The 57,671-nt window shown below is 54.3% G+C and carries 45 protein-coding genes and 1 pseudogene (2 of these 46 cut by a window edge); 24 read left to right on the top strand and 22 right to left on the bottom strand.

Annotated elements, in window-relative coordinates; translation table 11 throughout:
• Together scpA and CGL_RS07670 are read right to left on the bottom strand one after the other, a co-directional pair.
• Positions 1-1,969, bottom strand: the 5' portion of a protein-coding gene (gene scpA, locus CGL_RS07665; protein ID WP_011014427.1) for a methylmalonyl-CoA mutase. Its footprint begins 245 nt before the window's first position; only the first 1,969 of its 2,214 coding nucleotides appear in the window; it begins with the start codon at positions 1,967-1,969; its stop codon lies off the left edge, out of view.
• Positions 1,970-1,972: 3 nt separating this feature from the next.
• Entirely contained in the window at positions 1,973-3,823 is a 1,851-nt protein-coding gene (locus tag CGL_RS07670; RefSeq protein WP_011014428.1) for a methylmalonyl-CoA mutase family protein, read from the bottom strand.
• Positions 3,824-4,063: 240 nt separating this feature from the next.
• Here CGL_RS07670 and CGL_RS07675 point away from each other — a divergent pair, with 240 nt between their 5' ends.
• Together CGL_RS07675 and CGL_RS07680 are read left to right on the top strand one after the other, a co-directional pair.
• Positions 4,064-4,828 (top strand): TVP38/TMEM64 family protein, encoded by a 765-nt coding sequence (locus CGL_RS07675; RefSeq protein ID WP_172820730.1) that lies wholly within the window; start codon positions 4,064-4,066, stop codon positions 4,826-4,828.
• A 94-nt stretch (positions 4,829-4,922) separates the two neighbouring features.
• Positions 4,923-5,522 (top strand): hypothetical protein, encoded by a 600-nt coding sequence (locus tag CGL_RS07680; protein ID WP_011014430.1) that lies wholly within the window; start codon positions 4,923-4,925, stop codon positions 5,520-5,522.
• A gap of 320 nt (positions 5,523-5,842) precedes the next feature.
• Here CGL_RS07680 and CGL_RS07685 read toward each other — a convergent pair whose 3' ends face one another.
• From CGL_RS07685 to CGL_RS07695, 3 genes are all read right to left on the bottom strand, one after another.
• A complete protein-coding gene (locus CGL_RS07685; protein ID WP_011014431.1) occupies positions 5,843-7,141 on the bottom strand; it encodes an SPFH domain-containing protein in 1,299 nt (432 codons plus the stop codon).
• A gap of 52 nt (positions 7,142-7,193) precedes the next feature.
• On the bottom strand, positions 7,194-7,622 hold the full coding sequence (locus tag CGL_RS07690) for an NfeD family protein (RefSeq protein ID WP_003862316.1): 429 nt from the start codon (positions 7,620-7,622) through the stop codon (positions 7,194-7,196).
• A gap of 66 nt (positions 7,623-7,688) precedes the next feature.
• The gene (locus tag CGL_RS07695; RefSeq protein ID WP_011014432.1) at positions 7,689-8,534 is read right to left on the bottom strand and encodes a DUF3097 domain-containing protein; all 846 of its coding nucleotides are present in this window, start codon (positions 8,532-8,534) and stop codon (positions 7,689-7,691) included.
• Between the two features lie 46 nt (positions 8,535-8,580).
• Between CGL_RS07695 and CGL_RS07700 the strand changes: the two genes are divergently transcribed.
• The gene (locus CGL_RS07700) at positions 8,581-9,366 is read left to right on the top strand and encodes a hypothetical protein (protein WP_011014433.1); all 786 of its coding nucleotides are present in this window, start codon (positions 8,581-8,583) and stop codon (positions 9,364-9,366) included.
• On the opposite strand, the gene CGL_RS07705 is transcribed toward CGL_RS07700, so the two are convergent.
• The 3 genes from CGL_RS07705 to CGL_RS07715 all read right to left on the bottom strand — a co-directional run bounded on the left by CGL_RS07705 (position 9,363) and on the right by CGL_RS07715 (position 13,450).
• Positions 9,363-10,475 carry a ferrochelatase gene (locus CGL_RS07705; RefSeq protein ID WP_011014434.1) on the bottom strand — a complete coding sequence of 371 codons (1,113 nt, stop codon included), beginning with the start codon at positions 10,473-10,475 and terminating at the stop codon, positions 9,363-9,365. The two genes, CGL_RS07700 and CGL_RS07705, sit on opposite strands and share 4 nt — an antisense overlap.
• Before the next feature lie 73 nt (positions 10,476-10,548).
• On the bottom strand, positions 10,549-12,441 hold the full coding sequence (locus CGL_RS07710) for a DIP1281 family NlpC/P60 protein (protein ID WP_020948581.1): 1,893 nt from the start codon (positions 12,439-12,441) through the stop codon (positions 10,549-10,551).
• 508 nt (positions 12,442-12,949) lie between these two features.
• A complete protein-coding gene (locus tag CGL_RS07715) occupies positions 12,950-13,450 on the bottom strand; it encodes a DUF6676 family protein (RefSeq protein ID WP_011014436.1) in 501 nt (166 codons plus the stop codon).
• Between the two features lie 365 nt (positions 13,451-13,815).
• Here CGL_RS07715 and can point away from each other — a divergent pair, with 365 nt between their 5' ends.
• The 3 genes from can to CGL_RS07730 all read left to right on the top strand — a co-directional run bounded on the left by can (position 13,816) and on the right by CGL_RS07730 (position 18,196).
• Positions 13,816-16,635 carry an aconitate hydratase gene (gene can / locus CGL_RS07720; RefSeq protein WP_170844367.1) on the top strand — a complete coding sequence of 940 codons (2,820 nt, stop codon included), beginning with the start codon at positions 13,816-13,818 and terminating at the stop codon, positions 16,633-16,635.
• Positions 16,636-16,822: 187 nt separating this feature from the next.
• Positions 16,823-17,389, top strand: coding sequence for a TetR/AcrR family transcriptional regulator AcnR (gene acnR / locus CGL_RS07725; protein WP_003856101.1), 567 nt, complete (start codon positions 16,823-16,825; stop codon positions 17,387-17,389).
• A 48-nt stretch (positions 17,390-17,437) separates the two neighbouring features.
• Complete coding sequence (locus tag CGL_RS07730; protein WP_011014437.1) at positions 17,438-18,196, top strand: glutamine amidotransferase; 759 nt, start codon at positions 17,438-17,440, stop codon at positions 18,194-18,196.
• Here the strand turns inward: CGL_RS07730 and CGL_RS07735 are convergent.
• Together CGL_RS07735 and CGL_RS07740 are read right to left on the bottom strand one after the other, a co-directional pair.
• Positions 18,189-18,854 (bottom strand): NAD(P)-binding oxidoreductase, encoded by a 666-nt coding sequence (locus CGL_RS07735; protein ID WP_020948582.1) that lies wholly within the window; start codon positions 18,852-18,854, stop codon positions 18,189-18,191. The two genes, CGL_RS07730 and CGL_RS07735, sit on opposite strands and share 8 nt — an antisense overlap.
• 20 nt (positions 18,855-18,874) lie before the next feature.
• Entirely contained in the window at positions 18,875-19,129 is a 255-nt protein-coding gene (locus CGL_RS07740) for a PLDc N-terminal domain-containing protein (protein WP_011265761.1), read from the bottom strand.
• 55 nt (positions 19,130-19,184) lie between these two features.
• On the opposite strand from CGL_RS07740, the gene CGL_RS07745 reads away from it, so the two are divergent.
• The 3 genes from CGL_RS07745 to CGL_RS07755 all read left to right on the top strand — a co-directional run bounded on the left by CGL_RS07745 (position 19,185) and on the right by CGL_RS07755 (position 23,769).
• A complete protein-coding gene (locus tag CGL_RS07745) occupies positions 19,185-19,454 on the top strand; it encodes an ACT domain-containing protein (protein WP_003856097.1) in 270 nt (89 codons plus the stop codon).
• A 9-nt stretch (positions 19,455-19,463) separates the two neighbouring features.
• Complete coding sequence (locus CGL_RS07750; RefSeq protein WP_003856096.1) at positions 19,464-20,852, top strand: PFL family protein; 1,389 nt, start codon at positions 19,464-19,466, stop codon at positions 20,850-20,852.
• Positions 20,853-21,090: 238 nt separating this feature from the next.
• Entirely contained in the window at positions 21,091-23,769 is a 2,679-nt protein-coding gene (locus CGL_RS07755) for a cation-transporting P-type ATPase (protein ID WP_011014439.1), read from the top strand.
• Here the strand turns inward: CGL_RS07755 and CGL_RS07760 are convergent.
• Complete coding sequence (locus CGL_RS07760) at positions 23,766-24,257, bottom strand: DUF1990 domain-containing protein (RefSeq protein WP_020948584.1); 492 nt, start codon at positions 24,255-24,257, stop codon at positions 23,766-23,768. The two genes, CGL_RS07755 and CGL_RS07760, sit on opposite strands and share 4 nt — an antisense overlap.
• A gap of 348 nt (positions 24,258-24,605) precedes the next feature.
• Here CGL_RS07760 and CGL_RS07765 point away from each other — a divergent pair, with 348 nt between their 5' ends.
• The 3 genes from CGL_RS07765 (at position 24,606) to CGL_RS07775 (ending at position 28,529) form a co-directional block, all read left to right on the top strand.
• Entirely contained in the window at positions 24,606-25,970 is a 1,365-nt protein-coding gene (locus CGL_RS07765; RefSeq protein ID WP_003862296.1) for an HIRAN domain-containing protein, read from the top strand.
• Positions 25,971-27,440: 1,470 nt separating this feature from the next.
• Positions 27,441-27,683, top strand: coding sequence for an Ltp family lipoprotein (locus CGL_RS15530; protein WP_011014441.1), 243 nt, complete (start codon positions 27,441-27,443; stop codon positions 27,681-27,683).
• 462 nt (positions 27,684-28,145) lie between these two features.
• Entirely contained in the window at positions 28,146-28,529 is a 384-nt protein-coding gene (locus CGL_RS07775; protein WP_231838290.1) for a tyrosine-type recombinase/integrase, read from the top strand.
• Positions 28,530-28,567: 38 nt separating this feature from the next.
• On the opposite strand, the gene CGL_RS07780 is transcribed toward CGL_RS07775, so the two are convergent.
• The 3 genes from CGL_RS07780 to CGL_RS15655 form a co-directional block, all read right to left on the bottom strand.
• Positions 28,568-30,199 carry an ABC-F family ATP-binding cassette domain-containing protein gene (locus CGL_RS07780; protein ID WP_011014443.1) on the bottom strand — a complete coding sequence of 544 codons (1,632 nt, stop codon included), beginning with the start codon at positions 30,197-30,199 and terminating at the stop codon, positions 28,568-28,570.
• A 65-nt stretch (positions 30,200-30,264) separates the two neighbouring features.
• Positions 30,265-31,743: an NEW3 domain-containing protein gene (locus tag CGL_RS15650; protein ID WP_011014444.1), complete on the bottom strand. Its 1,479-nt coding sequence runs from the start codon at positions 31,741-31,743 to the stop codon at positions 30,265-30,267.
• Between the two features lie 96 nt (positions 31,744-31,839).
• Positions 31,840-33,039, bottom strand: coding sequence for a sialidase family protein (locus CGL_RS15655; protein WP_011014445.1), 1,200 nt, complete (start codon positions 33,037-33,039; stop codon positions 31,840-31,842).
• A gap of 146 nt (positions 33,040-33,185) precedes the next feature.
• Here CGL_RS15655 and CGL_RS07790 point away from each other — a divergent pair, with 146 nt between their 5' ends.
• Together CGL_RS07790 and CGL_RS07795 are read left to right on the top strand one after the other, a co-directional pair.
• The gene (locus CGL_RS07790; protein ID WP_011014005.1) at positions 33,186-33,896 is read left to right on the top strand and encodes an IS6-like element IS1628 family transposase; all 711 of its coding nucleotides are present in this window, start codon (positions 33,186-33,188) and stop codon (positions 33,894-33,896) included.
• 177 nt (positions 33,897-34,073) lie between these two features.
• Complete coding sequence (locus tag CGL_RS07795; protein ID WP_011014446.1) at positions 34,074-34,661, top strand: hypothetical protein; 588 nt, start codon at positions 34,074-34,076, stop codon at positions 34,659-34,661.
• Between the two features lie 72 nt (positions 34,662-34,733).
• On the opposite strand, the gene CGL_RS07800 is transcribed toward CGL_RS07795, so the two are convergent.
• The 7 genes and pseudogenes from CGL_RS07800 to CGL_RS07830 form a co-directional block, all read right to left on the bottom strand.
• A complete protein-coding gene (locus tag CGL_RS07800) occupies positions 34,734-35,147 on the bottom strand; it encodes a metal-sulfur cluster assembly factor (protein WP_003856083.1) in 414 nt (137 codons plus the stop codon).
• 25 nt (positions 35,148-35,172) lie between these two features.
• Entirely contained in the window at positions 35,173-35,622 is a 450-nt protein-coding gene (sufU, locus tag CGL_RS07805; RefSeq protein WP_003856080.1) for a Fe-S cluster assembly sulfur transfer protein SufU, read from the bottom strand.
• The gene (locus CGL_RS07810) at positions 35,622-36,887 is read right to left on the bottom strand and encodes a cysteine desulfurase (RefSeq protein ID WP_011014447.1); all 1,266 of its coding nucleotides are present in this window, start codon (positions 36,885-36,887) and stop codon (positions 35,622-35,624) included. Before CGL_RS07810 ends, sufU begins: the two co-directional genes overlap by 1 nt.
• Position 36,888: 1 nt before the next feature.
• The gene (sufC, locus tag CGL_RS07815; protein ID WP_003856078.1) at positions 36,889-37,647 is read right to left on the bottom strand and encodes a Fe-S cluster assembly ATPase SufC; all 759 of its coding nucleotides are present in this window, start codon (positions 37,645-37,647) and stop codon (positions 36,889-36,891) included.
• A gap of 123 nt (positions 37,648-37,770) precedes the next feature.
• Positions 37,771-38,949: a Fe-S cluster assembly protein SufD gene (gene sufD / locus CGL_RS07820; protein ID WP_011014448.1), complete on the bottom strand. Its 1,179-nt coding sequence runs from the start codon at positions 38,947-38,949 to the stop codon at positions 37,771-37,773.
• Between the two features lie 5 nt (positions 38,950-38,954).
• The gene (gene sufB, locus CGL_RS07825) at positions 38,955-40,400 is read right to left on the bottom strand and encodes a Fe-S cluster assembly protein SufB (RefSeq protein WP_003862284.1); all 1,446 of its coding nucleotides are present in this window, start codon (positions 40,398-40,400) and stop codon (positions 38,955-38,957) included.
• A pseudogene (locus CGL_RS07830) lies at positions 40,397-41,111 on the bottom strand (helix-turn-helix transcriptional regulator). The gene sufB and the pseudogene CGL_RS07830 overlap by 4 nt, the downstream one beginning before the upstream one ends.
• 312 nt (positions 41,112-41,423) lie before the next feature.
• Here CGL_RS07830 and mptB point away from each other — a divergent pair.
• The 6 genes from mptB to CGL_RS07860 all read left to right on the top strand — a co-directional run bounded on the left by mptB (position 41,424) and on the right by CGL_RS07860 (position 50,080).
• Positions 41,424-43,199 carry a polyprenol phosphomannose-dependent alpha 1,6 mannosyltransferase MptB gene (mptB, locus tag CGL_RS07835; protein ID WP_020948585.1) on the top strand — a complete coding sequence of 592 codons (1,776 nt, stop codon included), beginning with the start codon at positions 41,424-41,426 and terminating at the stop codon, positions 43,197-43,199.
• Between the two features lie 6 nt (positions 43,200-43,205).
• The gene (locus CGL_RS07840) at positions 43,206-44,228 is read left to right on the top strand and encodes an ABC transporter ATP-binding protein (protein ID WP_011014450.1); all 1,023 of its coding nucleotides are present in this window, start codon (positions 43,206-43,208) and stop codon (positions 44,226-44,228) included.
• A gap of 8 nt (positions 44,229-44,236) precedes the next feature.
• Positions 44,237-45,043 carry an ABC transporter permease gene (locus CGL_RS07845; protein WP_011014451.1) on the top strand — a complete coding sequence of 269 codons (807 nt, stop codon included), beginning with the start codon at positions 44,237-44,239 and terminating at the stop codon, positions 45,041-45,043.
• A 119-nt stretch (positions 45,044-45,162) separates the two neighbouring features.
• Positions 45,163-46,203, top strand: a complete 1,041-nt coding sequence (locus CGL_RS07850) for a COX15/CtaA family protein (protein ID WP_011014452.1) — start codon at positions 45,163-45,165, stop codon at positions 46,201-46,203.
• A gap of 109 nt (positions 46,204-46,312) precedes the next feature.
• The gene (locus CGL_RS07855; protein ID WP_011014453.1) at positions 46,313-48,664 is read left to right on the top strand and encodes a TOTE conflict system archaeo-eukaryotic primase domain-containing protein; all 2,352 of its coding nucleotides are present in this window, start codon (positions 46,313-46,315) and stop codon (positions 48,662-48,664) included.
• 447 nt (positions 48,665-49,111) lie between these two features.
• The gene (locus CGL_RS07860; protein WP_020948586.1) at positions 49,112-50,080 is read left to right on the top strand and encodes a quinone oxidoreductase family protein; all 969 of its coding nucleotides are present in this window, start codon (positions 49,112-49,114) and stop codon (positions 50,078-50,080) included.
• A 71-nt stretch (positions 50,081-50,151) separates the two neighbouring features.
• On the opposite strand, the gene CGL_RS07865 is transcribed toward CGL_RS07860, so the two are convergent.
• Positions 50,152-51,084 carry a heme o synthase gene (locus CGL_RS07865; RefSeq protein WP_020948587.1) on the bottom strand — a complete coding sequence of 311 codons (933 nt, stop codon included), beginning with the start codon at positions 51,082-51,084 and terminating at the stop codon, positions 50,152-50,154.
• Between the two features lie 852 nt (positions 51,085-51,936).
• Here CGL_RS07865 and tkt point away from each other — a divergent pair.
• The 4 genes from tkt to CGL_RS07885 all read left to right on the top strand — a co-directional run.
• Entirely contained in the window at positions 51,937-54,030 is a 2,094-nt protein-coding gene (gene tkt / locus CGL_RS07870) for a transketolase (RefSeq protein WP_172820728.1), read from the top strand.
• Between the two features lie 167 nt (positions 54,031-54,197).
• Entirely contained in the window at positions 54,198-55,280 is a 1,083-nt protein-coding gene (gene tal / locus CGL_RS07875) for a transaldolase (RefSeq protein WP_003856053.1), read from the top strand.
• Positions 55,281-55,384: 104 nt separating this feature from the next.
• On the top strand, positions 55,385-56,929 hold the full coding sequence (gene zwf / locus CGL_RS07880; protein WP_011014457.1) for a glucose-6-phosphate dehydrogenase: 1,545 nt from the start codon (positions 55,385-55,387) through the stop codon (positions 56,927-56,929).
• Positions 56,930-56,943: 14 nt separating this feature from the next.
• A protein-coding gene (locus CGL_RS07885) for a glucose-6-phosphate dehydrogenase assembly protein OpcA (protein WP_011014458.1) crosses the window boundary here: on the top strand, positions 56,944-57,671 show its 5' portion. The gene runs 232 nt beyond the window's last position; only the first 728 of its 960 coding nucleotides appear in the window; its start codon is at positions 56,944-56,946; the stop codon falls past the right edge of the window.

A 57,671-nucleotide genomic window follows, 5' to 3' on the forward strand; every position in this document is an offset into this window, starting at 1 on the left:
AAGACATACCCACCACGTGAACATCGGCGTCCACGGCGGCGCGGGCAGCTTCGGCTGGAGTTTGAAACAGCGGTCCAACATCCACGTCCATGCCCAGGTCAGCATAGGCAGACGCGACAACCTTCTGTCCACGGTCATGTCCATCCTGGCCCATCTTGGCAATAAAGATACGTGGGCGGCGGCCTTCCTCAGCCTCAAAGGCGTCAGCCAGGGCGATCGCGCGTTCGACGTTGCTCACTGTGCCTTCCTTTCCAACCTCATCCTTGTACACGCCAGACAGCGTCCTGATTTCTGCTTCGTGGCGGCCAAAGACAACTTCCAAAGCATCGGAGATCTCTCCAATGGTAGCTTTTGCGCGCGCAGCATCGACGGCAAGTTTGAGCAGGTTCTGATCCAAATCCCCTGGCTCTTTATGCTCGTTGCGGGCAGCAGCTGTCAACGCATCCAGCGCAGCCTTGACTTCCGCATCGTTGCGCTCTGCTTTCAGTTGCGCGAGTTTAGCCAACTGTTCTGCGCGAACCTTGGTGTTGTCAACCTTGAGGACTTCAATTTCCTCATCTTCTTCCGCCACGTAGCGATTCACGCCGATCAGCGCCTGGCGGCCGGAATCAATGCGAGCCTGGGTGCGTGCCGCTGATTCCTCAATGCGCAGCTTAGGAATTCCCTGCGCGGTGGCCTGCGCCATTCCGCCGGCTTCCTCCACCTCATCGATGTGCTTGCGCGCGCGGTTAGCCAGCTCATTGGTCAACCACTCCACGTAATAGGAGCCCGCCCATGGATCAACTGGACGCACCGTGCCAGATTCCTGCTGCAGCAACAGCTGGGTGTTTCGGGCGATACGAGCAGAGAAATCGGTGGGCAGCGCCAACGCCTCATCAAGTGCATTGGTGTGCAGCGACTGGGTGTGGCCCTGGGTTGCAGCCATCGCCTCAATCGCGGTGCGGGCGACGTTGTTGTACACATCCTGCGCGGTCAACGACCAACCAGAGGTCTGCGAGTGCGTGCGCAGCGACTGGGACTTGGCGTTTTTCGGATCGAATTTTGCCACCAACTCGCTCCACAGCAGTCGTCCCGCACGCAGCTTTGCGATCTCCATGAAGGTGTACATAGAAATACCCCAGAAGAAGGACAGACGAGGCGCGAACTTATCCACGTCAAGGCCTACCTCTTTACCTGCACGGATGTATTCAATACCATCCGCCAGAGTGTAGGCCAGCTCCAAATCGGCAGTCGCTCCCGCTTCCTGGATGTGATAGCCAGAAATCGAAATGGAGTTAAAACGTGGCATCTTCAAGGAGGTGTACTCAAAGATGTTGGAAATGATGCGCATCGACGGCTTCGGCGGATAAATATAGGTGTTGCGCACCATAAATTCTTTCAAGATGTCATTCTGGATCGTGCCCGCAAGCTGCTCCGGACCCACACCTTGTTCCTCAGCCGCCACGATATAGAACGCAAGAATCGGCAGCACAGCGCCATTCATGGTCATCGACACCGACACGCTGGACAAATCAATGCCATCAAACAGCTGACGCATATCCAAAATCGAATCAATCGCCACGCCGGCCATACCCACATCGCCGACCACGCGCTCATTATCCGAGTCATAACCGCGGTGGGTCGCTAGATCGAACGCAACCGACAAACCTTTTTGACCCGCAGCAAGGTTCCTCCGATAAAACGCATTGGATTCCGCGGCGGTTGAAAAGCCTGCGTACTGGCGAATCGTCCACGGCTGATTGGTGTACATAGTTGGGTACGGCCCGCGCATAAATGGCTTTTGACCTGGCAAAGAATCCACCGGATGTCCCGCCGCTTGCGCCTCGTCGCGGTCAGCCTGCGTGAATACGCGCTTGACATCAATGCCTTCGGGAGTGTTCCACACCTTGCCGGCGTCAACGTTGTGTGACTCCGATGCACGTGTCTCAGCAGTCAATGGGATGTCTGAAAAATTAGGGATCGACGTCATGATTTAAGCTCCCAAAGCATCTAGCAGGTCAGCCAGCGTCGCCGCGGCATCAATTGTCATGTTCAAATAACCATCGGGCGCATGCGCGCTGCCCTCAAAGCTCTTCGGCGCGCCAGCAAGCAGGATGCGCTCAACGCCCGCTTCGCGGAGCTTTTCGACGGCTCCCTCCCCCGTTTCGGCATACTCTTGGTCCGTTCCACACACCACTACAATGCCTGCGGCCTGTGCAGCTTCTGCAAAAGCGTCAGTGCCGGGAACAAGTTGACCCGGGTTGATTGCTTCAATGCCACCGGAAGCCAACAGGTTGGAAGTAAAACCAGTGCGAATATTGTGCTTGGACAACGGTCCCAGAGGAATCATCGTGATCTGTGGCCTCGCGCCGTTCTTTTCCAAGAAAGCATCCGAACGATTGCGCAGCGCTTCAAAATCCGCTGCCCATCGACGCACACCTGCAGGTTCTACCCGACGATCAGCTGGCAGCGGAGACTCCGCCAAGTTCGGGAACTCATTAATTCCAGTGAGCTTCTTCTTTCTCGACGCCACATCAGCGCGAGTCTGCTCCCACGTCTGATCAAGCATGGCAGTCACCGTGCCGGATGCACAAGCTGCACTGTATCCGCCCTCAGCTTCGATGCCACTGAACACAGCCCACGCCTTCTCCGCTAGATCATCGGTGAAGCTCTCCACGAAATATGATCCACCAGCAGGATCAACCACGTGACCAAGATGTGACTCTTCTAGCAACAACAAATTAGTATTGCGCGCGATGCGGTGAGCGAAATTCCTCGACACTCCAGGAACTCCATCTGGGATCGCATCATCAAAAGTACGAACCTCCACATCGGTTGCTCCACCGACGCCTGCAGCGAAAGCTGCAACAGTACTGCGCAGCATATTCACCCACGGATCACGCTGGCTAAACATCGCTCGTGCAGTCACCGCATGCTGTGGTGCTACGGCCAGCTCTGGAAAACCAAGCACCTCACACACCCTGGCCCACAGACGTCGAGCCACACGCAGCTTAGAAATCTGCGCGAACTGCTCATCGGTGACCGCAAAACGGAACGCCACCTGCTTAAGTGCAGCTTCCGTGGAAAGGCCTGCATCGACCAAGCGACGGACATAATCCACACCGGCGGCGATACTTAGACCAATTTCTTGAGCATCCGACGCGCCCTGGTTGGAAAAACTGGAACCATCCACCAAGATAGCGCGCACATTCGCACGCTTGGAAGCATTCACTGCCAACTGAACTGCTTCTTCAATGGTGTCACTGTGCGAACCATCAACCTGCGCCGTCAAAGGACGAGAACCCAAGGTCAACGCAGCAAAAAACGTTCCGGCTTCCTCCGCCAACGTATACAACGCCGCTGCAACCTCTGACGTGGATCCACCCGCATGAATCAGCAACGGAGCCATGTTGAGATACACGCCTTCGAGAGCAACTTTAAGATCAGCTGCCGTGAATTCCTCAGAGAACTCAAAACCCAATGTGGTGGTGCCAGAATTCAGAGCATTCAGCACCGCAGCGTTGATATTCTTCGGGCTGTCATGTCCGAAAGTCTCAGTAACACCCCAACCAACGCGTTCACCATCAACAGTGGTTCCCCTAGTGAAGGGAAACTCACCAGGAACCTCAGTGAATTTCCTCTGGGACTCATCTGCTCTGGTGTACAGCGGATTGATATCAACACCATCCGGTGTAGTGACGATGAGTTTCTTCCACACATCTACGGCAATGTCGCCGATGTCTTTTTTCTGTGTGCGCGCGAAAACACCGGCCACAGCCTTGTACCAAGTTTCGAGGTTCTCTGAAAGTTCCTCGGGCACCGCAGTCTTTGTGAGATCAGTCAACGTAGACTTACTTTCTCTTGCTTATGGATAGCTATTGGATTGCTTTTGTGTAGGGAGTTCACAAGCTTGTAAAGCCTTCACCTGTGTTTACCTACGAAAATTGCCGAACTTAATACCCTTCTGCGAACAGCTGAGCAGGGATCGGCACTAGCTTCTACTACGATAACGAGAACTTTGTTTCAATACATTCAAAATGGCGGAATATTTTGATCACGGGGGTGCAACTGTATGGTGTTTTCTATGCATGACAAAGGTGAGACCCAGGAGAATCCTGCGGACATGTCAGGACGCCTAAACACACCAATTTCCACGGTCTTTCACTTCTTTAGCTCACTTTTCCATGACGCTCTGCGCAGTGTTGCCCAGTGGAGTGCGTGGAAGAAAATCGCTGTATCGGTTGTCATCGTCGCAATTATTTCCGTAACTTTTCTTGTCGATGTCCCCCCGATTTCGGTTTATCGTGACTGGGCAAACAACGCCGGCGACGCTTTTGTCTTAGTTTTTTGCGCCTTTTATATCCTCATTACTCAGTTCCCTATCCCCCGCACAGTTCTCACACTGGCCTCCGGCGTGCTGTTCGGGCCGGTTCTTGGATCAGTCGTGGCGCTGGGTTCCACCACAGTGTCAGCGGTAATCTCGCTCCTCATTGTTCGGGGTCTGCTTGGCGATTGGATGGCGCCACGTTTAACGCACCCCGCAGTCTCACGCATCAATACCCGACTTGAGCAACGTGGATGGCTGGCGATTACCTCTTTAAGAATGATCGCCGCTATCCCCTTTTCCATCCTCAACTATGTTGCAGCCTTGACTAGCGTTCCTGTTTTTTCTTTTGCCATCGCTACCTTGATCGGATCTGCACCAGGAACCATCGTCACCGTCGTTTTGGGAGATGCAGTCACAGGTTCTGGAAACTGGACTGCCGTTGCATTCACGGTATTTTTAGCGATTTTGGGTGTTTTAGGTATCTTTTTAGATCAAAAGATGCCAGTCAAGCCTGGAAAGTAGACAATATAAGGTAGGGTTGGAGAAGATTCTTTACTTCTTCACTCATTCGCCCTGACAGCGAATCCACTACAATAAACAAAGGGGGCAGCCACCCATGTGGGCACTGCATGCCAGATACCGCGGCCGAGACACACGACGAGCCGAATTGGTTAAAAGATTTGCAGAAGCTTTGTCCACCCTCGAAGGTGCTGGCCAGTTTGAAGTCATTGGTGTCGAAGACATCCGAGCACACATCACCTCACCGTTAACCACATGTGATGTTGTCATGGCGCTACTCGCAGCTGGCGATTGGGCAATCGGAATTGGTGTTATCCCCACCGTTGACGGAACAGTCGATGAATCGGATGAGGCCATCATCGAACAGGTAAAGAAAATTTCCTCTGATGCTCTGCGCCCCACCGCCAAGGCGGGAACGGTCAAAGTTAGGATCGCCGGAACCAAACGGGACAATACTCAAGCCTTCAACATCTCCGCTGCATTCACGTTGATTGGGCAAGTTCTGTCAAAGCGCACCATCGAAGGACGCGAAGCCACCGCACTCGTCCGTTCTGGACTGAATCAAAATGAGGCAGCCCAAGAGCTCGGTATTTCCAAGCAGGCAATGTCGCAGCGATTGCAGGCGGCAGGTTGGCAGGCGGAATCTGCTGGTTGGCAATTGGCCGTAAACCTCATCGAGCAGGCTGGCAAGCGCTAGCAGGCGATTTAAGAGCCTGAGTTTGTGAGATGAGCATGAGAGTATGGGTCGACTCATTTCAGGCGTTGAGAAGCGAATCTGAGAGGTTGAAATTCCCAAGCTCTGTGGCGGTTTTTCTCACGCCATGTGGCAGACCTCACCAGGTGACCGAAAATCGATCGACTGGCCAGTCTTCGGTCATATAGGACGGTTTTTAGAAACTACACCAGCCAGATCGACTCGAACGAGCGGGATTTTAGGCCTGTTCTTCATCAACATGGTTGTTTAGACACAAATAAGGCGGGAAACATCTAGTGTTTCCCGCCTTTTCTTATGCCTGATTAGTTTCCGTAAGGATTCTCTCGGTGTTGGTCGGAGTAATCTTCAGGGTTTGCCTGTGGTGCAGGGAATTCTTGGGCGAAGTTTGCGGTAGGAGGTGCTGCCTCAACCTCAGGTTGTGTAGTGGTTCCGTTTTGCAAAGCCTCCAATACTGCTTCAGGTTCAACGCGTCGTGCGGTCTTCTTGGAAAGGATCTCACCGGGTTCTGGATCGACTGGCTTGTTGGCCACGGCGTTTGCTGCGGCGACTGCTGCTGCGATTTCAGGGTCTGATTCGGTGGAGAACCAGTCTTCCACGTTGTCGGCGTTTGCGATGTCGCGGGTTTCTTCATCCACGGTGTTTGGTTCGTAGCGGAAGACACCTTCTGCATCCTTTGCGCCGAACTGCTTCGCAAAACCTTCCAGAGAATCGGAGAACTGGCTTGGGATGACCCACATCTTGGAGGCGTTGCCCTCTGCGATCTTAGGAAGCTTTTCGAGGTATTGATAAGCAAGAACCTCTGGGGTCAACTTGGCAGACTTGATTGCTGCGTTGACCTTTTGGATTGCTCGGGCTTCACCCTGCGCCTGGAGGTAGCGTGCTGCGCGTTCACCTTCGGCGCGCAGGATCATCGCTTGGCGTTCTGCTTCTGCGTTCAGGATGGATGCGTGCTTTTCACCCTCAGCTTGGAGGATCTTGGCTTGCTTTTCACCTTCGGCAGTTTTGATGTCGGCTTCGCGCTGACCTTCTGCGGTCAAAATGGTGGCGCGCTTTTCACGGTCTGCCTTCATCTGCTTTTCCATCGATTGCTGGATGGATGGTGGCGGATCAATTGCCTTTAGTTCCACACGGCTGATGCGCAGGCCCCATTTGGTGGTTGCTGCATCGAGCTCGCCACGGAGGCGGCGGTTGATCACGTCACGTGAAGTGAGGGTTTCTTCCAGGGTCATGCCACCGACAACGTCTCGAAGTGTTGCTACAGAAATCTGCTCCACACCGACGATGTAGTTGTCCACGCCGTAGATGGCGCGCTCTGGTTCGTTGATTTGGAAGGTCACCACGATATCGATGGCCACGGTCAGGTTGTCTTGGGTAATAACAGCCTGCGGTGGGAATGAGACCACGCGCTCACGGGTGTCGATCCTTGCGCGTACTCGGTCCACGAATGGAACCAGCAGGGTCAGGCCACCTGAAACGGTGCGGGTGTAGCTACCAAGGCGTTCAATGACGGCGGCTTCACCCTGGGGAATCAGGGCTATGGACTTGATCACCACGACGGCGACAAAGACCAGGAAAACTATGGCGAGGATTAGTCCTGTCATCGTTACTCCAGTTTTAGTTGGGAATGGCCAGTACTATTTGATTGTTAAAAATTTAGGCTTCTTTCCATACAATCGCGGTCGTGCCTTGGATATCAATGACACTGACAATTTCACCTTCCGCGAAGGTGTGTGTGGGATCCATGCTGCGGGCGGACCAAATTGAACCATCCAGGCGGACCTGCCCGCTGGTCGCTCCGACATCTTCGAGCACTTCAGCACGGTGGCCAACAAGTGCTCGTGGTGAAGAGTCCAGAACCTTTGGTTTCAGCAGACGCTTTCTAATGGCCGGCCTAATGAACATCAGTAGAGCAGCTGAGGCCACCGCGAAGGTGACAAATTCAGCCCATACTGGGACACCGATGAGTGCCACGCCGGCGGTTGCCAAAGCTGCACCGCCGAGCATCAATAAGGTGAACTCACCTACTGCCAATTCCAAGCCAGCAAGAACCAATGCTCCGATAAACCAAATTATTGCTCCCACGCAGGCCACCCTACATAATTTGGAAGGGCCAGGCAGGGCTCGCCACGCAAAAACACACCCGAAAAATCAGGCGAGGACGTCCTCTTTACTCAAATCGAGGTTGGTCACAAAATCCACCAAACGTTCCACTGCCCCAATTAGGGTGTAGTCCAAATCGCGGAAGGAATTCACGGCGTTATACACACGGTGCCAGCCTTCTTTGGGGTCTGACCAGCCAACTCGTTTGCAGATGCCGGTTTTCCAATCCTCCCCGTATGGCACCTCAGGCCACGCCTTAAGCCCCAAACGCTCTGGTTTCACAGCAGCCCAAATATCGATGTAGGGGTGGCCGGTGACAGCGACATCCGCGGGTAGTGATTTAGTCATCCGAGTTTCTTTAGATCCCTCAACAAGGTGATCAGCGAGCACTCCGATGCGTCGTCCAGGCCCAGGCTGAAATTCCGCGAGACGTTCCTCCAGGTTGTCTAGACCTTCCAGGTACTCCACCACGACGCCCTCAACGCGAAGGTCGTGTCCCCACACTTTCTCCACGATGGCGGCGTCATGGATGCCTTCTACCCAGATGCGTGACGGCGCCGCGACCTTTGCTTGCGCGTTTTCTACACGCCTGGAACCAGAATTAGATTTACGTGGTGCTTGTTTTTCCACGAAACGGGTGAGGTTAACGATCTGCCCATCAATCATGAACGCACCCTTGCGCAGCTTGTACAGCGCATCGCGTCCGCGGCGGTCCTCGAGACGCACAAAATCACCATCGTAGGTGCGTTCAAAACCGGTCACAGCGCCGACGAAGCCATCTCCACGAACTTCCACCACAAGGCCTGGTTTTGCGGGCACATCGGGATACTCCGGCTGCTTGTTGCGGGAGTGTCCACCAAAAATATTGCCTGCATAGGGGTCTGAAAAACTCATAGCTCACCACCCTAGTCAAAGCACTGCACTACACTTCCCTAACACTATGGAAATTCGAGCAAACGTTTATTCACCGCTTCAAAATACTGCCGTCTGGCTAGGTGCGTGGCTCTATGAATTAGTGCCCACCGAAGATGTCATCGATGCGTTCGTCGATCTCGGCGGCCCGCACACCTTCGGCGACGGCGGGCTGCTCGATATGCTGCGAACTTTAAAAGAATTAACAAGCACGCTTATCGACGCCCCCTTCCACGGTCCGATTTTAACTCTCGCACTCAGCGGCCCAGGCCAAGTGCCGGCGTTGCCGGCAGGTTCACGCGCTGCGGTCTTGGCCTCCGCCTCGAAGGAGGGGGCGTTGGTGCTGGGCGGCGTCGATAAGCAGCATTCTTGGGCGCTTATTCCTACGCGCGGTAAGGATGCCACTGAGTGGAATTTGGTGGAGGTGGAGGGCTTTTTGCCGGCGATTGCGACTGTCTCGCCCGGTGAGGCGGATCAGCTGCTCCGTCAGGCGACAGATCAGGCGGCAAATATCATTGAGTTAAGTGGCTACGCTTCACTTGCGCCGAAATCTTTGAAGAATCCGCGACTAACCGTGGGCATGCTGTCAGATTTTTACGACACCCCGGGGCTTCCCTATGCAGTCCCAGAGAGGTCGGCGAAGCTTTTTGCGCGCGCAGATCGCGTGGCTGCCATCGCAGAGACCGTGCAGGAAACCATCGGCGATCACAGCCTGGATCCACAGTTGATTTTCCTGTGGAGCCATATTCGGACCGCGCGCATGGCTGGGGTGAGTTATGCCCTCGCAGAGTTTGCGAGGGACTATCACTCCTAGTTGGCAGCTGGCGCCGCTGAGCGAGCGTTGGGGTTCACCCGCGCGGTTTTATGCTTGGCGGTACCACAGCAGCCGTCGCCACACGGTGCGCCGTTGACGGAACTTCCGCGTGCTGGCAGCTTTCCAAGGCGCTCGATAACGCGCTTGAGCTCTGCCTCCTCGATGAGATCAACCACAAGGGCTGCGAATTCATCGGTGGGGCCAACGGTAGCGACACGCTCGACCACCATGTTGCGCTTCTCGGCTTCTTCCATCAGCTCGGAATCAAGATCCCAAATGACTTCCATATGATCAGAAATAAAGCCTACAGGGCAGACAACGAGCGCTTTTTGACCCTTCTCGTTGAGCTCCACTGCGTGATCCACGATGTCAGGCTCCAGCCACGGAGTGTGCGGGCTACCCGAGCGGGACTGCCACACCACATCAAAATCTGACACACCAACAGCCTCAGCAATCAGTGCTGACGCTTCCTTGACCTGTGTGGAATACAAGGAGCCATCCTCAGGGGTTCCCGCAGCATTGTCCGCAGTCAGTGGAATGGAGTGCGCGGTGAAGACCAGACGCGCCTCATCTCGCAGCTCATCGGGAAGCTTCGCGTAGGAATCCTGAACCAATTGAGCCATGGTGGAGACAAAACGAGGGTGATCGTAGAACTGACGCAGCTTGGTGAACGTGATCGACTGCCCCTGAGACTCCAGGTGCTTGATCATGCCCTGAATATCTTCCTGGTACTGCCGACAACCGGAGTAGCCACCCCAAGCGGAAGTTGCCAACACCAGCGCGTTTTTCACGCCGTCATCAGCCATTTGTTCAGCGGCCTCATTATCAAACGGCTTCCAGTTGCGGTTACCAAAATAAACAGGCAGCTTGTGATCGCGAGACGCCAATTCTTTTTCCACATTGGCGATAATTTCCCTGTTCAGCGCATTGATGGGGCTGATACCACCGAAGTGGTGGTAATGAACCGCCACTTCATCTAGACGTTCCGGCGGAATCCCCCTTCCGTGAGTGACATTCTCCAAAAACGGACGAACCTCCTCGTGCCCTTCGGGACCACCGAAGGAGAGCACAAGGAGGGCGTCAAATGCATCCGATGTGCGTTCATTCATATGAGGATCGTACCAACTTTTGGTTGATATTGCATAAAAACGCATGAACCACATCAAGATTCATAGGAGGAAACTAAATGAGGCGTACCACGCTCTCGGTCATTCCGCTCCAGCGAACAGGAGAAATCTTCACGACAGAACCCGAATTCGGAGCCTCAATCATCTGACCATCACCGAGGTAAATTGCCACGTGCTGAGACGCTCCCGGACCATAGAAGATCAGATCGCCACGTTGCATCTCAGAAGGCGACACCTTGGTGCCGTGCTGGTACTGGTAGCCCGTGTAGTGAGGAAGTGAAATTCCCACACCCGCAAACGCATACAAGGTCAGTCCAGAGCAGTCGAAGCCAACCTTGTTGTAATCGCCGTAAGAGTCCGCCACGCCACCGTCACGGATACCCAGAGTTGGGCCATTAGCGTTACCGCCACCCCATGCGTACTGCACACCCAACTGGCTCATGGCGCGCGCAATCACAGTCTCAATCTGAGCGGAACGATCGCCGGAAATAACCTCTGAAGAATCGTTGCCGGAGGAATCTGAATCTGAAGAGTCAGAGCCTGTGGAATCGTTGCCTGTGGAATCGTTGTCGCTGGAGTTGCTCTGGGAATCTCCAGACTCACCCGTACCTGGCTGCGTTGGGCCTTGGATGTCCGCAATATCGGTCGGATCCGCGTCTTCATCAGTTGGGTAAGGATTTTGAGTAGTGGCATGGCTGGACTGGCTCGCCGCAATTAGAGCAGCCGCAGCGATGGAGGCTGCGGTGAGCGCCTGTTCACGCAGTGCCTGAGCTTGGGCATCGTTGGCCGCCTGAGCGTCAGCCTCACGTTGCGCCTGTTCCGCTGCTGCTTGAGCCTCTGCAGCACGCTGTTGCGCGGCGGCACGATCATTCGCTTCTGCCTGAGCTTGCGCGGCTTGTGCAGCTTGGGTTTCCGCAGCTTGCGCGGCTTGGGCTTGTGCTGTCTCAGCTGCTTGCGCGGCTTGGGCTTCCTCCGCCGCCTGAGCTTGCTGGGCAGCTTCTTGAGCTTCAGCGGCTGCCTGTGCAGCAGCCTCATCGGCACGACGCTTCTCCTCCGCAGCAGCCTGAGCTTCCGCTTCCGCCTGGATGCGAGCCTGCTCTGCCTGCTGGAATTCCTCGTACTCAGCACGCTGACCTTGCAGATTATCCGCCTGCGCACGAGCGATGGCCAAGTTGCGCTCAGCCCCATCACGCTGGGCAACCAAGGTACTGCGATTGTTAGTCAAGACATTGAGCTGCTCGCTGTTTGCGGCAATTGCAGCCTCGGTCTGGACTTGCTTTTCGACGGCTTCCGCCTCACGCTGCTCAGCAACGATGCGGGCCTGGCGCAACACCGATTCCTTGTTGGCGTTTTCCGTACGGAGGCGATCAAGCTCTTCAACAGCTGCCTGCTGCTTTTCCGCACTGGTTCGCAGGTAAGTCTGACGATCTAGCGCATCTTCAGAATTTCCATTGCCCGAGATGCCTGAAAGCCCCTTGGAGGTTCCGTTTTGGCGATACGCTGCACGTGAAATCTCATCAAGGCGCTCTTGGGCTGCTTCGATCTGCGCTTGAGAATCATCGAGATCCTTCTTGGCTGCAAGTGCATCTTGGCGGGCCTGCTCGGCGATTGCCTGCGCATCATGCAAATCCACGAGGGACTTGTTCACTTCTTCACGCAGAGCACCCATTTCCAGCTCGACGCGGTTAATTTCCGCGTCAGTGCTGGACAAAGATCCTGCCAGGCGGGCGACTTCCCCATCGCCCGCCGAAACATTTTCCTCTGCCTGTGCAATGGCTGCGTCATCCGGATTCTGTGGCTGCGCCACCGCCGGAGTCATGGAACTAAGCAAAGCTCCGCTTACTGCAAGCGCAATCAACGCCCTGGTCAACGTGACACCTTTTACCTGGGTATGGGTACGTCGAAGAGCTGCCCGCACCCCAGGGCGAACTGAATCTAGATTGGCCACATGTTCTCCTGTTCAATCCGAATCCCTTCACATATCAAGCCTTGACGCTAGATACTTGCCAAGAATTGAAACGTAAAGACTCCGCGTTCCGTAGCGGAAACTATGGGCCACTCTCCTCTTCATTGCACCAACCATTCACCGATTTATTGCATCTCCAGCAAGCTTCCCCGTTTGCCCAAATGCCCATCAGTAAAAAGAGTGGAAGTTTCAAGGTTTAACGCTTGATAACTACTGTTACTCAAATTGATTCAAGTTTTGGAAAACAACCCATGAGTCGATATCTGAACATTAAGTCACCTTGGTAACTTTTGATACATCTTTCACAACAGTTACATAACAAAAGGCCAGAGCGTGCAAGGTTTTGCATGTTCTGGCCTGCATGAATGGCTGAGTCATGAAATTTTGTGATGTTTATCACTTTGTGGCACAAAGTATGTGAATTTTCCGCAATTTGGGAATTTTCTCGACACCTACCGAAAGTGCTATAAGTAAAGCTTTAGAACTTTACTTATAAAGATATTGCTTTTCGACGCACAGACGCACCCGCAACAACCACGGCGATTGCCAAAGCAACCAACCCCCAAATCAGCAATTGACCCCAATCAATATTCCCCACCGTCGATTCCGTTACATCCTGTACCAAAAGCTCCGTTCCCAGCACGTAATCAGTGGTCCCAAGCAAATCATGCTGCCCTGACTCAAGCGCCGCCCTCGAATGAACATCACTCACCACCGCAGCCGACATTGGAGCCCGCACCACAACGGTGTCCAGATCCGTTTGAATCAACAGCTCCTGCGCAATATCCCTCAGGTTGGAAGTCATCACTGGAGTTTCATCAAGAATCACGACCCCTAAAGATCCAAAATCTGATTCCTTTGCATCTGTCACAACATTAATAAGGTCTTTTTCCAAAGTCGGAAACTGGTTGCCTGTGTGCTCCCCCATTGCCACGGCATCATCACCAAGCTCCGAAGCGAGCTGCTTGAGATCAATATTTTCTGGAATCATCTAAAAACCTTCATTAGTGTCGGGCTCACGAAAGAGCGGGAACCGACTTTACTCAATAAGCAATGGGGGTGAGTAAGGGGGTGATAGAAAGTCACATCACGCACGTACCCATTTCGAGCAAATCCGACAAAACCGCTGCCTAGGGACATTAGACACGCTAGCAGGCCAAAATTCCATGACGTTATTGACGCGCCAAGAACCCCAACTTTCCCGCCAGAACGCTTGTACTGTTAGGATAATGAAGACGTAGGGTCCTTTTCCACAGTTCTGTGGAATGAGAATCCGATGTTTTTCTCACGCCGGCTCAGCCGAAGCAGACGCCGTCGCGAAATCTCACCCTAAAAAAGTTAGAATTGGAGCTCACTGTGACTGAAAGCAAGAACTCCTTCAATGCTAAGAGCACCCTTGAAGTTGGCGACAAGTCCTATGACTACTTCGCCCTCTCTGCAGTGCCTGGCATGGAGAAGCTGCCGTACTCCCTCAAGGTTCTCGGAGAGAACCTTCTTCGTACCGAAGACGGCGCAAACATCACCAACGAGCACATTGAGGCTATCGCCAACTGGGATGCATCTTCCGATCCAAGCATCGAAATCCAGTTCACCCCAGCCCGTGTTCTCATGCAGGACTTCACCGGTGTCCCTTGTGTAGTTGACCTCGCAACCATGCGTGAGGCAGTTGCTGCACTCGGTGGCGACCCTAACGACGTCAACCCACTGAACCCAGCCGAGATGGTCATTGACCACTCCGTCATCGTGGAGGCTTTCGGCCGCCCAGATGCACTGGCTAAGAACGTTGAGATCGAGTACGAGCGCAACGAGGAGCGTTACCAGTTCCTGCGTTGGGGTTCCGAGTCCTTCTCCAACTTCCGCGTTGTTCCTCCAGGAACCGGTATCGTCCACCAGGTCAACATTGAGTACTTGGCTCGCGTCGTCTTCGACAACGAGGGCCTTGCATACCCAGATACCTGCATCGGTACCGACTCCCACACCACCATGGAAAACGGCCTGGGCATCCTGGGCTGGGGCGTTGGTGGCATTGAGGCTGAAGCAGCAATGCTCGGCCAGCCAGTGTCCATGCTGATCCCTCGCGTTGTTGGCTTCAAGTTGACCGGCGAGATCCCAGTAGGCGTTACCGCAACTGACGTTGTGCTGACCATCACCGAAATGCTGCGCGACCACGGCGTCGTCCAGAAGTTCGTTGAGTTCTACGGCTCCGGTGTTAAGGCTGTTCCACTGGCTAACCGTGCAACCATCGGCAACATGTCCCCAGAGTTCGGCTCCACCTGTGCGATGTTCCCAATCGACGAGGAGACCACCAAGTACCTGCGCCTCACCGGCCGCCCAGAAGAGCAGGTTGCACTGGTCGAGGCTTACGCCAAGGCGCAGGGCATGTGGCTCGACGAGGACACCGTTGAAGCTGAGTACTCCGAGTACCTCGAGCTGGACCTGTCCACCGTTGTTCCTTCCATCGCTGGCCCTAAGCGCCCACAGGACCGCATCCTTCTCTCCGAGGCAAAGGAGCAGTTCCGTAAGGATCTGCCAACCTACACCGACGACGCTGTTTCCGTAGACACCTCCATCCCTGCAACCCGCATGGTTAACGAAGGTGGCGGACAGCCTGAAGGCGGCGTCGAAGCTGACAACTACAACGCTTCCTGGGCTGGCTCCGGCGAGTCCTTGGCTACTGGCGCAGAAGGACGTCCTTCCAAGCCAGTCACCGTTGCATCCCCACAGGGTGGCGAGTACACCATCGACCACGGCATGGTTGCAATTGCATCCATCACCTCTTGCACCAACACCTCTAACCCATCCGTGATGATCGGCGCTGGCCTGATCGCACGTAAGGCAGCAGAAAAGGGCCTCAAGTCCAAGCCTTGGGTTAAGACCATCTGTGCACCAGGTTCCCAGGTTGTCGACGGCTACTACCAGCGCGCAGACCTCTGGAAGGACCTTGAGGCCATGGGCTTCTACCTCTCCGGCTTCGGCTGCACCACCTGTATTGGTAACTCCGGCCCACTGCCAGAGGAAATCTCCGCTGCGATCAACGAGCACGACCTGACCGCAACCGCAGTTTTGTCCGGTAACCGTAACTTCGAGGGACGTATCTCCCCTGACGTTAAGATGAACTACCTGGCATCCCCAATCATGGTCATTGCTTACGCAATCGCTGGCACCATGGACTTCGACTTCGAGAACGAAGCTCTTGGACAGGACCAGGACGGCAACGACGTCTTCCTGAAGGACATCTGGCCTTCCACCGAGGAAATCGAAGACACCATCCAGCAGGCAATCTCCCGTGAGCTTTACGAAGCTGACTACGCAGATGTCTTCAAGGGTGACAAGCAGTGGCAGGAACTCGATGTTCCTACCGGTGACACCTTCGAGTGGGACGAGAACTCCACCTACATCCGCAAGGCACCTTACTTCGACGGCATGCCTGTCGAGCCAGTGGCAGTCACCGACATCCAGGGCGCACGCGTTCTGGCTAAGCTCGGCGACTCTGTCACCACCGACCACATCTCCCCTGCTTCCTCCATTAAGCCAGGTACCCCTGCAGCTCAGTACTTGGATGAGCACGGTGTGGAACGCCACGACTACAACTCCCTGGGTTCCAGGCGTGGTAACCACGAGGTCATGATGCGCGGCACCTTCGCCAACATCCGCCTCCAGAACCAGCTGGTTGACATCGCAGGTGGCTACACCCGCGACTTCACCCAGGAGGGTGCTCCACAGGCGTTCATCTACGACGCTTCCGTCAACTACAAGGCTGCTGGCATTCCGCTGGTCGTCTTGGGCGGCAAGGAGTACGGCACCGGTTCTTCCCGTGACTGGGCAGCTAAGGGCACTAACCTGCTCGGAATTCGCGCAGTTATCACCGAGTCCTTCGAGCGTATTCACCGCTCCAACCTCATCGGTATGGGCGTTGTCCCACTGCAGTTCCCTGCAGGCGAATCCCACGAGTCCCTGGGCCTTGACGGCACCGAGACCTTCGACATCACCGGACTGACCGCACTCAACGAGGGCGAGACTCCTAAGACTGTCAAGGTCACCGCAACCAAGGAGAACGGCGACGTCGTCGAGTTCGACGCAGTTGTCCGCATCGACACCCCAGGTGAGGCTGACTACTACCGCCACGGCGGCATCCTGCAGTACGTGCTGCGTCAGATGGCTGCTTCTTCTAAGTAATTAGAAGACTTTTGATGTGGAGTTTCCTCCACATCAAAAAACGTAGGTAGCGAAGGGCCCCATCAACTAATTGGCCATGAATAACCTTTCATGGCCAATGTGGTGGGGTCCTTTCTAATACGCCAAATTTTTCAAACCCATCCTCTTCCATGCGTGTTTTCACCGCTATTTTCCATAGGAGTACATTGTGTCCGTAGCGGCAGGCGACAAACCAACAAATAGCCGTCAAGAAATCCTCGAAGGTGCCCGACGGTGCTTCGCTGAGCACGGCTATGAAGGCGCAACCGTACGCCGACTGGAAGAAGCAACAGGTAAATCACGCGGAGCGATCTTTCATCACTTCGGTGACAAAGAAAACCTGTTCCTAGCCCTCGCGCGGGAAGATGCAGCCCGCATGGCGGAGGTGGTGTCTGAAAATGGCCTCGTTGAAGTGATGCGAGGAATGCTGGAAGATCCTGAACGATATGACTGGATGTCAGTACGCCTGGAGATCTCCAAGCAGCTGCGCACCGACCCGGTATTCCGCGCAAAATGGATTGATCACCAAAGTGTTCTAGACGAAGCTGTCCGCGTGCGTTTGTCCCGCAACGTGGATAAGGGACAAATGCGCACTGACGTCCCGATCGAAGTGCTGCACACCTTCTTAGAGACTGTTCTCGACGGTTTCATCTCCCGTCTTGCTACCGGCGCATCCACAGAAGGACTGTCCGAAGTATTGGATCTGGTCGAGGGAACTGTCCGTAAACGCGACTAAACGACCCCTGATTCACACTTTCAGACTACAAGAACTAGACTAAGCGGTATGGTTTCAGTTCTTTTAATTCAGCCCCGTCAGGGAGAAGCAGTCGCCGCAGCTGAGCGACGTGACTTTTTGCAGGCCACCGGTCTTAAGCCTCAAGAACTGACCTCCCGAATGTTGGATACCACCACTTCTCGAATTGGCAGTCTGGAAGGTTTCGACGGCGTGATTGTGGGCGGAAGCCCACTGAATGCCACCAACTTTGAGTACAGCGATTGGCAACGCCACGTCCACCGCGAATTGTCCTTGCTGATCAATCACCCACTGCCAACAATCTTTGTCTGCTACGGCAATACCTTTTTGACCTTCTTCTCTGGCGGACAGATTGGTCGCACACACCCCGAAGATTCCGGCGCCACCACAGTGTTGCTAACTGACGCCGGCAAACGAGACGTACTCACTCAAGACCTACCGGATAGCTTTACGTCCTTTACTGGTCACACGGAAAACTCCGTAGCGCCCGCCCCTGGACACGTGGTGTTGGCAACGGGACCAACCTGCCCCATCCAGATGCTGCGCGCCAACAAGAACACCTGGTCAGTTCAATTCCATGCGGATATGGATGCCGTAGGCATGAAAAACCGCATGGATTTTTACTCCAACTACGGCTACTTCTCCCCAGAAGATTATGACCGCATCATTGCAGAGCTACCCTCTGTTGACTCCATTTATGCCAACAGGGTGCTCCGCAACTTCGTGGAGGTCTGCGAAGGAATTCGTGTTGCTGATGGTGCTGAGCACCAACTCCCAGAGCTTAACTAATCGAGGAGACTGGTGATTCGCCATCCACGAAAGGCAGCACACGGGTTTGTGGGAAGTCGCGAACCACGAACTCGGTGATAACTTCCGCAACGAGGACTCTTGATGTGGTGCGGCCTGCGGCTGCTTCGTTGGTATCGGCGATCACCTCAACGCCATTGACTTCATCCAGAGTTAAGGCTGCTGGTGCGAGGATAAGGTAATCCAGGTTGGTGGAGCTTAGGTGCTCATCAGCGGCCTTTTTGGATTCTGCATATGGGTAGAAGGATGCTGAAGGATCAATGGTGTGCGTGGAGGATCCAATGTAGCTCACCATGATGTAGCGAGGTGCCTTCTCCCCTAGGCTAGCTGCACCATCAATGGATGCGATCGCGGCATCACGATCAATGGCATAAGTTGCATCCGCGCCGTTCTTGCCACCGTTTCCGGCGCTCCACACCACTACGTCGAAGTCCTTGAGCAGATCTGCCCAATCCTCCACGCTGAGTGTGGTGACGTCACGCTCTAAAGTTGTGGCGCCCAGCGCCTCAATTTCGGACCTGTGGTCCGGATTGCGGTACATGGAAGTGACCTGCACCGAGGCGTCGATAAGCATGGGGGTTGCTAGGAGGGCCACCTTGCCGTGGCCACCAATGAGTAGAGCTCGTGTTTTATTAGTCATGAGCGCCACCCTAACAACTCTTAGTTTTTCCTGCCGAAAGCCCAGTAGGCAGCGGGGCCAACACCATTGACGATGGTCAAAAGCGCCCATACCCATTTGGGGCCGCGGACTTTTTCAGGTGCGCGCCGACTCAGCGACACCCACACGGACACTTTGGTGGCAAATTCTGCGACCGCGACAGCAATGACTGGAAAACGCAGTTCAGTGGGCAAATCCAACCAATCAGCGTGCAATGATTTATATGTCTTGGACGAGCGATTAAATAGAGTTGGCATACCCCAAATGATAGACCCAAAGTGTCGTGTCCACCGCTCGTTGTAGCATGAACCCATGTTTGCAATCATGACTGTCACAGGGCAGGACCACACCGGAATTATCGCCGCAGTTTCCACCGCGTTGGCTGAGCTAGATGTCAATATTCACAACGTTTCCCAAACCATCATGGATCAATGGTTCACCATGATCTTGCACGTTGGTTTCGATGAATCGGTCTTGGATATCGCCACAGTTCAGGAACGCATGAAGCCAGTGGAAAAGGAACAGGGCTTGGTTATTCGTATCCAGTCTGAAGCCTTGTTCAACGCGGTTAATGAGATCTAGGGGGTGCACATGGATGATTTTTCTGCATCGCTAGGTTTTACTGACCGTTCCTCGAGGGGAATTCTGGACACCATCGAGATGATTGAGAAGTATCGTCTTGATATTCGCACCGTGACCATGGGAATCAGCCTGTTGGAATGCGCGCGTGGCTCGATGGAAGAGACCGCGACGGCTGTTTATGATCGCGTGACGTCACAGGCTGCACGTCTGGTTGAGGTTTGTGAAGGCATTGAGCGTGAATTGGGCATTCCCATTGTGAATAAGCGCATCTCGGTGACTCCAATTGCCCTGGTGACTGCTGGTTGCAGTGGCGATCCCGTTGACGTTGCTCGAGCCTTAGATAAGGCAGCAAAAGATGTCGGAGTGAACTTCATCGGCGGGTATTCAGCACTGGTTGAAAAAGGTGGAACCACCTCCGATATTCGGCTGATCCGCTCCATTCCCGAGGCATTGAGCACAACCGATGTGGTGTGTGGATCCGTCAATGTGGCGTCGTCTCGCGCGGGTATCAACATGAACGCAGTCAATGAGATGGGCAAGGTGGTCAAGCAAGCAGCTGAATTGACCAAAGATCGCTCCGCCATCGCATGTGCAAAGCTAGTGGTCTTTGCCAATTCTGTGGGCGATAATCCATTCATGGCTGGCGCTTTCCACGGCATTGAGGAGCCGGATTGTGTGGTCAGCGTTGGTGTCTCAGGACCAGGCGTGGTTAGTCGCGCGCTGGGCAATCTTCAAGGTGCCACCCTTGATCAAGTCGCAGAAGAGATCAAGAAAGCGGCCTTCAAGATCACTCGTACTGGACAACTGGTTGGTGCGATGGCCTCAGAACGCCTAGGAGTTCCTTTCGGCATCGTTGATCTTTCGCTCGCTCCCACTGCTGAAGTGGGCGATTCCGTGGCAAATATCCTTGAGGTCATGGGTCTTGACCAGGTGGGCACACATGGCACCACCGCGGCACTCGCACTGCTCAACGACGCGGTGAAAAAGGGTGGCATGATGGCCTGCTCACGTGTCGGCGGCTTGTCCGGATCCTTCATTCCAGTTTCTGAAGATAAAGGCATGATCGATGCGGTTCGCACAGGAGCAATTTCTATTGACAAGCTCGAAGCGATGACCGCGATCTGCTCAGTTGGTTTGGATATGATTGCGATCCCTGGCGACACCCCGGCGGAAACTATTTCGGGCATGATCGCGGACGAAGCAGCCATCGGTGTGATGAATCATAAGACTACAGCTGTGCGTGTTATTCCTGTTCCAGGAACTGTCCCTGGCGATGAGGTAGATTTCGGTGGCTTGCTGGGTTACGCGCCGGTCATTCCAGTAAATACCGTGGGAAATAGTGAGTTTATTCACCGCGGCGGCTTCATTCCAGCACCCGTTCACGGGTTTAGAAACTAGGAGATCCGGGGCCTTTACCTGCCATTTTCCAAATTCAAAGGTTAAAGAGCTGTTCACCTCATCGTGGGGTGAGCAGATCTGCTGAGGCGTATCATGGACTTATAAAAGTTGAAGCATCTCCTCCGCGTTGAAGGTGGAGGGCTTTCGCCGCGGAATGGTCCCTCGTCCAGGTCTTTAATTGATGTCTTGACGTGATCTGGGCGGGCACGCGGCCAATCATGTGAAAGGTCTGTTTTAGGTGTCGTCCCCTCTCCCCGCTGCCGTCACATCAAAACCCGCCCACGCGCTTTCCTCTGATGAGGTGTTAGAAAATCTCGGGGTCCAGGACACCGGATTGACCTCCGCGGAGGCAACACAGCGTTTGGAAGCAAACGGGCCAAACGAGCTTCCTCAAACTCCACCTGAAACAGTCTGGCAACGGCTATTCCGCCAGGTCAACGATCCAATGATCTACGTTCTCATTGCCGCCGCGGTACTCACGGCGTTTCTTGGGCATTGGACAGACACCATCGTGATCGGCGCCGTTGTCATCATCAACATGATGGTTGGGTTCATCCAAGAGGGCAAAGCTGCGGATGCGTTGGCATCGATCCGCAACATGCTCTCCCCGGAATCCGCGGCGTTGCGCGATGGGGTCTTCCACAAAATTGATGCGGCAGAGCTGGTGGTCGGTGACGTTGTGAAACTATCCGCCGGCGATAAAGTGCCCGCTGACCTGCGCATGCTCGCCGCCACCAATCTGCACATTGAGGAATCCGCGCTCACCGGCGAGGCGGAAGCAGTGGTCAAAGGTACTGATCCAGTTGAGGCCGACGCCGGAATCGGCGACCGCACATCCATGGCGTTTTCAGGAACGCTGGTGCTCACAGGCAGCGGCACCGGCGTGGTCACCGCCACCGGTGCAGGCACAGAAATCGGGCACATCACCACCATGCTTGCCGACGTCGACTCCGTGGATACCCCATTGACTCGGTCGATGAAAAAGTTCTCATCGGCGTTAGCAATCGTGTGTGTATTCCTAGCGATCCTCATGCTGGTGGTTGCCGGTCTAGTCCACCACACACCTTTGGAAGAGCTCATTCTTTCCGCCATCGGCTTTGCGGTGGCTGCCATTCCGGAGGGTCTACCTGCGGTTATCGCCATCACGCTGGCATTGGGTGTGCAAAAGATGGCAGCTCGAAATGCGATTACGCGCCGGTTGAATTCCGTGGAAACACTTGGCTCTGTCACCACCATCTGCACGGATAAAACCGGCACACTCACCCGCAATGAGATGACAGTCCGCGCAATCGCCACCGGTACGAGTCTTTATGACGTCAGTGGAGCAGGCTACGAACCTCTCGGGGAAATCCGCTTAAAAGACGGCGAGCAAGTATCCAAGCAGGATTTCCCAGATCTCTACGCCATGGCGTTGGTCGCAGCGAACGTCAACGACGCCGAAATTTACCAAGAAGACGGCATGTGGAGGCTTTCCGGCGAACCCACCGACGGCGGTATTCGTGCCTTTGCAATGAAAACCAACGCTGAAATCTTGACCCGAACAGCCGAAGTCCCCTTCGATTCCGCATACAAATACATGGCGACGCTTCACACCATCGATGGAGCAAACACCATGCTGGTCAAGGGCGCTCCCGATCGTTTATTGGATAGAAGTGCACAGCAGCGCAACGGTGAACCACTTGACCGGCCGTATTGGGAACAGCTCATCGAGGACCTCGCGTCCCAAGGCCTCCGCGTGCTGGCTGCGGCATATAAAGAGCTTCCCCACAGCACGTCAACAATTACTCCAGAAGATGTTGACCAGGGCGAACTCACCTTCCTCGGGCTCTACGGCATCATGGATCCGCCACGCGAAGAAGTCATCGAAGCCATGAAAGTGGTGCAATCGGCAGGCGTTCGCGTCCGCATGATCACCGGCGATCACTCCTCCACGGCCCGCGCAATCGCCCGCGAAGTGGGAATCCGCGGCCAGAACGTGCTCACCGGTGCGGAAATTACTGCGGCTACGGATGAGGAGCTGCAGGGACTCGTCGATAATGCTGATCTTTTTGTGCGCACCAGCCCCGAGCACAAGCTGCGCGTCGTGCGCGCACTGCAAGCTAACGGCGAAGTCGCGTCCATGACCGGCGACGGCGTCAACGATGCGCCAGCGCTAAAACAAGCCGACGTCGGCGTCGCCATGGGCATTAAGGGCACCGAAGCCACCAAAGACGCGGCCGACATCGTGCTTGCCGACGACAATTTCGCCACAATCGCCGGCGCCGTAGAAATGGGTCGCACCATCTACGACAACCTGCGCAAAGCCGTCGTCTTCATGCTCCCCACCAACGGCGCCCAAGGCCTCGTCATTTTCATCGCGATGCTGCTCGGCTGGGAACTGCCCATCACCGCACTTCAAGTGCTGTGGATCAACCTCATCACCGCCATCACACTGTCCCTGGCGCTGTCCTTCGAGCCGGCCGAGCCCGGCATCATGAACAGAAAACCCAGAAACCCCAAGAGCGGGCTTATCGACGCCCCCTCCGTGCTTCGCATCGTCTATGTCTCCCTGCTGCTCGGCGGAGCAACGTTCTGGGCTTTCCTTGGCGCCCGCGACGCAGGAATCGACATCGACACCGCCCGCACCATCGCGGTCACCACCCTTGCAGTCAGCCAAGTGTTCTACCTTTTAAGCTCCCGATACTTCGAAGTATCCGCGCTGCGAAAAGAACTCTTCACCACCAACCCGATTTCCTGGCTGTGCATCGCACTCATGCTGATCCTGCAACTGGCCTTTGTCTACCTGCCGTTCATGCAAAGCACCTTCGACACCGCCGCACTGACGCTTAGAGATTGGGTCATGCCACTGGTGTTTGGTGTTGTTGTCTTTGCGGTCGTTGAAACCGAGAAATTCATCAGGCGCCTTAAAGCGTCTTAAGGTTTCAGCCCCTCAAGATACTTGTCGGTGATCCTCAGCTGCACCAACCTCACCACAGGATTAGCCAGCTTCGCCCACCACTTCGCAGGCTTTGAGAACGCCACAATATGAGCAGTGACCTGGTCATTGTCAGCCATCGTGATTTCAAAAGCCTCTTCCCCACGCTCCACATGCTTCTCGAGCGTGCCGTAAATAAGGATAGCCCGGCGCGATCCTTGATGGGACTTGAGGACTCTGCAATACGAGCGAATACTCCAGAACTTGAGCTCCACGATTGAGTCGGATTCAGTCACTGTGATCCCCGCGTGTTGATGAGCCTCCCAAGAGAACAACTGTTGGACGGCATTTTGAAAGCACTCTTCCCCGTAACCAAGCACTAGTTTGCGATCAGTGATCTGCCAACCTTTTGATGCTTTAGCGTTTCCGATTAAAAGGTCTTCGGATGTACCGTGCAGGGACTCGGGGTAGCTCAAAGGGGATGTTTTCACTTTTCAAGGGTGCCATATTCAAGTGAGATCTATGAGGGTTTACCAGCCCAATATACGGCGATGGTTTTAGAGGCAATCATCACAAATCCTTATAAATTCCCCCAACTATCATAAATGATACTTCACCGTCCATTAGACTAATTTTGGCCTGTAAAGAGATCAACGTTCCACGATTACGCTTTTGAGTAGTCGAGGACTAGGAGCTGTTTGATGTTGTAGCTACATCACTAAAAAATCGACAGACCAAATTCAATGATATTTGCTCTGATTTTTGGTTCTCGTCTAATTTCATTATTTTGTCACGCCAGCCATCACGACTTCATACCCACCAATTGAAAGTAAAGTCCAATGTTTACCGCATCCATTCCTACTTATGAATTAGGGTCTTTCAGCAAGGGCTCCTACGTTGAGATCAAAGGAACTTACTTCTACCCTGACACGCTAAATACTTTATTTAGAAATTCTGGGGCAAAAGACAACGAAGAGTTCTTTGTAGACGTAACTCTTGTTCCAGAACCAGATAATCCGCATAGCACTCGAGGCCATGCCATTTCAGTCCGCTGGAATGATCTCGTAATAGGACATATTGCCTCGGATATGACTGAAAAATTCCAACAAGTGCGACGAGTTGCAGCTAGTGGCTACGATGCTCGAGTCTCTGCTCGGATTTGGACGAATACAAACTATAAGAATGAACGAGATTTTTGGGTATCTGTTAAGCTCCCCGATCCAGATTTCCTTGTTCCTCTTAATGATCCTCCCCATGACGGGTTTACCCTCCTCCCTTATGGAACAGCAATCCAAGTCACCAAGGAATCTGATCACATGGACGTGCTCTCAGAATTCGTGCCTCCATCTGGACAAGGTCAGATTCTCGTATCGCTACACATCATTAACGCAGGCGTGAGAAAAGAATGGGATGGCATTGAAGTTCGGCTCGATAATCAACGGATCGGAGAGCTTACAAAGGCCAGTTCAGAAAAATTCGCACCCGTAGTGCGACATTTCGATGACCTAGGACTTAGTACACTATGTCGTGCGCTCATCAAGGGGTCATCACTAGCTGCTGAAGTAACTCTATATGGAGCTCGTGCACATGAGCTTTCCGAAGAAGACTTAGAACCTAAAAGCTCTTCCCCATTGCCCAGGTTGGTTGAATACCAGTCAAATCCGTTTAATTATCAAGTCCCCAACAGGTGGCCCGGCGAGCAGAATCAACGTGCTCCTAAGTCGCAAAAGTCTTCTTCATCACCTTTCGCAGCGTATCGCGGGCCATCGCAACCTAGTAAATCACTCACACCGTTTGTAGCGCAGACACCTGCGCCTCAGCCTAGTGATCGATTTATTGATTGGGATTCATTGCTTCAACCGGACGGAACTCCAAGAGCTACGCCATTCCAAAGAGGAGTAACCCGCGGGTTAATTGGCAAGCATTTTTCGAATCAAAAATCTCCAAGAATTGACTTTGCAACGGTGGGGCAATGTGATGCAATTCTCCGAACTTTCGGAGAGCCGACCGACAAGCTTTATAAAGACGGCAGGACTTCTTGGCCTTTGTGGTGGGCGCTCATGGCGATAGTCACCCTTCTCGTCATGTTGCTGAACTTTATTCCAGGAATTGGTCCGATCTTCCCACTTATCGGATTGATCGTACTTGGTCATCACTTTTGGACTCGCCGAAAACTTAACCCACCATTCGGTAGATCAAAATAGATATTCTCATCAAATATCGCTGATGCAGCAAAACACCTGGGCACCAAAAGATCAAGCCTGATGGCGGCAAATCACTATCAAAGGCGGGATAGTCAAATGCGAGAATTCTGAAGGTTTTCCATTGCCACCACAGATCAATACTGGATAAAACAGCCTTGATCTGTGGAACCATCCTTAGAACCGAAGCTAGCGCCACAATTTTCATAACGCCATTTACATCGTTGGATTTCTTCCCAGGGTGGTTGACCACTCAAGCATGCAAGCGTCACAAATATTCCGGACATTCTGACTAATTTCCCTAGAGCTGTAGACAGCAGTCCTGATGAATCAAATGAAACGCCTTATCTCTGTCGTTGGGACTACATTTATCTTTGCAACTAGCTGCTCAGCAACCGATTCCGAGGTTGATTCGCCAGCTCCGACAAGTGGAGTTACAGTCTCTTCAATTATCAGATCTTTTGAACCCAATAGAAAAGAAGAACTCCTTAACAAGCTCGTAAGGTTGGCTCCTGTAAACCAAGTCAATCCACGCAGAGCTTCCCGTATCAGGAAATTACGATTTCCCAACTCCAGTCGACCTAGGTGAGCCAGATTCCGCTGAGATCTACACAGATAGCGGATCCTTCCGATTTGAAATATCCCCTGAAGTATTGAAAGACGCTGCATACTTCTGCACTGTGTACACAAAGAACGGCACCATCACTGATTCTTTTGCCGTTGTGACCTGGTAGGAAGCCTCACGGGGGCACCCGTTGCAAGATTCGAGCGGATTAAAGTATTCACAGACTTCAATCAGCGAAGATGAAGGTAGAGTCTCTGCGACTCCACATGGCTCATGTATGGGGAACACACCCGACATTCTCAAAAATCTAACGTGTCCTACATACCAGCCCCCTGACCTGATACTCGGAGTTCTTATATGAATTATATATCCCTTAAACCTCTGCATCCGTTTGCGCTCATGATTCTGACTGCTGCCACTCTCACTGCTTGCAGCACTAGTGGTGAAACGATGTCTACGGAAACAGAGACCACCCAATCCACTAAGTCGAGTTCCATGATCGCTCAGCCTATGTGACCGGATGAGTGGGAATCATTAGACGATATTGGCAAATCAATAAATCAAATCAATGCGGGATGTGCCTTTGTCCTCGAAGAAGGCAGCGTTGGTGCCTGTGGCAGCCCTAATTATGGCTATTACAGCTTTTCTATGAATACCGCTGAGAATCCAAGTGCATCCGCTGAACATCGTCTGTCTACAGCGTTTGGAGAACGCGAAAAAGATGAGGCAGTACAAGATTGCAAAAACCTTGAAAAAGTGTATGGCAGCGATGGTTGGGTCGACCTCCCCCAGGAGACGTTCATACTCTCCTAGACGATATCGGAGCAGAGGAATCTGAAGCAGATAAAGTTCCAATTGAATGGCAAAACGCCCTGACTAAGGCAGACAGGTATGCAAACCGGCAACACATGTCTCAGGCACGACTCTATCGCCAATTAACCAGTGATGTTGGAGAGGGCTTCACTGAAGAAGCTGCCCAATACGCAATCGAAAATGTGAACGCAGACTGGAACGCTAACGCCCTAGTAAAAGCAAGAAATTACCAGGAGCGCCAAGCAATGTCAGTAGACCGCATTTACAGGCAACTTACTAGTGAACACGGTGAAGGGTTTACCCCAGAGCAGGCACAATACGCGATCGACAACCTATAAGGCATAAAGATCCCCTCCCCACCCAACAGTTTGGCGACCATGGGTGGAGAGGGGGAAAGAGTATCCAAAAAATAAGTTCCCTAGACACATGAAAAGTGTATCGACAATCGTCGACAGTCCCAGGAAAATTACGAAAAATGGTTGAAAAGTATTGTGCAAAGCATGCTTGCGAGACCCCGGAGGTAGACAACTATCCAGAACCGTTCGATTCAAAAAGAAGCAGCCACCTTCCTCCAGGAAGAAACCCGAAGTACCCATCGCGGAGAATACCTCAACGCCCAAGATAATCCAGTCAAATATCTCAAAACTGCCAATCTGCATCAGGTCAAACGGTTTGACATTACCGATACTGAAGCACTGTAAAAGTAGGGTCCACATAACAAACGGGTGATGCACACTTCATCTCCGATGAACGAGTTGCAGGCCGCCGGAGAAAGGACGCCACCCGAAACTGCAACATCTGTGCGAACTATCCCTATTGCCGATGACCTCATCACGGTGCTTGACCACAGAGTTGCGGCGTCCATTCAGGGCGGGATCTTTGAAACCGCTCGCGGTGCTCCATACCGAATTGCTTCTGCCGACGGTGAATTAAGGAAGACAGTGACGCGCCTTCGTGAGTGCGTGACGTTCCACAGTTTCCGCCACCTGTATGCGTCGAGGTTGATCTCAGCGGGTGTCTCGGTGAAGCAGGTTCAGAGAGATTTGGGGCATACGACGGTATCGACAACCTTGGACACTTATGTCCCCTTCTTCCCTGGCCTCAACAATCAGCCAGCAGCTGAAATAGCCCGCATGATGAAATTCATGCGGGCAACTTGCGGGCGGCTAAGTGCAGGAGTTTAAAACGAAACAGTCTTGACCAGCATAAACAGCCTTAGAACCTACGCCAATTCCACGATTTCCATGTACTGATCATTCCAAAGATCCTCGGTGCCATCAGGAAGCACGATGACGCGTTCTGGCTCAAGGGCCTTGACTGCACCCGGGTCGTGGGTAACCAGGACGACTGCGCCGGTGTAGGTGCGCAGTGCGTCGAGGACCTGTTCGCGGGAGATCGGGTCAAGGTTGTTGGTGGGCTCGTCGAGAAGCAGGACGTTTGCGCGGGAGGACACGAGGGTGGCCAGTGCGAGGCGGGTTTTTTCACCGCCGGAGAGTGTTCCTGCTGGTTGGTCGAGTTGTTCGCCGGAGAACATGAAGGATCCGAGGAGGCTGCGGAGGCTTTGTTGGTCGGCGTCGGCGCAGGCTTCGATGGTGTTTTGCCAGACGGATTTGTCGGGGTCGATGGTGTCGTGTTCCTGGGCGAAGTAGCCGATTTTGAGGCCGTATCCGGTGACGATGCCGCCTTCGCCGTCGGTGCGTTCCACACCGGCGAGGAGTTTGAGCAGGGTGGTTTTACCTGCACCGTTGAATCCGAGGACGACTACGCGGGAGCCTTTGTCGATGGCTAGGTCGACGCCGGCGAAGACTTCGAGGGAGCCGTACATCTTGGTCAGGCCCTTGGCGTTGAGTGGGGTTTTTCCACAGGGTGCTGGTTCTGGGAAAACGATGTTGGCGGCGCGGTCAGCTACGCGGATTTCGTCGAGGTTGTCGATCATTCGTTCCGCACGGGCGATCATCTGCTTAGCTGCGGCAGCCTTGGTTGCTTTCGCGCCGAGGCGTGCAGCCTGGTCCTTGAGGGCTCCGGCCTTCTTTTCGGCGTTTGCGCGCTCACGGCGTCGGCGTGCTTCATCGAGTGCACGTGCATCGACGTATTTGCTAAAGCCCATGTTGTAGACATCGGCTTCGCTGCGTACTGCGTCGAGGTACCAAATCTTGTTACATACGGCGCCAAGCAGTTCGACGTCGTGCGAAATCATGATCAGTCCACCTTCGTGCTTCGCCAGGAAGTCACGGAGCCAGGTGATCGAGTCTGCGTCCAAGTGGTTGGTGGGCTCGTCGAGAAGCAATGTGGTTTTTGATTTGCCGGAGCCGTTGGTGGCGGCGAAGAGGATCTGCGCCAACTCGACGCGGCGGCGCTGGCCGCCGGACAGGGTTTTAAGCTGCTGGTCGAGGATGCGTGCCTCGAGGCCGAGGTTGTCGCAGATCTGGGCTGCTTCGGCGTCAGCTTCGTAGCCGCCGAGCGACTGGAATTGTTCCTCGAGCCTGGAGTACTTGCGGATCGCGGCGTCGAGCTTGCCGGGGTCGGTCGCGGTTTCCATGATCTCCTGCTGGCGTTCCATGGAGGATCGCAGCTGGTCAAGACCACGGGCGGAGAGGACTCGGTCGCGGGCGGTTTGTTCGATGTTGCCTTCGCGGGAGTCCTGGGGCAGGTAACCGATTTCACCAGATGTGGTTACGGATCCTCCGTAGGGCTTGGTTTCGCCCGAGAGGATTCGCATGGTGGTGGTTTTGCCCGCACCATTTCTACCAACCAGACCAATACGGTCGCCTGGCTGCACCCGAAGGAGCTGACCTGGGGCATCGAGAAGGGTACGTGCGCCAACGCGCACCTCTAAATCATTGGTGACAATCACAACCTAACAGTCTATCAATTGAAGTTGCCAGGTCAATAAAGCTGCTTTTCGACGCCCCCAGCCACCTACAACTTAAGCAATCCGAGGACTGCACCGACGATGCCACCAAGCGCTGCCAGCAGCGCTAAAAGCGCGACAAAACTGCCACCGTTAGAGCTTCCAGCAACACCAGTCGATTCCTCTTCAGGTTCAGAAGGCTGCTCAGTTTCTGACGGTTGTTCTTCGGTGCTGGTGGGTTCCTCTTCCTCACCAGCAAGTACTTTGAACGTGGTCTGAGCAGTCAATTCATCCAGCTCGGCTTCAACTGTTACTTCATATTCCTCGTCTTCAGTATTTACTGGCTTGAGGTCTAGCTGAAGCTTTGCTGTTCCTTGCGCGTTAGTTGGAACCACGTCCCGCTCAATACCGTTGACGCGAAATGCAATGAGAGTACCGATAGCCACCGGCGATCCATCGTGTGCTGTCGCCTTCGCTGCGATGACAATAGTCTTTGTTTGTCCATCAGAAAACACATCTGGATGATTCATGATCACCAAGGAGTTCTGCTGCACTTGTTCAGACAGGACTGTAAAACGTGCCAAGGCATCACGCGCGATTGATCGTGGTGCATCTTCTGGAACGACGAGTCGGGCGCGAACCTCAAATGTGCGTTCAGGCTGCTCGCTTGCGATGTTGTCCACATCAATCGAGATGCTGGCATGCCCTTCCGCATCAACAGCTGCGGTATCAATGGGCGATGAATCTAGATAAAAGGCCACCTTAGATCCAGCTGGCAGATCTCCCTCTGAGGTGACATTAGCCTGGACCTCAACAGTTTGGCTCTGGCCGTTGGAATGAACTGGGTTGATGGGATCAACCGTTACGATTGCATCAGTGACAGCATCCTGTGTTCCATTGAGTTCAACTCGAGGCACATCAACGTTTTTGGACCATACCGTTTCGCCTGCGGAGTTAGTAAACGTCCATACCGTTGGAATATCCACGTATCCGCGTTCTACATCCAAATCGCTGACTTCATAGGTAGTTGTGGTGCAGTCATAGCTCTTATTCGCGCCTAAATTCTTGTAACGACAGTTGGGAGTACCCTGCTCTGGATCAAATCCGCGTAGGTTTGCAGGCATCCAGTTCTCGCCTTCCCCCAGGCTTGGCACCGAATTAACCGTAACGTCAAACGGGTTGTTGACCGCAAAGTTAATGCTGATCTTCTCCCCTGCTACATAAGTGTCCTTGAGATTTGGAATGCTCACCTTCACTGAAGTTGGTGCAGGTTCTTGCCCACCCTGAACAGTGAGATTGAGACGACCCGTGTAGCGGTCTGCTCCATCAAGAATGGACACCTCCACTGGAAGTTCACCGTTGTCGGCTACCAGCGGTGCTGTGACCTGGACTGGGATTGTGACAGATTCTCCAGATGGGATCGACACACGAACATCCTCAGCTTGCCATCCTTCGGGACGTTCAAGGGAGACTGCTCGGTCAAAAATTGCGTTGTCGAAAGGATTGGTCAACGTGACATTCATAGTGGTGGTTTCACCTGCAGTCACGGACGTTTCATCGGCGTCGACACCAATGCAGCCGGCCTCCAGCCACGACAGGTTGAACTGTGAGTAGAAGATGTCGATATTTGAGCCACTGTTTTCTCACAGCATGCCGATGTCACCGTTGGGAAGCGTTGCCATCGAGGTATATTGGATTGCTCCTGGTTCAAACACCTTAGACACCGGCCAGGTCTGACCATCATCACACGACATGCGGACGGTGCCATTGGTGCGGCCACTCGTGGTGGCAGTGTTGGAGAACAGCAGAACCTTTGCCTGCGCACTTCCCTCAGGTGCTGTCGGGAATACTCGAATCAGGGAAGCATTGTTGCGAGGATCCGGCAGCTGGGTATCAAGAGTTGGCTCGGTCCAAGTGACGCCGCCGTCGGTGGAATAAGACACCTTGCGGTAAGTATCGGCTCCTGATGAACGACTGTTGTTCATCAGGGTTCCATCGCTGAGTTCCACGATTTTGTTTTCATCCATGGAGTTTCCCCAAGGAGCACTGGGGTACCACGTTGCGCCGTGATCATCACTCAGCATGGCAACTGCTGCGACTCGACCATTGGTCATGCGAGTTACCGATGGCTGGACCAATCGTCCCTTGTACGCGCCGTATTGCAGTTGGATGCCGTTTCCGGATGTGGCAAATCGGCTGTCCCAGGTGTCATCAGCAACCACTTGATCAGTAATGACGGTGTCTGCAACCCAGGTTGAGCCGTTATCTGATGATTTGGCGTAGGCAACATGGGCAACGTTGCGATCATCCGGGTCCGTGCCTGGTTGGGAGGTGAAGTATCCTGCATCGAATGACTTCACGTGGAAGTTAAAGACATCGCCCCTCTCCCAGTCCACAACGATGCTGGGATCGGAATAGCCAGTTTTGGGTTCGGCGGTGATACCTGCGGAAATGTCGTGCTGTTCGCCCCAGGTTGCTCCGTTGTCGGTCGATACCTTGCCCACGATGGAGTTGGGTTGTGGAGCATCTGAACAGTTGTTTGGGCGACCATCCCACGATGCGAGGACGTTGCCGTTGGGTGCGACGCCAAGCGATGGGATGCGGTAGCAATCAAATCCGAGAGTTCCGCCGTCAGCGAGTTGTTGTGTTGAAAACTCTGGTTCTTCGCTGATGCTTGCTGTTGCATCGAATCCGTAGCCCGTGGGTGTTTGAGCTTGGGCCGTTGGGATGGTGGGTAGTGCTGCGCCGATGAGTGCGGCTGCACCAAGCGCTGAGAATACTGCTTTACGCCGAGACAAAGCACCTGCTTTCTTGAATGGAAGACCCATCCAGATTGGAAGCATGATGTCAGATGTCTAATTGGGGGCATAGACATGCCTCCCCCACTTCACCCACCAGGACGGGTTGTGTGCGGGATTTTCTTATCCTACAAAACGGTGCTGTTGCAAAGTTGGGGCAGTAGGAAGACCGGCGTGGAATAATCAGGTCCATGGGCATCTTCTCCGGTCGGCAGTTCCCTCGTGAAATCATCCTGTGGGCGGTGCGGTGGTACTGCCGCTACGGCGTGAGCTATCGCGACCTCGAAGAGATGATGACCGAGCGGGGAGTGCCGGTCGATCACACCACGATCTACCGCTGGGTCCAGAAATATGCTCCTGAGCTGGATAAGAAGACCCGGTGGTATCGGCAAGTTCCTGACTGGCAGGCCAGGTCCTGGCGGGTGGATGAGACCTATATCCGGGTCGGGGGAAAGTGGTGCTACCTCTATCGGGCAATCACCGCCGGTAGCCAGACCCTGGACTTCTACCTCTCCCCGAAGAGAAACGTCGCGGCGGCGAAGCGTTTCCTGGCGAAGACGCTGCGGTCGAATAAATCGGCAGGCTATCCGCGGGTGATCAGCACCGACAAGGCCCCCTCACTCGCCAGGGCAATCTCTGAGCTGAAGGCGGAAGGCGTCTGTCCATCGACGGTCGAGCATCGTCGGGTGAAATACCTCAACAACGTCATTGAAGGCGACCATGGTCGGTTAAAGCGGATCCTGGGGCCGAAAGGCGCATTCAAAAACCGAACGTCTGCCTACCGGACGTTGAAAGGGATGGAGGCGATGCACTCATTGCGGAAGGGGCAGGGCACGATGTTTGCCTATGGTCACCCGAATCCGGATGCAGTGATTGTTAGCCGGGTATTCGAGACGGCCTGACAACACAGGCACATAGCGTTGATCACACAATAAAAACGGAGCCTTCTTGGCTCCCGCCCCAAGTTGCAACAGCACCTACAAAACTCATGACACATTGTCGTGTGAATCACAAAGCTTTTAAATTTCGAAAAACCACACGCTTGTGCGGGAAACTTCTCGCATAACTAGGGTGAGGGTATGACCTCCAAAGGCCAGGAATCTAGTTCAGACTCCACAGCAGGAATGGATTACATCATCCGATACTCGCTCAACGAGTTTCAGCGCGGAAGTATCGTGACGCGTTTTGAAACTCCCCCTGATAAACGGGAGGTGTTTGGGGTCTTAGAAAGATACGGCATTTCTTCCACTCAGGTAAGTGAATATTCCGTTTCCCCTGCACGCGGAGTTCAACAGGCTCTGACGCCGGTCCACCAGGACATTGTGGAGGCGCAACCTTCGGAGGATACTTCCCCACCGCCTCTAGACAGGCGGAAGAGGAAAAGTGGTTGCGGGTGGGTAGCTGTAGCTATCGTTGTCATTGCCTTTGTGACTCCAGCAGTGACGGCCGAGCGTTCTTACACCACTGGTCAAAGTCTCGCGCCGTCTGCCTCTAGAAACTTAAGTTTTGGAGAGCGATACGATTTTTGTGACGCCCAGTTGAGATATATCGCGGTATCTGATGAGAACTACTGGGATGAGGCGCCTGGGTTCTTTGAAGACCGCGTCTCCAATAATCCTATCCACCCCGCCAATCTTTCTTTCCTCGTTGGATGCATGTCTGACTGACGCCAAATATGCAACAACCCCGTGTCGCACAGGAAACCTGTGTGGCACGGGGTGGCGTCGATAAGCAGCCTTTTAAACCGCGAATCCTAGGGCCTGCAGCTGAGCGCGGCCCTCTTCGGTAATCATGTGTGGACCCCAAGGTGGCATCCATACCCAGTTCAGGGACATCTTCTCTGCAATGCCGTTGCCGACGATTGCGGTGCGTGCCTGATCTTCGATGACGTCAGTCAGCGGGCAAGCTGGTGAAGTCAGAGTCATATCGATGTGAGCTTCGTTGCCGTTGATGATGTAAATATCGTAGACAAGGCCCAGGTCAACAACGTTAATGCCCAGTTCAGGGTCAATAACGTCGCGCATGTACTCCTCAACATCGCTGGCCTTAGCCAGGTCTGCCTCGGACTGCTCTGGGCGCTCAGAGCTTTGTGCTTCAAAGGTGGAAGCGTTCTGGTCTTCAACCTCTGTCGTGTTCTCGGTGTGCTCGCTCATGGTTTCCTCCAATTAATACAGCGGGCTAATGTGCGTGCGCAACAGCGTCAGCGGTTGCCGCCTGGAAAGCCTTCCACCCAAGCAGCGCGCACTTCACGCGTGCCGGGTACTTGGCGACTCCGGAGAAAGCAACGCCATCTCCGATGAGATCTTCATCGCCAACAAACTGACCGCGGGAAACGATCATCTTCTCAAATTCTGTGAGCTTTTCCAGCGCCTTGTCGACGGGTTGGCCCACGATCTCCTCGGCCATAACGGACGTGGAGGCCTGGCTGATTGAGCAACCAACTGCTTCGTAGGAGACGTCCTCCACGGTGGAGCCGTCCTCAGACAGCTTCACGCGCAGAGTCAATTCGTCGCCACAAGAAGGGTTGACGTGGTGAACCTCAGCATCGAAAGGATCCCGAAGGCCCTTGTGCTGTGGGTTTTTGTAGTGGTCCAGGATCACCTCCTGGTACATCTGCTCAAGGTTCATTACTCAACTCCAAAGAATTGCTTGGCCTTCTCGATCGCTGCCGCGAGGCGGTCGATTTCTTCGAAGGTGTTATAGAGATAGAAAGATGCTCTTGCTGTCGATTGTACGTTCATGCTGCGGTGCACGGGCCACGCGCAGTGGTGGCCGACGCGGATATTCACGCCCTGATCGTCAAGCACTTGGCCTAGATCGTGTGGGTGAATGCCCTCGACACCGAAGCTGATTGCACCGCCGCGCTGCTCTGCAGTCAAAGGACCAGCAATGGTTAGTCCCTTAATTGCCGTGAGCTTTTCCAACGCGTAAGCAGTCAATGCGTGCTCATGCGCTGCGATTGCTTCCATACCGATTTCATTCAGCATGTCCACGGCAGCACCCAAGCCCACAACCTGGCTGGTCATCTGCGTGCCGGCCTCAAAACGTTGAGGTGCGGCAGCGTAGGTGGAACCCTCCATGGTGACAACTTCAATCATGGAACCACCAGTCAAAAATGGTGGCAGTTCATCCAAGATTGGGGACTTTGCATACACAACGCCCACGCCTGCAGGTCCCAGCATCTTATGGCCAGAGAATGCAGAGAAATCTACATCCAGCTCGTGGAAATTCACTGGCATATGAGGAACAGACTGGCACGCATCAAGCACCGTGAGAGCGCCGACAGCCTTGGCACGACGAACCAACTCTGGAACATCAGCCACAGCACCGGTCACATTGGACTGGTGAGTGAAGGCAACGACCTTGACAGTTTCATCAAGCTCGAGTGAATCGAGATCAATGCGACCATCTTCAGTCACCTTGTACCACTTCAATGTCGCACCGGTTCGACGGCACAGCTCCTGCCATGGCACCAAGTTTGCGTGGTGCTCTAGCTCCGTGATGACCACGGTATCCCCGGCCTGGACACGATACTTACCGGAACGGTCATCACCCAAGGTGTACGCAACAAGATTGAGTGCTTCAGTTGCATTCTTAGTGAACGCAATTTCATGCTGCTCGGCACCAACAAAGGCAGCGATCTTCTCGCGGGCACCTTCATAAGCATCCGTTGCTTCCTCAGCCAGTTGGTAGGCACCGCGGTGCACGGGGGCGTTGGTGTGCAGCACAAAGTGCTCCTCTGCACGCCACACCCGCTCGGGTCGCTGCGATGTCGCACCTGAGTCCAGGTAAGCAAGCGGTTTCCCATCCCTAACAGTGCGCTTCAGGATTGGGAATTCTTCCCGCACCTTATCCACATTGAGGGATCCATCTGCATTGAGGAAATCGGACATGTTACTTGATGAACTGGTCGTAGCCGTCAGCCTCGAGCTTGTCAGCAAGCTCAGCGCCACCGGTGGTCACAATCTGGCCATTCGCGAAAACGTGAATGAAGTCAGGCTTAACGTAGTTGAGGATGCGCTTGTAGTGGGTGATCATCAAGATGCCACCTTCGGTCTCCTGCTTGTAGGAGTTGATGCCCTCGGAAACAATGCGCAGTGCATCCACGTCAAGGCCGGAGTCGGTCTCATCCATGATCGCGAACTTTGGCTTCAGCAGATCAAGCTGCAGAACCTCGTGGCGCTTCTTCTCGCCACCGGAGAAACCTTCGTTGACTGAGCGGTTGGAGAACTCAGGGTCAATTGCCAGAGCTTCCTGAGCGGTGCGGACTTCCTTAACCCACTCGCGAAGCTTAGGAGCCTCGCCGCGGATTGCGGTCGCTGCGGAACGCAGGAAGTTAGCAACGGAAACGCCAGGGATTTCAGTTGGATACTGCATGGCCAGGAAGAGACCAGCGCGTGCACGCTCATCAACTTCCATCTCCAGGATGTTCTCGCCGTCGAGGAGGACCTCGCCTGCGGTTACCTCGTAGCGTGGGTGTCCACCAAGGGTGTAAGCAAGAGTGGACTTGCCGGAACCGTTAGGGCCCATGATGGCGTGGATCTCACCAGAGTTGATGGTGAGGTTGACGCCCTTGAGGATTTCCTTAGGCTCAGCGGACTCATCGGACGGCAGGACCTGTGCGTGCAGGTTACGGATTTCAAGAGTGCTCATCTGTCACAATCTTTCAGGGTTGAAGCGAATTTTAAACTGAAGTATTAGCTGGGCCGGTTTTTCTGCCGCCCAGCTTGGCCAAGTAACTGTGCTTAGCCACTTGGCTTAGTTACTTTGGCTTAATTACATGCCAAGAACTGCGAGTTCCGAGCTGACTCGGTTGTCCAATTCCCCGCGGATGGATTCAACTGGGACCTTGTTGATCACTTCGTTGAAGAAACCGCGGACGATGAGGCGGCGTGCTTCCTCTGCAGGAATACCACGGGCCTGGAGGTAGAACACGTGCTCGTCGTCGAAACGACCGACGGTTGCTGCGTGTCCTGCGCCAACGATCTGGCCGGTTTCAATCTCGAGGTTTGGAATAGCGTCTGCGCGTGCACCCTCGGTGAGGACGAGTGAGCGGTTAGCTTCGTAGGTGTCAGTGCCGTGGGCGTTTGAGCGGATGAGCACATCGCCAACCCAGCAGGTACGGGCATCTGGCTTGTCAGAGTTCTTGTCACCCTGAAGTGCGCCCTTGTACAAGACGTTGGAGCGACAGTTTGGTACAGCGTGGTCAACCAGCAGGCGCTGCTCGAAGTACTGTCCATCATCTGCGAAGTAGACGCCGAGCATTTCTGCGTCGCCACCTGGTGCGGTGAAACGCACGCGTGGGACGATGCGGACTACTTCTCCACCGAAGGTTGCCACGGTGTGGCGTAGAGTTGCGTCGCGTCCCAGCTGTGCAAGCTGGTTGCTCAGGTGAACTGCGTCAGCGTTCCAGTGGGTGTCCGTGATGACGGTCAGGCGTGCGTTGTCGCCAACGATGAATTCGACGTTGTCAGCGTGGGTGCCGGATCCGACGTACTGCAGTGCGACGATAGCGTCTGCGCCCGCTTCAACCTCGATGGAGATTGCGCCGAAAGAGGTAACGCCTTCACCCTTGCCAGTAACCGTGATGGTTACTGGGGTTGGGTTGTGGGAGTTTTTGGCAAAGGTGACAACATTGCCCTGTTCCTTGGAGGTCCAGGCCTGAGCTGCGACGCGGTCTACTGGTGCGCCTGCGCGACCCAGTCGAGCATCGTCCTTTGCGACAACTTCGTGGCTTGCGCCTTCTGCATCTGCAGGGATCTCGACGGTGACGTCAGAGGTGGTTGCAGGTGCGAACTCGCCGTTGTGGAGTCCGCGAAGACGGCGTAGGGAAATGAAACGCCATTCTTCGTCGCGTCCGCGTGGGATCTCAAAGTCCTCAACATTAAATGAGGAGAAGAGGTCGCCCTTGGTGTTGTGCGGGGTTGCGGCCTTTACGGTTGCTACTTCAGTCATTGGGCTTAGCCCACCGATCCTTCCATCTGCAGTTCGATCAGTCGGTTGAGCTCAAGGGCGTACTCCATTGGGAGTTCCTTAGCGATTGGCTCAACGAAGCCACGAACGATCATTGCCATTGCTTCTTCTTCCGCAAGTCCGCGGCTCATGAGGTAGAACAGCTGCTCTTCAGAAACCTGGGAAACAGTTGCCTCGTGGCCGAGTGACACGTGATCGTTACGGATGTCGTTGTATGGGTAGGTGTCAGAACGGGAGATGTCATCGACCAGCAGTGCGTCACACTCAACGTTGGAGGTTGAGTGGTGAGCGTTTGCGTTGATCTGAACCAGACCACGGTAAGCCGCACGTCCACCGCCACGTGCCACAGACTTGGACACGATGTTGGAGGAAGTGTAAGGAGCCATGTGGGTCATCTTGGCGCCGGTGTCCTGGAACTGTCCCTCACCTGCGAAAGCGACGGAGAGAACTTCGCCCTTTGCGTGTGGGCCAGTCATCCAGACAGCTGGGTACTTCATGGTGACCTTGGAGCCGATGTTGCCATCGACCCATTCCATGGTGCCGCCCTCTTCAACCTTGGTGCGCTTGGTCACCAGGTTGTAGACGTTGTTGGACCAGTTCTGAATGGTGGTGTAGCGGCAGCGTCCACCCTTCTTCACGATGATCTCAACGACTGCGGAGTGCAGGGAGTCGGACTTGTAAATAGGTGCGGTACAGCCCTCAACGTAGTGAACGTAGGCATCCTCATCAACGATGATCAGGGTGCGTTCGAACTGACCCATGTTCTCGGTGTTGATGCGGAAGTAAGCCTGCAGAGGAATGTCCACGTGGACACCCTTTGGCACGTAGATGAAAGATCCACCGGACCAGACAGCGGAGTTCAGTGCGGAGAACTTGTTGTCGCCTGCTGGAATGACGGTGCCGAAGTACTCCTGGAAGATCTCAGGGTGCTCTTTCAGTGCGGTATCGGTGTCAAGGAAGATAACTCCCTTTTCCTCCAGGTCCTCGCGGATCTGGTGGTAGACAACCTCAGACTCGTACTGAGCTGCAACACCTGCAACGAGGCGCTGCTTCTCGGCCTCAGGAATACCCAGCTTGTCGTAGGTATTCTTGATGTCTTCTGGGAGATCCTCCCAGGACTGTGCCTGCTTCTCAGTGGAGCGGACGAAGTATTTAATGTTGTCGAAGTCAATGCCTGAAAGGTCTGCACCCCAGGTTGGAACTGGCTTCTTATCAAAAATGCTCAGGGCCTTGAGGCGCTGCTGAAGCATCCATTCTGGCTCGCTCTTCTTCGCAGAGATGTCGCGTACGACATCCTCGCTGAGACCACGCTGTGCGGATGCACCAGCGTCGTCGGAGTCGTGCCAACCATAGTTGTACGGACCGATGGATTCAATGATCTGGTCATCGGTCAAGGGCTCGTTAACCCCTGGGTTCGTCGTTGCCGAAGTCATGATCCGCTCCTTTCATCAGGAGTGTTTGATGGGTGTCAATGGAATATTTGTTGTGCAGATGCCGTGGCCGTCCGCGATTGTTGCCAATGGTTGCGTGTGCTGCCCCAAAAGTTCTGAGACTGCTTGATGCTCTGCCTCACACAGTTCCGGAAATTCCGTGGCGACTGTAGATATTGGACAGTGATGCTGGCAGAGTTGCAACCCGTTTCGAGTGGCATCGACAGTTGCTGCATAACCATGCCGACTAAAAGCTTCAACTAAAGATTTGGCTGTATCTTCGATTGATTGATCTGTGACATCTGCTGGGGTAATACCCTCAACAATTGTTTCGATCCGCTTTCTAGCAAATTGCCTTACTGCATCATCTCCGCCGACCTCTCGAAGAGTGGCTAGAGCTGCCGCAGCAAGGGAATCATATTCGTGGCCGAAGATTGAGCGACCTTTATCAGTAAGCCGATAAGTTTTTGCTGGCCTACCGCGCATTTTGGGCTCATATGGGTTCTGGCGCGGATTTGCCGCCTCCGCCAGATTTTCTTCAACCAAGTTGTCTAGGTGCCTGCGCACTCCCACAGTTGAAAGCTGAAGCTGTTCAGCAATATCTGAAGCGATCACCGGTGCACGTTCCAACAGGATGAGAAGAATTTTTCGGCGCGTATCACCGTCTCCGGTGTGCGCGTCGTTGCCTTTTACAACATCTCCCACTGGTGTCACCTCCTGCTTGATTTAGCTTTCACCTTTAGACAACACAAGTGTTCCCTAATTCCATTCCCGTGTCCAATCCCTTCCCCCCTACCAGCGCAAATAGACGTAGAAAAATCATCAATAAATAAAAACTAAGCGAACCCTAAGCCAACCAAAGGTAACCTTATTTATGCTGGCCACAGGTGGTGTGTTTTAAAACTTCATTCCAATTACCGAAAATGAATATAATTTGAGATTTAGCTCACACTATCCCCCTTCGGGTCACCACCAGACTCTGATGCGAGGTAAATGTTCTCCGCTCCCTTGCGTAGAATGATGCGAGTGACGAAGGACGAGCAGATTCAACCCAATTCGAACGCCCCTGAAAACAGAAAATGGTTTCCTCGGGCACCTCGTCCCCTACGCCAATTTCTCGACACTTTGCCGCGCATCGGCACCGCTGGTTCCAGATCAGCGACCCTCCACGTGGAAGACGAGCAGAGCCCTTTAGGGGCAACGCTTTTCGACGTCGCGACCGGCGCGAGCTCCATCAACGACCGCGATACCGACGCCTCAGGGCTTGAGCCTGAAAAGATTCGCCGATTTGCATGGCTGCGCCTGATCGGCACCATGGGTGCGTTAATGATCGCGTTTGGTGCGCTGGGCGCGGGTGCACTTCCGGTGGTGAATAATCCGTATGTGGATTTCCCTGGCGGAAACTTCATGAGCCGAATGCTGCAGACCTCTTCCATGATCGTGCTCATCGGCGTGGGATTTTTGGTGCTGGCGTGGGTGTTAATGGCACCGCTGGTGGGTATTCCTTTTAAACGCAGCGGAAACAGAACAGCCAGCGTGAGTTTGTCCATGCTGCGCCGCACATTTGGCGCCTGGGTAGCGCCCATCATGCTCACCGCCCCACTGTTTACTCAAGACATTTATTCTTATCTGGCACAAGGCTCTGTGACCGCGCAGGGAATGGATGCCTACGCCGGTGGACCGCTTGAACTATTGGGGCCCGATAATCATCTGGCACGGTCCGTGCCCTTTATTTGGGCCCAGTCGCCCTCGCCCTACGGCCCTGTTGCGCTGAGCATCGCGGCGTCGATAAGCGTTATTACTAATGACAGCATCGTTGGAGGCGTGCTGGCGCACCGTATTGCGTCGCTGCTGGGCGTTGTGGCTGCAGGCTGGGCGATCACCATGCTGGCCAGGCGCTGTCGGGTATCTGAAGAAGCGTCCTTTTACCTGGGCGTACTTAATCCGCTGCTGATTCTGCACCTGATCGGCGGTATTCACAACGAATCCATCCTGCTGGGATTTTTACTTGTTGGCCTGGAACTCGGACTGCGTGGCACCGACCGGATTCAAACAGGGCTGTGGGGGCCTGCGTGGACATATATTGCACTGAGTGGCGTATTGATTTCTTGCGCAGGCCTGGTCAAGGTGACCGGCTTTATTGGGCTCGGTTTTGTGGGCATGGCCTTGGCCAGGGCGTTTCATGCACGTGGACATCGACACGTCGTTGCGATCGGCGTTGCAGGCCTCGTTCAAGTAGCAGCCCTGGTGATCACCGTGGTTGTTCTCAGTGTGATTACCGGAATCAGTTTGGGGTGGATCACAGGTCAAGGTGGCGCTGCGACGATCCGAAGCTGGATGTCTATGACCACCAACATTGGCGTTATTTCTGGATTCATCGGAATGAATTTGGGGCTAGGCGACCACACCGCAGCCATGCTCGTTGTGACCCGTGCAGCCGGAATCGCGGTAGCTGCCGCCTTCATGGTTCGTATGTTGTTTGCCACATATAGAGGTCACATTCACGCTGTGGGCGGACTGGGCGTGGCGACTTTCGTCCTCGTTATCCTCTTCCCCGTGGTGCATCCGTGGTACATGCTGTGGGCTATCGTGCCGCTAGCTTCCTGGGCAAATAGACTGTTCTTCCAGCTCGGAGTGATTGCCTACTCCACTGCCTTCAGTTTCTTTGTGCTGCCTCGCGGGCTTGCACTTCCAGTCGGAACTGTCTTTTCCATCTACTTCGGCGCAGCGCTCGGATTCAGCATTCTCCTATTAGTTGGATGGTGGAGTTTGAGGCGGAATCCAACCTTTGGTTTACACTGATCAACTGTGACTACTGATTTTTCGGCCTCTAGCTCTAATTTTGGAGCCGCAGAAGGCGCACTTGATGCCATAAACCCCGTCCCACCAAACGATCCAGCAATCGTGGTGAACAACGTGGTAAAAAGATTTGGCACCAAGGAAGCAGTAGCCGGAATCTCCTTCGAAGTCCCCCGCGGTCAAGTTTTGGCCCTCCTGGGACCTAATGGCGCAGGCAAAACCACCACCATTGAAATGTGCGAAGGTTTTACCGCCCCCACCTCTGGCAGCATCCGAGTCTTGGGCATCGATCCAGCCACAGAACCAGACCAGGTGCGCCGACGCATCGGCATCATGCTTCAAGGTGGCGGTTCCTACAGCGGAATCCGCGTGTTTGAAATGCTCAAGCTTGCGGCGTCCTACAACGACAACCCACACGATCCTGAATGGCTGCTTGATCTTGTAGGACTGCGTGAACAACGCAAAACCACCTACCGACGTCTGTCAGGTGGCCAACAGCAACGCCTTTCTTTGGCCTTAGCATTAATTGGTCGCCCTGAGATTATCTTCCTCGACGAACCCACCGCTGGCATGGATGCGCAATCACGCAACATGGTGTGGGAGCTTGTCAACGATCTCCGCCGCGACGGCGTCACCATCGTGCTCACCACCCACCTGATGGATGAGGCCGAAGCACTAGCTGACCACGTGATCATCGTTGCCAACGGTCAAATCCTTGCCAGTGGCACACCTGATGAACTCACTGCGCAACGCGATCATCTTGAAATTAATGTCTCCGTAGAGACCACGAGCCCGCTTGATCTTGATCGCTTGGTGGATGATCTCAGCAGCTTAAACATCGGTGATGTGAAAGCACGAGCCAACCGGCCACTGCATTATTCACTTCGGACGCAACAAGCCACCCCGGATTCCTTGGCGCACATCGTCCAGGCTGTCGCCCGCCAAAACGTCATGATTCGCTCTTTGGATACGGGACACCGCTCATTGGAAGATGTCTTCCTGGACATCACCGGAAAAGAACTGAGGAGTTAACGCACACCATGTCTAAACCTTTTGAAAACTCTGCGCTCCGCGGTTCTTCTCGATTCCCAGCTGGAACGTTCACCCCTGCTCCCAAACGAGCCACCCCGGCAAAAATGTTGGCTGCTCAGGGCAAGATGGAATCCCTGCTGTTTCTTCGCCACGGCGAACAGCAACTGCTCAGCATCATCATTCCCTTGGTCGCGCTCATCGCACTAGCGAATTTTGATTTCATCCCTGGTGAGAACTCCCTCGACAAGACTTTCCCCTTCGCGCTGGCCACAGCAGCCATGAGCGCTGGTTTTACAGGTCAAGCCATCAGCCTAGCTTTTGACCGCCGCTATGGTGCCCTCAAGCGCACCGGCGCCAGCGGTGTTCCCGCCTGGACGATTATTTTTGGCAAAGTCATCGCAGTCATTGCAGTCACCATTGTGCAGATCATCTTTCTCGGTGTGACTGCACTGCTGTTGGGCTGGTCCGCACCTGTCGGTGGTGTGCTCTTTGGCATCGTGACCCTATTTGTGGGTGTTTCCAGCTTCACCGCGCTCGGCATGCTGATGGGCGGAACGTTGTCCTCCGAATTGGTATTGGCACTGGCTAACTTGATTTGGATTGTACTGTCCGGCCTTGCAGCATGGGCGGTCTTTTCCCCTTCCGTCAACGCTGAAGGAGTGCTGTCCATCATCCCATCCGTTGCGCTGTCCCAAGGTATGGTTGACGCATTCAACGGCGAACTTCCGTGGCTCCAGCTAGGAATTTTGGTGGGCTGGCTAATTATCACCGGCGTGGCCGCAAACAAGCTATTTAACTTCTCTGCGAGCCGCTAGATATACCCTTAGTCGGAAAATATCCTTAAAAGTTCCCGGGAGTTTCAGTGGCAAATACCACCACTTCCATACCGGGAACAATTGTATAAAACTAGCCATGACCTGCTAGGATCAGCGACGTGTCTACTTCAGTTGCTCCCTCAAATAATCCAGTTGAGTTGAAGCCCATTACTTTCTGGGCACCGACCATCAAAGTGCAGCGCATTCTCGCGCTCCTACTGTTGATTTTCCAGGGAGGCATCACCGTTACGGGCTCTATCGTCCGTGTCACAGGCTCCGGCCTCGGTTGTGATACCTGGCCACTATGCCACGAAGGTTCACTAGTCCCAGTCGCAGGCGCAGCACCATGGATCCACCAGGCAGTGGAATTTGGTAACCGCATGCTCACTTTCGTGCTTGCTGCCGCAGCGCTTGCGTTGTTCATTGCAGTTCTTGGCGCAAAACGCCGCCGCGAGATCCTGGTCCATTCCTTCATCCAGGGTTTGGGCATCATCTTGCAGGCTGTCATCGGTGGCATCACCGTGCTGGTTGATTTGCACTGGTACGCCGTTGCTTTGCACTTCCTGCCATCCATGATCCTTGTTTTCATGGCCGCGATTTTGTACACCCGCATCGGCGAGCCCGATGACGGCGAGATTACCACCACATTCCCCACGTGGATCCGCAATGTAGCTGTCATTGGTGCAGTAGCGCTCTCCGTAGTACTGATCACCGGCACCATGACCACCGGCGCTGGCGTTCACTCTGGCGATGCATCAATCACCATGGATGATCGCCTCGATGTCAGCATCGACTTGATGGCCCACATCCACGGCTACAGCATGTACATCTACCTCTTCTTCACCCTCATCGTGGTCGCCGGTCTGTACAAGGCAAAAACCACCAAGCACAACAAGCAGCTTGGCCTCATGCTGATTCTGTTCATTCTGATTCAGGCAGGTATCGGCATCTTGCAGTACCGCATGGGTGTGCCACGCTGGAGCATCCCATTCCACATCGCAATGTCTTCTGTCGTTGTTGCCTTCACTTCCCTTCTGTGGGCGCAGGGTCGTATACGCGTCGGCGGTAAAGCCACCGTTACTGGTTCTGTTGATGGCGATATTAAGAACGAGATCATTACGAACCCCTTTGAGAAGAAATCAAAGCAGCCTGTTAAATAACACGCAACTGTATCGGTAAAAGGCCCAATCAAGGATTCTTGGTTGGGTCTTTTTCCATGCTTTTCATGCTTCGAACAGTCCAGAATAGCCCTGACCTAGACTTAGAGCTATGTCCGAACAAAGACTCGATCAGCTTGAGCGACGGCTTTCTGAACTGGAACGGGAGATCGCCGCGATTCGTCAGGAGATCCGCCAGGAACGCCTAGTGCTTCCGGAACCGGAACCTGTGAAAGTTGATACAGTCATCGCCACCGAAGCGACCGGAGTCAATGCATCGTCGGGTCCGGAGGCGAAGATCGCTTTGTTCATGGAGAGGTTTAGTGGTCGCCACGATGTGTATGCGCGGCGCTGGACCAGCAGAAAAACGGGCAAAAGTGGATGGTCGCCGGCTACTCGCCAGGGTTTTTACTCAAAAGACACCACACCGAAGGACTATCTCCCCTTCACCGTTGACACCGTCAATGCGCATCTGCGCCGGGGCGGCGACCATATCGGTCTCTATGTGATGGTCCCCATCGACACGTGCAAACTTCTCGCCTGCGATTTCGACGATGGCACCTGGAAGCAAGATGCGGCCGCTTTCGTGTCAGCCTGCACCGACCACGGAATCGATGCGTTGGCTGAAATTTCTCGATCCGACGACGGCGCCCCCGTGTGGATATTTTTCGATACCCCAATCTCCGCGATGCTGGCTCGGCGCCTAGGTTTTGCCATGCTCCGCCAAGCCATGAACTCCCGCCCTGACATGGATATGTCTTCTTATGATCGCTTCTTCCCTGCTCAAGACACCATCGCAACGCGCGCAAACGGAAGCGCACGGCTGGGAAATTTGATCGCGCTGCCCCTCAACGGCGACTGTCGAGCCCGCAACACCGCCGTCTTCGCCGATTCGGAAACGTGGGTTCCCTTCGAAGATCCTTTCGCAGCGCTCGCGGCCATCACGCCACTAGCCACCGAAAAAATCGAGCAGATCCTTGCCACCACGCAGGAAAAATTTGGCCCCGAACCCGAACACATCAAACGCCCCACCCGCGCCGAACTCAAACAGGTTAAAGCCAACGGCGAAACCATCAAACTCACCATCACCAACGAGCTGAGCGTCCCCACCGAAAGGTTACCCGCGGCCGTCATCGCGGAGATTAAACACCGGGCGGTAATCCCAAACCCTGAGTTTTATCGTCGACAAGCGCAAAGATTTTCGACCTTCGGCGTGCCGCGCATCGTCATCCGCTTCGCCCAGGCCGAGCAGCGCTTGCTGCTCCCACGCGGGCTTGTCGACGACACCCTCCGGATCCTCACCCTCGCCGGGTACAAAGTCAGCGTCATCTGGCCTCGGCAAACTCGGAAAACCATCGACGCGTCTTTCGAGGGCGAATTGCGATCCATGCAACAAGAGGGAATCGACTCGCTCAAAGGCCAACGCACCGGCGTATTGGTAGCACCGCCGGGCGCTGGAAAAACAGTGATGGCCTGTGCACTCATCGCGAACAGAAAAATCCCCACCGCAGTGATAGTCAACCGTGCAGAATTGATTTCCCAATGGCGGGATCGTCTCGCGCAATACCTGAGCATCGACGCAGACTCCATCGGACAGATCGGCGCGGGCCGACGCAAAACCACCGGAATTATCGATCTCATCACCGTCCAATCCTTGAGCCGTAAAGATTCCGATCCGAAAATTTTGGAACAATACGGCCAAATCATCGTCGACGAGTGCCACAACATCGCAGCCCCAGGCGCCGAAGCCGCATTGAACCAGGTCAAGGCCCCCTACTGGCTGGGTCTAACCGCCACGCCGTTTCGTTCAGACCACATGGATGAAATCATCACCATGCAGTGCGGTCCTGTGCGCCACCGCATGGAAGTGGCAACAGACAATGAACAGCGCTTGATTCACATCCACGAAACCTCTTTCGACTCTGAGGAAACCACCGAAATCCAGGATCTCTACAATGAGCTCGCGGTCGATTCTGCCCGAAATGCGCAAATCACTGCCGAAGTGCACAAAGCGCTTGAAGCTGGCGACCGATGTCTAGTTTTGGTCAACCGAATTGCAGCCCTTGAAGCACTGACCAGCAGTATTACCGAATCTGGCGATCACACTGTCTTAGTGATGCATGGCCGCCAAACCCAAGAGGAGCGAGTTCACCTTCGTGCGCAACTTGCCTCATTGAGTGAAAAGCAGGATCCGTTTGTACTGGTCGCGATGAATAAAGTCGCCGGCGAAGGCCTTGACATCCCCAGCCTCAACACGCTGTTTTTGGCAGCGCCGGTGTCCTTCAAGGGGCTGGTGATTCAGCAAATCGGCCGAGTTACTCGCGCAACCGGTGATCAAAACGCTCCTCCGGTGACTGCCACGGTCCATGATTTTGTTGATTCCAAGATTCCGACACTCAAACGCATGCACGGTCGCCGATTGCGGGCTATGCAAAAGGAAGGATTCGCTGTTTCGGAGCCTTGAGGAGGACCAGACCAAACCAGCGTGCCCACGGTTGGCCATTTCAGGATCCGTGGGCACGCTGGTTTGGTTTATCAACCTCGAAACCGGTCACAGCTGCCCACGAAACTCGATTTCGCGATCCGTGGGCACTCTCGTTTGGTTTCCTCGGAAAGCTACCCTCGGACGGTCAGAAAATGCCCTCTCAGAATCGCGTTTAAGAGCCTCCCACCCACTAGCCCACACCAATTACTCATTCTGCGATCCCAACCGCTTAAACGGCCGTGTAATGGCTTTCCCGCAATCTAGCCGAATTCGACCAAACTAGGTGACCGAAAACCTCCAGCCGAAAACCTCAATGGCAAGCCCAAACTGGTCACCTGGTTTGGTCTGCACTCTGACTCCCCTCAAAAGGGCACAATTTGGTCAATTTCCCAACCTTGTCTTTCAGTCATGGTTAGTGTGGGAACCATGAAGGCAATCTTAGTTTCCCGCACCGGCGGACCAGAGGTGTTGGAGTTCACCGACACTGACGCCCCAAAGCCCACTGATGATCAGGTTTTAGTTGAAGTTGATATGGCTGGCGTCAACTTTATTGATACTTACTATCGCCAGGGTGAATATCACGCTCGCCTGCCGTTTATCCCAGGTTTTGAAGGCACTGGTCGGGTGTTGGAGGATCCGCAGGGGTTGATTGCGGCGGGTACCAAGGTGGCGTGGTGTGATGCCATGGGTTCGTATGCTCAGCAGGTGTGTGTGCCGCGGGATCGCTTGGTGGCGGTTCCCGAGGGCGTGAGTTCGGAAGTGGCTGCGTCGATGTTGATGCAGGGAATCACTGCGCATTATCTAACCAATGGTGTGTATGAGCTTGAAGAGGGCGATTCTTGCCTCATCACTGCTGGCGCGGGTGGTGTTGGATTGTTGGCTACGCAGATGGCGGCGGCCAAGGGAGTGCGCGTGTACAGCGTGGTGTCCACGGATGAAAAAGCTGAGCTTGCTTTGGATGCCGGTGCTTATGAGGTGTTTCGTTATTCCGATAATTTGGCGGAGCAGGTTCGTCGGCACAACGGGGGTCGCGGAGTTGATGTGGTGTATGACGGTGTCGGCCAGTCCACGTTCAATGAGTCCTTAGAGGCTGTTCGTCCGCGCGGCACTGTGTGTTTGTTTGGTGCGGCGTCGGGTCCTGTGGAGCCTTTTGATCCGCAGCTGTTGAACACTCACGGTTCGATCTTCTTGACCCGCCCAAGCATTGGCGCGTGGACGTCTGAGGAGGGCGAATTTGCCAAGCGTGCACAGGCGGTCACGCAGGCCATCGTCGAAGGCACCTTGCGGGTTCGCGTTACTGGCACATATTCGCTTGCCGACGCCTACATCGCCCACCGCGACCTTCAGGCGCGTAGCACGAGCGGTTCTTTGGTCTTGGAAATCCCGAAGGACTAAACACGCATAAAAAGATCCTGGTTAGCCTCGCGGTGAGGTTAGCCAGGATCTTTTCGTCGAAAAGCAAGCTTTTAGAAGAAGGTGGTGGTCCAGCCGAGCATCTCGCCGATGGTCTCAAGGCCGAGGACCGCGTCGACGGACAATGCCACGAAGAGGACTGCCAAGTAGTTGTTGGACAAAATAAACAGCTTCAGAGGCTTGACCTTGCCACCGTTTTTGATGCCGAGGTGCAGCTTGATGGCCATGAACAAGAAGGTGACGCCGGAAATGACGGCGATCGCTGCGTAGATCCAACCAGTTGCTGGGATGAGCAAGAAGGTGGTCAGCACAGTTGCCACGGAGTACCACACGATTTGTGCGGTGACCTGGACTGGGGTGCGCACGACAGGAAGCATTGGGACGCCAGCCGCCTTGTAGTCTTCGCGGTACTTCATGGCCAGAGCCCAGGTGTGAGGTGGGGTCCAGAAGAAAATCACCATGAACAGGACAATTGCCTGCCACCACTGCTGTGGAACGCCTGGCTCAAACTGATCAACGATCACTGCCCAGCCGACGAGCACTGGCATACAACCTGCGGCTCCGCCCCACACGATATTCATGTGCGTGCGGCGCTTCAGCCACTTGGTGTAGACAAAAATGTAGAAGAAAATCGTGATCAACACGAAGATGCCGGCGAGCATCGAATCGCACAGCAGCCACAGCCACAAGAAGCTGGCCACTGTCAGGACCCACGCAAAAATGGAGGCGTCGCGATTACTCACGGTGTGGCGCACCAAAGGGCGAGCCCTAGTGCGTCCCATGCGCTGATCAATATCGGAGTCTGCCACCATGTTGAAGGTGTTGGCGGCGGCCGCACCCATCCAGCCACCGAACACAGTCAGCAAGATGAGCACAATGTTGTTCTCACCGCGTTCAGCCTGAAGCATTGTGGGGATTGTGGCGACAAGGAGGAGTTCAATAACCCTGGGCTTCGTTAGCGCAATATAGGCCTTGATCGTGTCCAAGGGTTCTCCTCCAGAACGTTGCATTTTCAAATCACTCATATATTTAAGTTGTGAGTCCTTATTATTTAAATATCCCTGCGGTGAGTGTGCACCTTGCGTTGAAGGCCCAGACTCTGACAGAAGCGTCAGAGTGTTTACTCAAGACATTTTCTAAGACACACGGCAAATTAGTCGGATGAAGTTAATTAAAAGTTCCCGAATCAATCTTTTTAATGTTTTCAAACCATTTGAAGGTGTGCTGACCCAGGTGGACGCCAACCTTTAAAAAGCTTCAGACTTTTATTTCCACTTCATAAAAACTGCCTGTGACGATTCCGTTAAAGATTGTGCCAAATCACTGCGCAAAACTCGCGCGGAACCAGACCTTGCCATGCTATCGCCTATTCACACTATTTGAGTAATCGGAAATAGATGGGTGTAGACGCTTGATTGGCGGACGGTTCACAGCGGACGATTTCAGGCCCTCGTAGCTCGAGAGTTTGAAGGGGTCCGATTCGTTCCGTTCGTGACGCTTTGTGAGGTTTTTTGACGTTGCACCGTATTGCTTGCCGAACATTTTTCTTTTCCTTTCGGTTTTTCGAGAATTTTCACCTACAAAAGCCCACGTCACAGCTCCCAGACTTAAGATTGATCACACCTTTGACACATTTGAACCACAGTTGGTTATAAAATGGGTTCAACATCACTATGGTTAGAGGTGTTGACGGGTCAGATTAAGCAAAGACTACTTTCGGGGTAGATCACCTTTGCCAAATTTGAACCAATTAACCTAAGTCGTAGATCTGATCATCGGATCTAACGAAAACGAACCAAAACTTTGGTCCCGGTTTAACCCAGGAAGGATTGACCACCTTGACGCTGTCACCTGAACTTCAGGCGCTCACTGTACGCAATTACCCCTCTGATTGGTCCGATGTGGACACCAAGGCTGTAGACACTGTTCGTGTCCTCGCTGCAGACGCTGTAGAAAACTGTGGCTCCGGCCACCCAGGCACCGCAATGAGCCTGGCTCCCCTTGCATACACCTTGTACCAGCGGGTTATGAACGTAGATCCACAGGACACCAACTGGGCAGGCCGTGACCGCTTCGTTCTTTCTTGTGGCCACTCCTCTTTGACCCAGTACATCCAGCTTTACTTGGGTGGATTCGGCCTTGAGATGGATGACCTGAAGGCTCTGCGCACCTGGGATTCCTTGACCCCAGGACACCCTGAGTACCGCCACACCAAGGGCGTTGAGATCACCACTGGCCCTCTTGGCCAGGGTCTTGCATCTGCAGTTGGTATGGCCATGGCTGCTCGTCGTGAGCGTGGCCTATTCGACCCAACCGCTGCTGAGGGCGAATCCCCATTCGACCACCACATCTACGTCATTGCTTCTGATGGTGACCTGCAGGAAGGTGTCACCTCTGAGGCATCCTCCATCGCTGGCACCCAGCAGCTGGGCAACCTCATCGTGTTCTGGGATGACAACCGCATCTCCATCGAAGACAACACTGAGATCGCTTTCAACGAGGACGTTGTTGCTCGTTACAAGGCTTACGGCTGGCAGACCATTGAGGTTGAGGCTGGCGAGGACGTTGCAGCAATCGAAGCTGCAGTGGCTGAGGCTAAGAAGGACACCAAGCGACCTACCTTCATCCGCGTTCGCACCATCATCGGCTTCCCAGCTCCAACTATGATGAACACCGGTGCTGTGCACGGTGCTGCTCTTGGCGCAGCTGAGGTTGCAGCAACCAAGACTGAGCTTGGATTCGATCCTGAGGCTCACTTCGCGATCGACGATGAGGTTATCGCTCACACCCGCTCCCTCGCAGAGCGCGCTGCACAGAAGAAGGCTGCATGGCAGGTCAAGTTCGATGAGTGGGCAGCTGCCAACCCTGAGAACAAGGCTCTGTTCGATCGCCTGAACTCCCGTGAGCTTCCAGCGGGCTACGCTGACGAGCTCCCAACATGGGATGCAGATGAGAAGGGCGTCGCAACTCGTAAGGCTTCCGAGGCTGCACTTCAGGCACTGGGCAAGACCCTTCCTGAGCTGTGGGGCGGTTCCGCTGACCTCGCAGGTTCCAACAACACCGTGATCAAGGGCTCCCCTTCCTTCGGCCCTGAGTCCATCTCCACCGAGACCTGGTCTGCTGAGCCTTACGGCCGTAACCTGCACTTCGGTATCCGTGAGCACGCTATGGGATCCATCCTCAACGGCATTTCCCTCCACGGTGGCACCCGCCCATACGGCGGAACCTTCCTCATCTTCTCCGACTACATGCGTCCTGCAGTTCGTCTTGCAGCTCTCATGGAGACCGACGCTTACTACGTCTGGACCCACGACTCCATCGGTCTGGGCGAAGATGGCCCAACCCACCAGCCTGTTGAAACCTTGGCTGCACTGCGCGCCATCCCAGGTCTGTCCGTCCTGCGTCCTGCAGATGCGAACGAGACCGCCCAGGCTTGGGCTGCAGCACTTGAGTACAAGGAAGGCCCTAAGGGTCTTGCACTGACCCGCCAGAACGTTCCTGTTCTGGAAGGCACCAAGGAGAAGGCTGCTGAAGGCGTTCGCCGCGGTGGCTACGTCCTGGTTGAGGGTTCCAAGGAAACCCCAGATGTGATCCTCATGGGCTCCGGCTCCGAGGTTCAGCTTGCAGTTAACGCTGCGAAGGCTCTGGAAGCTGAGGGCGTTGCAGCTCGCGTTGTTTCCGTTCCTTGCATGGATTGGTTCCAGGAGCAGGACGCAGAGTACATCGAGTCCGTTCTGCCTGCAGCTGTGACCGCTCGTGTGTCTGTTGAAGCTGGCATCGCAATGCCTTGGTACCGCTTCTTGGGCACCCAGGGCCGTGCTGTCTCCCTTGAGCACTTCGGTGCTTCTGCGGATTACCAGACCCTGTTTGAGAAGTTCGGCATCACCACCGATGCAGTCGTGGCAGCGGCCAAGGACTCCATTAACGGTTAATTGCCCTGCTGTTTTTAGCTTCAACCCGGGGCAATATGATTCTCCGGAATTTTATTGCCCCGGGTTGTTGTTGTTAATCGGTACAAAGGGTCTTAAGCACATCCCTTACTTGCCTGCTCTCCTTGAGCACAGTTCAAGAACAATTCTTTTAAGGAAAATTTAGTTTCATGTCTCACATTGATGATCTTGCACAGCTCGGCACTTCCACTTGGCTCGACGACCTCTCCCGCGAGCGCATTACTTCCGGCAATCTCAGCCAGGTTATTGAGGAAAAGTCTGTAGTCGGTGTCACCACCAACCCAGCTATTTTCGCAGCAGCAATGTCCAAGGGCGATTCCTACGACGCTCAGATCGCAGAGCTCAAGGCCGCTGGCGCATCTGTTGACCAGGCTGTTTACGCCATGAGCATCGACGACGTTCGCAATGCTTGTGATCTGTTCACCGGCATCTTCGAGTCCTCCAACGGCTACGACGGCCGCGTGTCCATCGAGGTTGACCCACGTATCTCTGCTGACCGCGACGCAACCCTGGCTCAGGCCAAGGAGCTGTGGGCAAAGGTTGATCGTCCAAACGTCATGATCAAGATCCCTGCAACCCCAGGTTCTTTGCCAGCAATCACCGACGCTTTGGCTGAGGGCATCAGCGTTAACGTCACCTTGATCTTCTCCGTTGCTCGCTACCGCGAGGTCATCGCTGCGTTCATCGAGGGCATCAAGCAGGCTGCTGCAAACGGCCACGACGTCTCCAAGATCCACTCTGTGGCTTCCTTCTTCGTCTCCCGCGTCGACGTTGAGATCGACAAGCGCCTCGAGGCAATCGGATCCGATGAGGCTTTGGCTCTGCGCGGCAAGGCAGGCGTTGCCAACGCTCAGCGCGCTTACGCTGTGTACAAGGAGCTTTTCGACGCCGCCGAGCTGCCTGAAGGTGCCAACACTCAGCGCCCACTGTGGGCATCCACCGGCGTGAAGAACCCTGCGTACGCTGCAACTCTTTACGTTTCCGAGCTGGCTGGTCCAAACACCGTCAACACCATGCCAGAAGGCACCATCGACGCGGTTCTGGAGCAGGGCAACCTGCACGGTGACACCCTGTCCAACTCCGCGGCAGAAGCTGACGCTGTGTTCTCCCAGCTTGAGGCTCTGGGCGTTGACTTGGCAGATGTCTTCCAGGTCCTGGAGACCGAGGGTGTGGACAAGTTCGTTGCTTCTTGGAGCGAACTGCTTGAGTCCATGGAAGCTCGCCTGAAGTAGAATCAGCACGCTGCATCAGTAACGGCGACATGAAATCGAATTAGTTCGATCTTATGTGGCCGTTACACATCTTTCATTAAAGAAAGGATCGTGACACTACCATCGTGAGCACAAACACGACCCCCTCCAGCTGGACAAACCCACTGCGCGACCCGCAGGATAAACGACTCCCCCGCATCGCTGGCCCTTCCGGCATGGTGATCTTCGGTGTCACTGGCGACTTGGCTCGAAAGAAGCTGCTCCCCGCCATTTATGATCTAGCAAACCGCGGATTGCTGCCCCCAGGATTCTCGTTGGTAGGTTACGGCCGCCGCGAATGGTCCAAAGAAGACTTTGAAAAATACGTACGCGATGCCGCAAGTGCTGGTGCTCGTACGGAATTCCGTGAAAATGTTTGGGAGCGCCTCGCCGAGGGTATGGAATTTGTTCGCGGCAACTTTGATGATGATGCAGCTTTCGACAACCTCGCTGCAACACTCAAGCGCATCGACAAAACCCGCGGCACCGCCGGCAACTGGGCTTACTACCTGTCCATTCCACCAGATTCCTTCACAGCGGTCTGCCACCAGCTGGAGCGTTCCGGCATGGCTGAATCCACCGAAGAAGCATGGCGCCGCGTGATCATCGAGAAGCCTTTCGGCCACAACCTCGAATCCGCACACGAGCTCAACCAGCTGGTCAACGCAGTCTTCCCAGAATCTTCTGTGTTCCGCATCGACCACTATTTGGGCAAGGAAACAGTTCAAAACATCCTGGCTCTGCGTTTTGCTAACCAGCTGTTTGAGCCACTGTGGAACTCCAACTACGTTGACCACGTCCAGATCACCATGGCTGAAGATATTGGCTTGGGTGGACGTGCTGGTTACTACGACGGCATCGGCGCAGCCCGCGACGTCATCCAGAACCACCTGATCCAGCTCTTGGCTCTGGTTGCCATGGAAGAACCAATTTCTTTCGTGCCAGCGCAGCTGCAGGCAGAAAAGATCAAGGTGCTCTCTGCGACAAAGCCGTGCTACCCATTGGATAAAACCTCCGCTCGTGGTCAGTACGCTGCCGGTTGGCAGGGCTCTGAGTTAGTCAAGGGACTTCGCGAAGAAGATGGCTTCAACCCTGAGTCCACCACTGAGACTTTTGCGGCTTGTACCTTAGAGATCACGTCTCGTCGCTGGGCTGGTGTGCCGTTCTACCTGCGCACCGGTAAGCGTCTTGGTCGCCGTGTTACTGAGATTGCCGTGGTGTTTAAAGACGCACCACACCAGCCTTTCGACGGCGACATGACTGTATCCCTTGGCCAAAACGCCATCGTGATTCGCGTGCAGCCTGATGAAGGTGTGCTCATCCGCTTCGGTTCCAAGGTTCCAGGTTCTGCCATGGAAGTCCGTGACGTCAACATGGACTTCTCCTACTCAGAATCCTTCACTGAAGAATCACCTGAAGCATACGAGCGCCTCATTTTGGATGCGCTGTTAGATGAATCCAGCCTCTTCCCTACCAACGAGGAAGTGGAACTGAGCTGGAAGATTCTGGATCCAATTCTTGAAGCATGGGATGCCGATGGAGAACCAGAGGATTACCCAGCGGGTACGTGGGGTCCAAAGAGCGCTGATGAAATGCTTTCCCGCAACGGTCACACCTGGCGCAGGCCATAATTTAGGGGCAAAAAATGATCTTTGAACTTCCGGATACCACCACCCAGCAAATTTCCAAGACCCTAACTCGACTGCGTGAATCGGGCACCCAGGTCACCACCGGCCGAGTGCTCACCCTCATCGTGGTCACTGACTCCGAAAGCGATGTCGCTGCAGTTACCGAGTCCACCAATGAAGCCTCGCGCGAGCACCCATCTCGCGTGATCATTTTGGTGGTTGGCGATAAAACTGCAGAAAACAAAGTTGACGCAGAAGTCCGTATCGGTGGCGACGCTGGTGCTTCCGAGATGATCATCATGCATCTCAACGGACCTGTCGCTGACAAGCTCCAGTATGTCGTCACACCACTGTTGCTTCCTGACACCCCCATCGTTGCTTGGTGGCCAGGTGAATCACCAAAGAATCCTTCCCAGGACCCAATTGGACGCATCGCACAACGACGCATCACTGATGCTTTGTACGACCGTGATGACGCACTAGAAGATCGTGTTGAGAACTATCACCCAGGTGATACCGACATGACGTGGGCGCGCCTTACCCAGTGGCGGGGACTTGTTGCCTCCTCATTGGATCACCCACCACACAGCGAAATCACTTCCGTGAGGCTGACCGGTGCAAGCGGCAGTACCTCGGTGGATTTGGCTGCAGGCTGGTTGGCGCGGAGGCTGAAAGTGCCTGTGATCCGCGAGGTGACAGATGCTCCCACCGTGCCAACCGATGAGTTTGGTACTCCACTGCTGGC

It is taken from the genome of Corynebacterium glutamicum ATCC 13032, assembly GCF_000011325.1.
In the GTDB taxonomy this organism is placed as follows: Bacteria; Actinomycetota; Actinomycetes; order Mycobacteriales; family Mycobacteriaceae; genus Corynebacterium; species Corynebacterium glutamicum.

Bases quoted from the DNA above. Each gene is read 5' to 3' on its own strand.
- CGL_RS07765 (WP_003862296.1), top strand. From the start codon at position 24,606: ATGTTTACCGCATCCATTCCTACTTATGAATTAGGGTCTTTCAGCAAG.
- CGL_RS07810 (WP_011014447.1), bottom strand. From the start codon at position 36,887: ATGTCCGATTTCCTCAATGCAGATGGATCCCTCAATGTGGATAAGGTG.
- CGL_RS07750 (WP_003856096.1), top strand. From the start codon at position 19,464: ATGGATGATTTTTCTGCATCGCTAGGTTTTACTGACCGTTCCTCGAGG.
- CGL_RS07680 (WP_011014430.1), top strand. From the start codon at position 4,923: ATGTGGGCACTGCATGCCAGATACCGCGGCCGAGACACACGACGAGCC.
- CGL_RS07795 (WP_011014446.1), top strand. From the start codon at position 34,074: ATGACCTCCAAAGGCCAGGAATCTAGTTCAGACTCCACAGCAGGAATG.
- sufB (WP_003862284.1), bottom strand. From the start codon at position 40,400: ATGACTTCGGCAACGACGAACCCAGGGGTTAACGAGCCCTTGACCGAT.
- CGL_RS07705 (WP_011014434.1), bottom strand. From the start codon at position 10,475: ATGAATGAACGCACATCGGATGCATTTGACGCCCTCCTTGTGCTCTCC.
- CGL_RS15530 (WP_011014441.1), top strand. From the start codon at position 27,441: ATGTCTCAGGCACGACTCTATCGCCAATTAACCAGTGATGTTGGAGAG.
- CGL_RS07695 (WP_011014432.1), bottom strand. From the start codon at position 8,534: ATGAGTTTTTCAGACCCCTATGCAGGCAATATTTTTGGTGGACACTCC.
- CGL_RS07700 (WP_011014433.1), top strand. From the start codon at position 8,581: ATGGAAATTCGAGCAAACGTTTATTCACCGCTTCAAAATACTGCCGTC.
- CGL_RS07800 (WP_003856083.1), bottom strand. From the start codon at position 35,147: ATGAGCGAGCACACCGAGAACACGACAGAGGTTGAAGACCAGAACGCT.
- CGL_RS07740 (WP_011265761.1), bottom strand. From the start codon at position 19,129: ATGCCAACTCTATTTAATCGCTCGTCCAAGACATATAAATCATTGCAC.
- tal (WP_003856053.1), top strand. From the start codon at position 54,198: ATGTCTCACATTGATGATCTTGCACAGCTCGGCACTTCCACTTGGCTC.
- sufU (WP_003856080.1), bottom strand. From the start codon at position 35,622: ATGAACCTTGAGCAGATGTACCAGGAGGTGATCCTGGACCACTACAAA.
- CGL_RS07745 (WP_003856097.1), top strand. From the start codon at position 19,185: ATGTTTGCAATCATGACTGTCACAGGGCAGGACCACACCGGAATTATC.
- CGL_RS07715 (WP_011014436.1), bottom strand. From the start codon at position 13,450: ATGATTCCAGAAAATATTGATCTCAAGCAGCTCGCTTCGGAGCTTGGT.
- CGL_RS07790 (WP_011014005.1), top strand. From the start codon at position 33,186: ATGGGCATCTTCTCCGGTCGGCAGTTCCCTCGTGAAATCATCCTGTGG.
- sufD (WP_011014448.1), bottom strand. From the start codon at position 38,949: ATGACTGAAGTAGCAACCGTAAAGGCCGCAACCCCGCACAACACCAAG.
- CGL_RS07730 (WP_011014437.1), top strand. From the start codon at position 17,438: ATGGTTTCAGTTCTTTTAATTCAGCCCCGTCAGGGAGAAGCAGTCGCC.
- CGL_RS07735 (WP_020948582.1), bottom strand. From the start codon at position 18,854: ATGACTAATAAAACACGAGCTCTACTCATTGGTGGCCACGGCAAGGTG.
- sufC (WP_003856078.1), bottom strand. From the start codon at position 37,647: ATGAGCACTCTTGAAATCCGTAACCTGCACGCACAGGTCCTGCCGTCC.
- CGL_RS07845 (WP_011014451.1), top strand. From the start codon at position 44,237: ATGTCTAAACCTTTTGAAAACTCTGCGCTCCGCGGTTCTTCTCGATTC.
- CGL_RS07860 (WP_020948586.1), top strand. From the start codon at position 49,112: ATGAAGGCAATCTTAGTTTCCCGCACCGGCGGACCAGAGGTGTTGGAG.
- CGL_RS07685 (WP_011014431.1), bottom strand. From the start codon at position 7,141: ATGACAGGACTAATCCTCGCCATAGTTTTCCTGGTCTTTGTCGCCGTC.
- CGL_RS07675 (WP_172820730.1), top strand. From the start codon at position 4,064: ATGCATGACAAAGGTGAGACCCAGGAGAATCCTGCGGACATGTCAGGA.
- CGL_RS15655 (WP_011014445.1), bottom strand. From the start codon at position 33,039: ATGCTTCCAATCTGGATGGGTCTTCCATTCAAGAAAGCAGGTGCTTTG.
- CGL_RS07855 (WP_011014453.1), top strand. From the start codon at position 46,313: ATGTCCGAACAAAGACTCGATCAGCTTGAGCGACGGCTTTCTGAACTG.